Source organism: Rhizobium sp. PAMB 3174 (genome assembly GCF_052908375.1).
Genome location: NZ_CM128608.1, coordinates 2,919,284 through 2,974,782 on the forward strand (window position 1 = coordinate 2,919,284; position 55,499 = coordinate 2,974,782).

The following is a 55,499-nucleotide window of genomic DNA, read 5'->3' on the forward strand; positions in this document are numbered from 1 at the left end:
GTCTGCTGCGGATACATGACCATCTGCTGCGGCGCCTGCCCATAGGCCAGGCCGCTGCCGACCGGGCTCATTGCCGGCGCGCGATTGACCTCCTGGAACGCCTTGGTTCCGCAGCTTGCGAGGGACAGGCAGGCCAGCAGGGTCACAATAGGCTTTATCATGTCGGATTCTTCTTCTTGCCTGTGTTCGTGTCGGCCGCGCTGGAGATGATCGCGGCCACCATCGCCGCTTTCTGCGCATCCATTTCACTGAGGATGAGACTGGATTGGCGCGCAGGCAGCTGCATGATGATGGCAGCGGCGATCTGCACGTTGAGTTCGGCCAGCTGCGGCGCCGCCGCATCGGGCTTCATGTTCTTGTAGATATCGATGAGCCCGACCTCGGCCCTTTTCAGGAAGTCGTTGCGCTTATTGAGCCAGGCCTCGTATTCGGTCTTCTTCTGTTCAAGGATCGCGATGCGGTCGTTGACGTCCGACTGCAGTTTCTCGAGCTCCTGCTTCTGGATGAGATAGCGCCGGTCACGCGCCGCGTCGGCGATATTGGAGCAGAACTGACGGATCTCGCTGTCGGATTCGGGAAGGGGCGGCATTGCAGGCTCTTCTGCCGCGACGGCGTAGGGGATGGCGGCGAGCGCGGTGAAGAGCAGCGGCAAGCCGATCTGCCGCAGTTTTTTCCGAACCAGCTTGCTTGCAAGTATCCCCATCATTGCAGCACCAACTCAGCCTGCAGCGCACCGGCAGACTTGATCCCCTGGAGAATGGCGATGATGCCGTCCGGCTTGACGCCGATGCTGTTCAGGCCGGCAACCAGCGTGCGCAGGTTCGGACCGTCGAGTATGGCAACCGGACCGCCCGTCTTCGAAGCCAGGATATCGGTCTGCTGCTGCGTTTCCGTCGTGCCGTCAGAGAAGGGCAAGGGCTGAATGACCTGCGGCGACTCGGTTACCTGAACCGTGAGCGTACCGTAGCTGACGGCGACCTTCGACACCCGGACATCGGCGCCGATGACGATCGTGCCGGTGCGCTCGTTGACGACCACCTTGGCCGGCGTGTCGGTCTCGACGATCAGGTTCTCGATATCCGCCATCAGCCGGGCGAGCTCAACGGTCTTCGGCTTCTCAACGACGATTTCCTGCGAATCCTGCGCCTGGGCGATCGGGCCGCCGAAACGCTTTCCGGCATAGGCGTTGATCACATCCGAGACGCGGACGGCTGTCGAGAAGTCCGGGTTCCTGAGCTGGAAGACAAGATTGACCGCATCCATGAAGCGGGAGGGCAGCTGCCGTTCGATGATCGCACCGTTCGGGATCCGTCCAGCCGTCGTCACCCCCTCGGTCACCGATGCGGCATTGCCCTGGGCGGAGAAGCCGGAGACAACGACCGCACCCTGGGCGACCGAATAGATCTGCCCGTCGGCGCCGGTCAACGAGGTCATCACGAGCGTGCCGCCGCGCAGCGACGTGGCGTCGCCGAGCGAACTGACAGACACGTCGATGCGGCTTCCCGGACTTGCGAATGGCGGCAGCGTCGCCGTCACCATGACGGCCGCGACGTTGCGCGCCGACGACTGGCCGCCCTGCGTGGAGATGCCGAGGTTCTGCAGCATGGCGCGCAGCGACTGGTCGGTGAAGGGCGAAGAGCGCAATCCGTCACCGGTGCCCTGCAGGCCGACGACCAGACCGTAGCCGATCAGCTGGTTGTCGCGTCCGGACTGCAGCGAGGCAATGTCCTTGATGCGCGAAGCGACGGCGGCAGCCGGCGCCGCGTTACCGAGGCAGACCAGAAGCGCCAGACCGAACATGGATGCGATGCGGCCAAGTCTCATTTCGCGGCCACCTCGACGGCTCCGTCCTGCATAACGGTTCCCGACACGATGATGCCGGAATCGAGATTGCGGACGCGGATAAAATCGCCGATCGCCGCATCTTCCAGCGGCGACCCCTTGGCGGTGATGACGAGATTGCCGATCCTGACGCGCAGCTGCACCTGCGAACCGCGCTGGACCGCATAGGGTTCACGCAGGTCGGAAACGTAGATGACGTGTCCCGGCAGAACGGTCTTCTTGGCGATCATGCCGACCACCTGGCCCTCCTCGTGGGCATAGTCGCCCTTGAGGTTGGGATTGGTCACCTCGACAATATCGAGCTTGGTCGCAACGATGGTCTCGCCGGGATAAATGATGGAAATCGGGATGACGGCGCGGCCCATCGCTTCCTGGGCCATGACGGCCGGGGCGAATACGAGAAAGCCTGCGCCGGCAACAAGCGCCCGCGCTCTCTTCATTCCAGTCTTCCGGCGAAACATCATGTTTGCCCTCACCTGTTCAGGTTATTTCAAGTTCTTACTGACGATCGATGCCATTTCGTCTGCCGTCTGAATGACCTTGGAGTTCATTTCATAGGCGCGCTGTGCGGTGATCAGATCGGTGATTTCGCGAACCGGGTCGACGTTCGAGGTTTCCAGATAGCCCTGCTTCACATAGGCGAAGCCCGGATCGTCCGGAGCCGCGACGATCGGGTCGCCGGAGGCCGCAGTCGCTGCGAAAAGGTTGTCGCCGAGCGGTGCGAGGCCCGCTTCGTTGACGAAGTTCGCCAAGGTCAGCTGGCCGAGTTCCGTATAGGTCGTGTCACCACCGAGCTGCGCTGCGACGACGCCGGTCCGGCTGATCGTCACGTTGACGGCGTCATCGGGAATGGTGATCCCCGGCACGACGGCATAGCCGTCGATGGTCACCAGCTCTCCGTCGGCATTGGTGTTGAAGGAGCCGGCCCTGGTATAGACCGTGGAGCCGTCGGGATTGGCCACCTGGAACCAGCCGCGACCGATCAGCGCCAGGTCGAGCGAGTTCTCGGTCTGCGCCAGTTCGCCCTGGATATGGATGTTGCGAACCGCGGCGGCCTGAACACCGAGACCGATGTTGGTGCCGACCGGGACGATCGCCGAGTTGCCGCTGTTGGCAACGCCCTGGCTTCTCTCCGTCTGGTAGAGAAGGTCGGAGAATTCGGCGCGGGCGCGCTTGTAGCCCGTCGTGTTGATGTTCGCGATGTTGTTCGCGATGACTTCGAGGTTCGTCTGCTGGGCGTCCATACCGGTCGCAGCAATGGCAAGCGCTCTCATATTTCAACTTCCTCGTGACGGTCAGATCTGCATCTTTGTGATTTCGAGATAGGCCGAGACGATCTTGTCGCGCACTGCCATGGCGGTTTGCAGGGATTGTTCGGCCTGCAGCATCGCATCCACCACTTCGCGGGTGTTCGCCTTGCCGTTGATACCGTCGAACGACATCTTCTCTGCATGCTTGAGGTTCTCGGTCATGTCGGTGGCCGCATCCTGCAGCGCATCCAGGAACCCCTGACCGGTCTGATTGCCAGGCGTGACGCCCTGGCTGGCCGACGCGCTGGAATCCACATCCAGGTCGCGGCCAAACGACATGAAGTTGATCTTCTGGATACCGTCTATCATTGCGATGCCTTCAGGAGGTCGATGGTCGCCGAGATCAGGTCACGCGACTGCTTGATGGTTTGCAGGTTTGCCTCGTAGGTACGATTGGCTTCCCGCATGTCGGCCATTTCGATCAGCACGTTGACGTTCGGCATCTTGACGATCCCGCGCGAGTCCGCGGCCGGACTGCCCGGATCGTATTCCTGGCCGAAATTCGAACGGTCGACGCCGACCTTGCTCACCTTGACGAGGTCGATCCCGGACGACTTGTCCAGCTCGTTTCCGAACGTGACGGTCTTGCGGCGATAGGGATCGGCACCCGGCGTGTCGCCGGTCGAGCGGGAGTTGGCAATGTTTTCCGAGACGACGCGCAATCTGGCGGACTGCACATCCAGTCCGCTTCCGGCGATCTTTTGGGCCGCGACCAAAGGATCCATGTGTTACTACCTCTTAACTGCCATCAGCATCATGCGGTGGAAGGATTTGACCAGGGCGGCGTTCAGCTCGAACTCACGGCGAATTTCGCCGCTCTTCGTCAGTTCGCCGGCGAGGCTGACGGTGTTGCCGGATTCCTTGATGCCGTCCTCGTCCGACAAGGCAGCGTCCACGACAGAGAAATTCTCGCTGACGGTGTTGCTGGAAACATGTCTGGAATTGGTGCGCGCCATGCCATTGCCTGCCTGCGTCAGGACGGCGCTGAAAGGCGTCACATCCTTGGCGACGTATTTCGGCGTGTTGGCATTGGCGATGTTGTTGGCGACGAGTTCCTGGCGGACAGACAGCCATTCAGCCTGTTTTGACGCCAGTTCAAACAGTTGGATTGGTTGCATAGGCCTAACTCCGATCTTCGGAGAAAAACTACGCAGTTAATCTTGCGTGGGACTTACGGAGACCGAAGGAGGCCGGATCTGGACTTGCTCGTCGCCAATCACATCACCGTTGGAGGTGATGAGAACCCATTTGCCCTCGCGCTGTTCCAGGCTCGCCAGGCGGCTGTTGTCGGGCAGAACGGAGCCGACCCGGACCATGTAGACGCCGGAACGATCCTCGATCAGAGCCTGGCCATTGGAGACGTGAAGGAGCTGGAAGCCGCTCTTGACCGGGAAGGGCTGGTCGAAGCTCGTGGAACTGTCACGAGGGGCCACCTTCGGCACCGACGCCGTCTGCAGTGGATCGGCGTCCGGCTGCTTGTTCGGTGGCGGCGCGATATTGTCATTGTCGGTCATGGCGAGCGGCGAGACGCTCAAAACCTGGCGCGGCGGCGTTTCCGGCAGGTCGCGTGTCCTTGGACCTTCCGCGACCTCGACCTTGAATTTCTCTTCGTTGAAGAAGACGTACCAGGGGAACGACGCGGCAGCGAGCGCCAAAAGGAAACCGGTTACCGCCAGCGCCCTGTCGACCTTGGATATTGTGCGAGCCGACACACGCTTCTCGCCGAACGCCTCGCCGATATCGTCGACGCGGATTTCCTCGTCCACGCTCTCCGTCATCCGTTCCCCCTCTGCCGCAGTCCGCCTTGTCCCTGCTGATTGGCGTTACCCGACTTCAGCGCAGCCGCCAGCGCCGAGAAGGCATCGGGGCAAGGCGGTTCGCCCGGCGTTTGCTTCAAGACATCGTAGATGATCGGCACTTGCTTGAGCGCCATGTCGAGTTCAGGGTCGGTGCCGGGACGGTAGCCGCCGATCAGGCGCAGGTCCGTGGTTTCCTGGTAGCGGTGGATCAGCGACTTGAGGCGCGAGACCAGCGTTTCCTGGTCCGGCGTCCAGGCCTTGCGGGCCAGTCGCGAAATCGAGGCGAGCGGATCGACCGGCGGATAGCGGCCCTCCTCCGCCAGCGTGCGGTCGAGGACGATGTGCCCATCGAGAATGCCGCGCGTGGAATCGGCGATCGGGTCGTTGTGATTGTCACCATCGACGAGGATGGAGATGATCGCGGTGATCGTACCGGTTCCTTCCGCGCCGGGACCGGCGCGTTCGAGAAGTCGCGGCAGTTCGGTGAAGACCGACGCCGGATAGCCACGGGCGACCGGCGGCTCGCCGGACGCGGTCGCCACCTCGCGAATGGCGTGCGCAAAGCGCGTGACGCTGTCGACGATCATCAGGACGTTGTCGCCCTTGTCGCGGAAATGTTCGGCGATGGTGATGGCGCTCAGGGGTGCCATCTTGCGCAGCATCGGGCTTTCGTCGCTGGTAGCGACGACGGCGACCGCTTTCGCCATGTTGTCGCCGAGCGTATCCTCGATGAATTCACGCACTTCACGGCCGCGCTCGCCGACAAGGGCAATCACCACCTTGTCGAAGGCATCGGCCCTGGCCAGCATCGACAGCAGCGTCGACTTGCCGACGCCGGAACCGGCGAAAATGCCGAGACGCTGACCGAGGCAGAGCGGCGAGAAGATGTCGACCGCCTTCACGCCGGTCTTGAAGCCGCTCTCGACGCGTCGGCGGGTCATGGATGGCGGCGCATTGTTGGAAATCGAGCGCTGCGCCGTCCCGACCTCGAGCGGACCCTTGCCGTCGATCGGGTCGCCGAGCGCGTTGATGGCGCGGCCGCACCAGCTCTCGGCCGGGGCCAGGCGGAAGGCGCCCTTGCGGATGACGATGTCGTGGATGGCGATCGGTTCGCCGGGCTCGATCGGGCAGACATAGACGAGCTCAGGCTCGACGCGCACGACCTCGCCAAGATGGGTGCCGGTCGCCGAACGGTGGGCGACGAAATCGCCAAGCCTAACCTGACGCGACAGGCCGGATACGGTGTAGTGACCGGCCGCGATCGTCTTGACGCGACCGCCATGGGCAATTGCGAACTCCGGGTCGGCAAAGCGATTGGCGAGCTCGGCCAGGCGGCCGAGCTTCGGTGAAATCGCGTCCTTGTGAAGGAGTTCGCTCCCCATCGGGCATTATCCGTTCATCGTGTTCCGGCAAGGGTCTTGATGGCTTCGTCCAAAGACGAATCGCTTTCCGTCGTCAGGGCCGCGATGTTCTCGAAGGCGCGGTTGACCTCGATCAGCTGGGTCATTTCGCGGATACCGTTGACATTGGAGTTCTCCAGGTAGCCCTGCAGGATATTGCCGGCCTCTCCCTCGAGCGTCGGCCTCGGGCGATCGGTCGGTATGATGCCGCTGTTCTCGTAGCGGCTGAAGCCCTTGGTGATGTCGATGGTGAAGGTGCCGATCTTGTTGACCAGCTTGCCGTCCTGGAACACGGAACCGTCGGCGCCGACTTGCGGCGGTCCACCTTCACGGTTCAGCTGGATCGCGCCGCCGCCCGGATCGAGCACGGCATAGCCACGCGACGAGACCAGGCTTCCATCCTCGCGGATCGTGAAACGGCCATCGCGGGTCAGCACCTGGCCGGCCGGCGTGTCGATTGCAAACCAGCCGTCACCGCGGATCGCGAAGTCGAAGGTATCGCCTGTCTGCGCAAGTTCGCCCGGACGGGTCGCCAGATAGTCGGTGCCCTGGGACACGAAGGCGATCTTGCCGCCATTGGCTTCCGCCGTCTGGCTCATGATGTCATCGAACTTGATTTCCGTTGCGCGGAAGCCCGTCGTGTTCACATTGGCAAGGTTGTCCGCGATCGTCGTCAGACGACGGTCCAGGGCAACCTGCGACGACAACGCAACGTAAAGTCCGGTCTGCATTCGGTACTAACTCCCTCCGAGCTTCAGCGAATTGATGGATATGAGCAGGTCGGCGGAGATGCCGGAGCGGGACGAGGATCCGAAAACGGCAAGCGGGTCATAGTTGTCCGAGGGATTGTCCAGCTCCCACATTGCCGCGAAGCGTTCCAGGAACTTTCCGGTCTTTTCGGGGTCCTGGAAGTCCTTCACGTCAAGGACGCGCTCGAGATAGGCCGCCTGCTGGTCGATATCGGACGCGGCCATCTCGTCGGGAAGGCCGAGTGCCGTGCGCACCACCTGCGACAGCGCTTCGTCGGCGAGGATATCCATGCCGCTGTTGATGCTGGACGCGTTGCGCTCGAAATAGAGCGCCAGCCGAACGCCGGTGTTCTCGTCTCCGGCCTCCTGCTCCAGCGTCTGGCGCATGTACTTGTCGACGACGCCCTGCTGGGCGCGGTCGAAAGCGGTGGCGGCCGTGTTGTGCTGGGCGAAGTCCAGCGAGTCGACGAGTTCGGAATAACGGTTGTCGCTCAATTGCTTGGCAAACGCCGTGTCGGAGGTGTTGCCTTCCGTCAGGACCTTGCGGATGAAGGCCTTGGCGTAGCCCATGTCCTCCAGGCCGTGAGCCTTGAGCGCATAGTTGTACAGGCGGTCGTCGGCCATGAAATCGTCGATCGATTTCACGTTGCCGATGTTCTCGAGATAATACTGGGTGTCGCGCGCAACATCGGGCTCGGCGGCAACGCGTTTCAGCGACGCCGTCATGTCCTGCGTGATCAGCTTGTAGCTCGTGTAGGTCGTTGTCATCGCTTCGTCCGCCTTCCCAAATCCGGTTCGGTCCCAAAGGAGGGCAGGCTGTCAGGTTTCCGCGAAGGTGCCGCGATAGGCTTGTGCGAAACTGTCTCCCGCCCGTGCGCAAGGTACAGCCTCACGCAAGGCAGGAATCCTAGGGTTCAAAGATGTATAAATCGGTATCCGAGAGCTTAAAATGAATATCATTATCGGACTGGTCGTGACCTTCGGCTGCGTCTTTGGCGGCTACATGGCGGCCGGTGGCCATATCGATGTGCTGATTCAGCCGTTCGAGCTGGTGCAGATCGGCGGTGCCGCGCTCGGCGGCTTCATCGTCTCCAATCCGATGAAAGTCATCAAGGACAGCGGCAAGGCAATCGGCGAAGCCTTCAAATACGCGGTGCCCAAGGAACGGCATTATCTCGATACGCTCGGCGTTCTCTATTCGCTGATGCGCGATCTCAGGACGAAGTCACGCAACGAGATCGAGGCCCATATCGACAATCCGATGGAATCCTCGATCTTCCAGTCGGCTCCAACAGTCCTCAAGAACCAGGAACTGACCTCCTTCATCTGCGACTACGTCCGCCTGATCATCATCGGCAACGCCCGCTCGCACGAGATCGAGGCACTGATGGACGAAGAAATCGAAACCATCTCGCATGACAAGATGAAGTCATACGAGGCGCTGTGCGGTATCGGCGACGCCATGCCCGCCATCGGTATCGTCGCTGCCGTTCTGGGCATTATTCACACCATGGGCGCCATCAATGAGTCACCGGAAGTGCTCGGTCACCTGATCGGCGCCGCGCTTGTCGGCACCTTTCTCGGCATTCTGATATCCTACTCGGTCATCCAGCCGATTGCAGCCGCCATCAAGGGCGTGCGCTCCAAGCAGAACCGGCTCTATGTGATCGTCAAGCAGACGCTGCTCGCCTACATGAACGGCTCCGTGCCGCAGGTGGCGCTGGAATACGGACGCAAGACCATTTCCTCCTATGAGCGCCCGTCGATCGACGCCGTCGAGCAGGAGATGATGAACCCCGGCGGCGGTGGCGAGAAGGCGGCCTGATAGATGTCGGAGAACGTCGAACACAAGGAAGAGGCATTCGATCCGGCCCTGCTTGCCCGCATGGTCGGCGACCTTGGCGACACCGAAACCATCGCAAAGACCGCGGCGCAGATCGGCACGCTGTTTGCGGAATTCCTGCCCGACGTCTTCCAGAGCGAGACGGGCCGCGACATCGTCGTCGAATATGTCGGTTGCCAGACCGGCCGGCAGAACGCACTGATCGCAAATCTCGGCGACACGGTCACGCTGACCGATGTCACCCTGCGCGGCTGGTGCCCGCATTTCGTTCTCGTGGTCGGCAACCGGCTTTCGATCGTCCTGATGGAAATGATGCTCGGCGCCGTCACTGAAAGCATCAGCGAACCGGCCGAACGGGCGCTCTCGAAGATGGAGCTCGACCTTTCCGTCACCCTGTTCGAGAAGATGGCAGGCGTGCTGAAATCGGGCGCCTGCGCGGAAAACCGCTACGAGCCGACGCTGGAAAAGCCGCACAACGCCGCAAGCCGTCCGAAGCCGCTCGACGAGGACGAGGACCCGCATGCGGCCCTCATCCGGATGAGCATGGAGCTCGGTCCCGTGAAGGCGGAAATCGGCGTCATTCTCCCGCAGCGCGTGATGCTGAAGACCACGTTCGCCCTGCCCAAGGCCGGCGGACAGGTTTCCCCGGCTCACCAGGACTGGGTCGAGCGGATCAACGAGCAGGTCAAGCGCTCGCAGGTGACGCTGGAAGCCCGCATCAAACTGCAGGCTCTGTCGCTGCAGACGATCTCGAAGCTTGCGCCGGGCGACGTCATCCCGTTTCTCGACAAGAAGGACGTGCATGTCGAGGTCAATGCCAACGGCAAGGATCTCTATGTGTGCGAATTCGGGAGAGCCGGCGAGAAATACATGCTGCGGGTGAAGGACAACATTAACTCCGATGACGAACTGATCCGGCATCTGATGAACTCGTAGCACGTTCCGAATATCATGTTCAGGGACAGGCGACGCAGGCTCAGGGCAAGCTTGGAATGGAATAAGTAGCTTCATGGCACCGAAGAAAACACCGCTTGATGAAATGAACGAAGCCGGCGCAGGCAACGAAGCCGAGCTTGACGAGGCCATCGGCAATCTGCGCGGCGTGCTGCAGAGCGACGAAGCTGGCGGCCTGCCGGATATCGGCGAATTCTCCTCCGATATCGGCGGCGATCTCGGCTCCGACTTCGGCGCGGAATTTCCGGCGGCCGGCATGGGCGATGATCTTTCGGGTCTTGGTTCGGACTTCGGCAACGAGTTTGGCGGGGACATGGGCGGCAACGATTTCGGGATGATGGACGGCGGCGTCGACCAGGCGCCCGGCAGCGCACTTTCGTCGAATCTCGACCTCATCATGGACATCCCGATCGACCTGCAGATCGTGCTCGGCTCGAGCCGCATGCAGGTCTCCGGCCTGATGAACCTCGCCGAAGGCGCGACAATCGCACTCGACAAGAAGATCGGCGATCCCGTCGACATCACCGTCAACGGGCGGGTGATCGCCCGCGGCGAGATCACCGTCCTTGAAAGCGACAGCACGCGCTTCGGCGTCAAGATCATCGACGTGATCAGCACGAAGAAGACATAGCAGCGAACCGGGAAGGCATGACGCCGGACTGAAGGATAAAGACCATGATGGACTTTGACGATTTCAGCAGCAGCGCGGTCTCGACGCAGCCGCTGTCGCAGACCGAAAAGGCCGCCGCCGTGCTGCTTGCCATGGGCAAGGGCGTCGCCGGCAAGCTGCTGAAATACTTCACCCAGGGCGAATTGCAGCAGATCATCACTGCCGCGCAGTCACTGCGCAGCATTCCGCCGGACGAACTGATCAACATCGTCAACGAATTCGAGGACCTGTTCACCGAAGGCGCGGGCCTGATGGACAACGCCAAGGCGATCGAGGACATCCTGGAGGAAGGCCTGACGCCGGAGGAAGTCGACGGACTTCTCGGCCGCCGTGCCACCTTCCAGAGCCTGGAGACATCGATCTGGGACAACCTGCAGGACGCGGATCCGGCCGTCGTGTCGCGCTTCCTCTCCGCCGAGCATCCCCAGACCATCGCCTATATCCTGTCGATGATGCCGTCCTCCTTCGGCGCGAAGGTGCTGATGCGCATTCCGGAGGAACAGCGCGCCGACATCATGAACCGCACGGTCAATCTCAAATCCGTCAGCCCGAAGGCGGCGCAGATCATCGAGAACCGTGTCATGGAACTGATGCAGGAGATGGAAAGCGACCGGAACTCGACCGGTTCGGTCAAGGCCGCCGAACTCATCAACGAAATGGAAAAGCCACAGGTCGAAAGCCTGCTGCAGAACCTCGAGACGATCTCGGCGGACACCGTCCGCAAGGTTCGTCCGAAGATCTTCCTCTTCGAAGACATCCTCACCATGCCGGCCCGCGGCCGCGCCATGCTTCTCAACGAAATCGCCGGCGACGTGCTCACGCTCGCACTGCGCGGCGCCTCTCCGGAAATCGCGGAATGCGCACTGTCCGCCATCAGCCCGCGCCAGCGCCGCATGATCGAATCCGATCTTTCCACAGGCACGGCCGGCGTAAACCCGCGCGAAATCGCCATGGCGCGCCGTACGGTCGCCCGCGAAGCATTGCGGCTTGCGGACGCGAACCAGATACAGTTGAAAGAAGAGGGTGAAGGCGGCGCTGCCGCCGCCTGATTCGGCTGACAGGCAGGCCTACGGCATAGCCGGGGTGTCTGGTGCTTGTCACCGGCTCTCTGAGAGGACCGAGCCCTGTCTGAAGATCAGGACAAAGACAGTAAAACAGAAGACCCGACGGAGAAGAAAATCCGTGACGCCATGGAGAAGGGCAATACGCCGTTCTCGCGGGAGGCGACCCTGTTTGCCGCGGCGCTCGCCGTCTATGTCTACCTGATCTTCTTCCTGCCCACCGGCATGCTCCGGCTCGGAGAATCGCTCAAGGACTTCTTCGGCCAGGCCGACCAGTGGCGCGTCGAGACCGGGCCGGACGTCACCTCGATCTTCGCCTTCATCGGCCGCGCCACGGCCGGTGTCATCGTGCCGGCCTTCCTTCTGCTCATGATCTTCGGGCTCGGATCCTCGATCCTGCAGAACCTGCCCTCGCCGGTGCTGGAGCGCATCCGCCCGCAATGGTCGCGAATTTCGCCAGCCGCGGGACTGTCGCGCATCTTCAGCGTGCCGGGCTTCGTCGAGTTCGGAAAGTCGATCTTCAAGATCGTGGTCGTGGCGGTGATCATGTTCTTCGTCCTGAAGGGCGAATATTTCTCGTCCATCGATGCCATGTTCTCCGACCCGCAGGTCATCTTCGTGAAGATGGCCAACATCATGCGGCGGATCATGGTCGTCATCCTGCTGGCGACCGCGGTGCTGGCCGCCATCGACATCTTCTGGACGCGCCATCACTGGTACGAAAAGCTGAAGATGACGAAGCAGGAGGTCAAGGAAGAACACAAGCAGTCCCAGGGCGATCCGATCGTCAAGGCGCGCCAGCGGTCGATCGCCCGCGACCGCGCCCGCCGCCGAATGATGGACAACGTTTCCCGCGCCACGCTGGTCATCACCAACCCGACGCACTATGCCGTCGCCCTGCGCTATGTGCGGGCCGAAAACGACGCGCCGGTGGTCGTCGCCAAGGGCAAGGACCTGATCGCGCTGCGTATTCGCGAGATTGCGACCCAGAACGAAATTCCGATTTTTGAAGATCCGCCGCTCGCCCGTTCCATGTTTGCGCAAGTCTCGGTGGATAGTGTCATCCCATCAGTCTTCTACAAGGCTGTCGCGGAACTCATTCACCGGGTCAACGCCGCAAAGATGCGGAACAGACGCCGGTAGAGCCACGAGGTTCGGCGGCAGCTTCCCAGGCGGAGCAGCGGCATGAACGAGCAATGGCAGCAGGCAATATTTTGCGGTCTTCCGGCCTTCCCGGACCACCACGGCGACGGATCGCCCTGCTGCATGCCCGCGTTCTGAACGCGGGCCTCTCCGGCACATTAATCCTTAAAACCCTTATTTCTCCACTTTACGAAACGGTCGGCTCTCCATGAGAAAATGCCCATACTCCGCCGAAAGAGAAAAGATCATTGCCGAAGCGATCAGCCCGGTTGCGACGGAATTGAGAATGATCGAAGTGGCCAATCTCGTCGCCTATCTGCACCTCGAGTGCTACGGCAACCTGTCGGACCTCGTATCATCGGCGGCCGAGCTGTATTTCCATCCGGGCACCGTCAATCTCGGCATGGGCGGCGATTACAAGATGGACTGGAACAGCGTTCCGGAAGTCACGCTCGACCTGGAGATCAAGGCCACGGGCGTTACCGCCTATACGCGTCTTTGCCTGACGGACAAGCTCGCCGGCGTGGAACTGACCCATATCGCCTTCCAGAACCCGGCGACGGATCCGCACACCAACACGATGTTCCTGCAGAAGGCGCTGAACGACTGCAAGTTCGTGAAATCAGCCGAACCGCCACCGCAGGCGATCGCCTGCTGACGGCAAAGTGCCCCTCCGGCGAAAATCCTGATGATCAGCTGATGTAGCCGAGGCGGATGGCCTTGGCGATTGCCTGGATCCGGTTGACCGAGTCGAGCTTCACGGTGGCCGAGCCAAGATAGGCATTGACCGTGTGCACCGACAGTCCCAGCCTGTCGGCAATCTCCTCGCTGATGCGGCCGTCTCCCGCAAGCTGCAGGCAGGCCACCTCGCGTTCCGACAGAACCTCCGACGGCGCGGCGCGGCGTTCGTCCTGGCCCAGCAGTTCCATCATGATCAGGCAGCACTTCTCGTGCAGGTCGATCAGCACGTCGCTGCTGATGTCGATGTAGTTGGCAGCGAAAATGACGAAGCCGTTGCCGATGGCGCCGAGCCGGACGGGAAAGGCGACGCCGGAAAACGGCAGGAGACGCGCCTTCAGCCGGACGACGAACGGTCCCGCGTCCGGCGCTTCCGCCGAACTGCTTTCGTCCGCGCCGTTCCAGAGAAGCGGCAGGAGGGAGCTCTCTATATGCGCCAGCAGGATGTCACCGTAAGCGGCGACGAACTGGGCGGAATAATTCTGGTCGACAGATCCCCAGTTCTCCATCTCGCAGAAGAGGCTGCGCTTGCCCGGCTGGCTGCCGCCGATGATGCGAAACACGGCACTGTGGCGGGCTTTCACCATGCGCTGCATGGTGACGAGATCGGGGAAAAGGTCCGAGCGGCTGGCCGCCGAACGCGTCGTACGGTTCGGTCGCAAGTCGCCATAGAGCATACGCTTCTTTTCGGGCAAATATTCCATTACGCCCTCCCCGCTTCACACCAGATTGTTGCGGACCGCATAGGCGATCGCTTCCGACCGCGTCTTCGTCGCGGTCTTGCGCATCACGCTGGTGATGTAGTTGTTGATGGTGTTGCGCGAGATGCCGAGGATGACGGCGATCTCGTCACTCGTCTTGCCTTCGGATATCCAGAAGAGACACTCGATCTCGCGCTCGGTCAGTTCGAAGTCGCGTTCCTGCCGGGTGCTGAAATTGTCGGCGACGCTAAAGAAGTAGCCCGTCAGGAGGCCGATGTTGCGCAGACGCTCCGGCGACAGGATCATGCCGTCGCGGTAGAGCAGCATCAGCGAAAGCCGCGTGCGCCCGACATTCAATGTCATGCTGCAGAACTCGCGGCTGAGCCCGGTTCCGATCACCGCATCTTCCGGCAGCAATGCGAAGGCGGGCTGGAAAAGCGAAAGGCACTTGTCGAGTTCGGTCGAGCGGGCATAGACGCCGGCCAGCTCCGTCGCCAGACGGCGGACGAGATCGAAGGGCCAGTCCGAGGAGACGATGAAGTCGAGGCCCTGCTCCTGGACGAGATCGTAGCGGGCCAGGAGAAAGCAGGAAGCGCCGACATGCTGGGTGAGATAGCGCAGACCGGTGGCGATGTCGGAGGAAACGGCAAGTTGGGCCAGCTTGTTGACGAGTTCTTCCTTCGTGTCGACCCGGCCGACACCCGCCTCCGCACCAAGGGGATCAGTCTCGTTCACAGTTCTGTCCCACTGTCCCATGTTCCCGCCTCAGCTGAATATTGAACTCCACCCGCAAGCCACGCTCAGCCTCATTACCACCTGTCGCCGCCCTCTTCCCTCCAGCGACAAAAGTCCGAATCCATAATCGAATCACCGTATTGTAGGACGATCTCGATCAAAGGCCAGATTTGCGTTTGAGGCTTTCTCCGCATTCACCGGACGGCCAAGCAGCCATCCGAACCCAAAATTCCATCATTGACAAATGATAGGCCACTTGCGGCGCCATCACAAACGAATTCCCGGCCAATCCACCGCCGAAGGCTCGCCGGCGACGTGCCGGCAATCCGTTGTCCGTAAAGTGCCGCGTCACGCCGCCTCATCGATCGCCCACTTGCGCAGGATCTTCGCGGCCCGCTCTTCGCTGATTTCGACCATGCGCGACAGGCGCCGTTCCGGACCTTCCTTGACCTTGCGGTTGAAGCCGCCGCCTTCGGTGTCCATGGTGAGCAGGTCTTCGGTGCTGTCGAAGCCGAAGTCGGAGCCGAAGCCTTCCATGAGCGCGCCGGGGCCAGCCGCCGTGTCGCCGAGGGCCGGCGAAAAGTCGGGCAGTTCGAGACCGAGGTCCTCTTCCAGGCCAGCCTGGTTGATGCCGGCCTGGCCGCCGACACCGATCGACTTCAACAGCGGGCGGAAGCCCATCCAGACAACCAGGAACGCCACCAGGACGAAAGCCGCGGAGTTGATGATGCCGGCGAGGTTGCGGCTCAGCATGTCCATCACGCCAGGCGCCGCCGATTCGTCGTTCAGCAGTTCGTTCTCCATGAAGTCCATGGCGGTGATCGTCACGACGTCGCCGCGCTCGACGTCGAGGCCGGCGGCGGACGTCACGATCTTCTGCATCTCGGCAAGATAGGCATCGATCTTCGCCTGATCGGCCGGCTGGCCGACCATCGCGGCAATCCGGTTCTTGTTGACGACAACCGCGACCGACATCTTCTCGACCCGATAGCCGTTGCGGACCGTCGCGATCGTCTTGCTGTTGATCTCGTAGTTAGTCTGTTCTTCCTTCTTGTCCTGCTGATCGGACGATTCCGGACCGGAGCCACCATTGGCATTGGCAGCCTGCGGGACGTTCTGCTCGACGGTGGCGGCAGTGTCAGCCTGCTTCTGCAAGGACTTCTGCGTGTCCTTGGTGACGCGGATCGACCGTTCGACCTTCGATTCGGGATCGTAGGTGGTCTCCTGGATCTGCTGGGTGTCGGTGTTGACGGCAACGGTCACGCTGGACCGGAAATTGTCGAGCCCGAGGAACGGCGCCAGCGCCTTGTCGATGTTGGATTCAACTTCGCTCTGGACATTCTCGGCAACACCGAGATTGCGGCCGAGACCGTTGTCCCCGCCTTCCGTACCGGAAGCCAGCAACTGGCCGGCCGAATCCAGAACGGTCACGTCATCGACCTCAAGGCCTGGCACGGAAGCCGCGACGAGATGGCGAATGGAAGGGGCCACCTTGCGGCCAGTCGACGAGCTGGCGCGGATCATGACGGAAGCCGTCGGTTTCTGCTCGCCACGGCGGAAATTGCCGATGTCGGCCATGACGATGTGGACGCGGGCGGCCGTGATGCCGTTGATGGCCTGGACCGTGCGGGCGATTTCGCCTTCGAGTGCACGCACACGCGTCACTTCCTGCATAAAGGATGTCAGGCCCAGCGATCCGACATTGTCGAAGAGTTCGTAGCCGGCATTAGAGCTGTTTGGCAGGCCGCGTTCGGCCAAGAGCAGCCGGGCCCTGCCCGTCATGCCAGCCCGCACCGAAATGCTGGAGCCATCGGCGCCGATCTCGAAATCGACGCCGGATTCGGCAAGTACGAGACTGATCTGATTGAGGTCCTGCGCATCCAGGCCGATATACAGGTTTTCGTAGGCTGGCTTGTTCACGAAGAAGGCGGCGGCAAGCACGAGCGCCAGCGAGACGATGCCGATGCCAGCGAGCGCGAAGAGCCGCGCTTTGCCAAGAGAGGCTAGGTTACGAAGTACCTGGGGTAACTGGTTCAACAGATTCATTCTGTTCTCACGCTAGAAAACTGCAAGCGGCCGCTATTGGATCGCCTGGAACACTATGCAGTGAAACTTGCGCGAGCGTTTCGGGTGACTGGCCGGCGAACAACGCACAGAGCCGGAAACAGGAAACGGCGCCCGAAGGCGCCGTTTTCAAAGGGATTTTATTGTTCGCTCTAGGCCTGTACGGCCCAATTGCCTGCGCCCGACGGCAGGCTAGAAGAGATCGCAGTCGCCGACCGCCTTGGTCAGCGGCTGGGAATGGCCGTGACGGATCGCGCCGCCAAGCGCCCTCTGCATGTCGGCAAGCTTCACGAGGTTCAGCGCGGTCGCCAGGTCGACGAGCAGACCCTCGGGGATCGAGGCCGTCACCGTATCGATGAATTCGGCCAGTCCACGCGTCTTCTGCACGGCAAGATCGATGCCCTGCAGGACCTTCATGCAGTCCGGATGCTGCATGAAATCGACGCCGGCAAGTTCGTGCAGCTGCGGCTCGATGCGCTCGATGAGATAGGCAACGTCATGCAGTTCAGAAACCACACGCATGAGAACGTCCGGCAGTGCATCCTCATAGGCTTTTTCGTCGGTGTTGCTGACCTGCATTGGACCCTCGTTCTCAGAAAAATTCGATTGAGTTGTCGACCGGCTTCGGCGCGACAACCGGGCGACGCTGTTCCAGCGCGACCGTCTTTTGGGTTTCGGCACCGGTCAACGGATGCTGGCGCGCACGGCCGCTGATCGGCCAGTATTCGAGTTTCCGGCCGTGGTCCCCGCCTGTCGACGACCCGACGATCGGAATGCCTTCATCCTTGAGGAACTGGGTGGCGAAAGCCGCGTTCTGCTCGCCGACATTGGAGAAGGAGGCAATGGTCTTGGCGCCGCCAAAGATCTTCGCTTCCAGGCGGTCGCGCCGTGCGCCCGCCTTCAGCAAGCCGTTGATCAGCAACTCCATCAAATGAACGCCATAGCGGGTGGCGTCGCCACCGGCGGCTAGGGAAGCAGCATTTCCCGGAAGGAGGAAATGGTTCATGCCCCCGACGCCGGCGACCGGATCACGCATGCACGCAGCCACGCACGAGCCCAGAATGGTCGTCAGGACGACATCCGGATCATTCGAGATTTTGTACTCGCCTTGAATTATGTGGACTCGTTTGACTGGTGCGTCGAGTGTCATTTAAGCGCTCCGAATACCGCTTCGATCGAGGCTTTCATCTTTTCGATGGTGAACGGCTTCGCCAGGACGTTGTTGGCACCGAGCTGGGCAGCCTTCTGCACCAGTGCACGGTCGCCCTGCGCCGTCAGAATGATGAACGCGGCCTTCTTCGTCGCCGGATTGCTGCGCACGGCCTGGAGCAGCCCGAGCCCATCCATCTTCGGCATGTTGAAGTCCGAAATCACGAGGTGATGCGGCTGCTGCTGCATGATCTTCATGCCCTGCTCGCCATCGCCTGCGGCCGTGATCTGCTTGAAACCGAGCTGGGTCAAAGCATCACTCAACAACAGGCGGCTCGTGACCTGATCGTCGACGATCAGCACTTTTATCTTTTCCGCTAGCGACATTATTCTATCCCTTCCTTCCGGGCGGCTGTCATTTTCAATATCTCTTCCCCTATGGAGCCAAGGGGGAGCTGCTGCTCTACGGCTCCAATCTCGTAGGCAACTCTCGGCATTCCATAAACCACGCAAGTCTTCTCGTTCTGGCCGATGGTGCTGGCACCCGCGCGGCGCATCGCCAGAAGTCCGTTTGCTCCGTCGCGACCCATGCCGGTCAGGATGACACCGACGGCCTTGCGGCCGGCGATCTCGGCGACCGAGTTGAACAGGACGTCGACGGATGGCCTGTGACCGTTCACGGGGCCGCTGTCAATCAGCCGGCAGCACGGTGCCGACGGATTGACGATCTGCAGGTGACGCTCGCCGCCCGGTGCCAGGTAGATCTTGCCGATCTCCAGCCGGGCTCCGTCTGTTGCTTCGGTGACGACCGGCGCGCAGAGACGGTTCAGGCGTTCGGCGAAGCTTGTGGTGAACGTCCCCGGCATATGCTGGGTGATCACCGTCGGCGGGCAATTGGCCGGAAAGTTCTGCAGCACCGTGATCAGGGCTTCGACACCGCCAGTCGAGGATCCGATCGCGACGATCTTGCGGCCTACATGATATTCGGAGACGGCGCGCGGAGGCTGCGGCTGCGGCGTGGCCGTACGGATGTAACGATGCTGCGAGCGGGCGGCGGCCTTGACCTTCTCTGCAAGATCGAGGAACGGCACGCGCTCGCCGGGCGCCGGCTTGCCGACGCAGTCGAAAGCGCCGATTTCAAGGGCGGCCAGCGTGGCGCCGGCACCGCGATGGGTCATCGAGGAGACCATGATGACCGGCATTGGCCGGAGCTTCATGATCTTTTCCAGGAACTCCAGGCCGTTCATGTTCGGCATCTCGATGTCGAGCGTGACGACATCCGGGTTCAATTGCTTGATGGCCTGGCGGGCTTCCATCGCATCGCCGGCCTGGCCGATGACGGACACTTCCGGATCGGCATTCAGGACGGCGGTGATCAGACCGCGCATGGTCGGTGAATCATCGACGACGAGGACACGTGCGGGCATGCTCATTAGCTTTTCCTCCCGCCCTTGCCGATATAGCGATATGTGGTGATGCCGATGTTGTCGAATTCGTCCTTGGCGGGACCCGACACGCGCTCGGAATGACCGATGTAGAGATGGCCGCCGAGCGGCATGAGGCCGGCGAACCGGTTCCAGATCTTCACCTGCGTCGGCTCGTCGAAATAGATGACGACGTTGCGGCAGAAGATGACGTCGAACTGGCCCTTGAACGGCCATTGCGCCATGAGATTCAGCTCGTTGAAGGTGATCAGCTTCTTGACGCGGTCGTCGATCTGCAGTTTGCGGCGGCCGTTGACATCGACGTCCTTGAACCACTGGCGGCGCATTTCCGGCGAGATCGTATCGGCGGACGAATGGTCATAGGCGCCAGCCCTGGCGATCGCCAGAATCTTCGGATCGATATCCGTCGCAAGGATGCGGAAGTCGTAATCGGCGATGTTCGGCGCCATCGCCAGCACGGTCAGGGCAATCGAATAGGGCTCCTGTCCGTCCGAACAGGCCGCCGACCAGATCCGCACCCGGCCGCCCGACTTGGCGCGCTGGATGAGGTCCGGCAGGACATCGGCCTTCAGATGATCGAAATGATGGTTCTCGCGGAAGAACTTCGTGAAGTTCGTCGTCAGGTGCGACAGCATCTCGCGGCGCTCGGGCGCTCCCTGTTCGGAAGACACGAGTTCGCAATATTCGCGGAAACCGCTGAGCCCCAGATTGCGGATGTGCTTGGACAGCCGCGAATAGACGAGCGACGCCTTCGTCTCATTGAGGAAGATGCCGGCATCCGCATAGATCATTGCCGCGATTTCGGTCAGGTCGCGCCGGGTCAGCGGATATTCACCGCTGGCCAGGACATCGTCCGCCGACTGCCTTGTATCAGAAGCACGCATTAAACTCATACGATCACACTTCCCATGCCGTCGTTTCCGATTCGGCTGCTTGGAGGCCTGTTTCTGGTCGCGACACCCAACGCCCGCGCTGCGGACGAGGTGCGGTGCGCATCAAACCGATGCCCCGCGGCACCGCCTGTCGTTGTTGCCGATGTCGAGACCATTGTCATATCACCCTGCCGCTGCCATCGCGTTCGCGCTGAGTGACTGTCCCCGGGATGCGGCGCAAACCGCGTCCACATCAAGAATGAGAGCCACCCGGCCGTCTCCAAGGATCGTCGCAGCGGCGATCCCGGGTACATGCGTGTAATTTGCCTCAAGACTCTTAATAACCACCTGACGCTGGCCCTGGATCGCATCGACCATGAGCGCACGCTGTCCGCCACTCTCGGATTCGACGAGAAGCGCCACACCCTCGACCGGGTCCGCGCTGGTGGCGCGGTAGTTCAGGATGCGGCCGACATCGACCAGCGGGCAGAAGCCGTCGCGGATCGAGAGCAGGCGATGGTTGGAGCCGTAGGAGTGAATGGACTTCGCCTCCGGCTGCAACGTCTCGACGATGGCCGTCAGCGGCACGACGAGCGTCTGTCCGGCAACCGTGACGACCATGCCGTCGAGGACGGCGAGCGTCAGCGGCAGGCTCATGGTGAAGACGGAGCCCTTGCCGGGCGTCGACGAGATCGAGATACGGCCGCCAAGAGCCTGGATGGAGCGCTTGACCACATCCATGCCGACGCCGCGTCCGGAAATGTCCGAGATCTTGTCGGCGGTCGAGAAGCCCGGCAGGAAGATCAGGTTGTCGATCTCCTCATCGGAGAGCGGCGTTTCGGAGGTGATCAGATCGTTGTCGATCGCCTTCTGGCGGACGCGCTCGCGGTTGATGCCGGCGCCGTCGTCGGCAAGCTCGATCAGGATGCGGCCCGAACGATGCTTTGCGGACAGGCGGACCGTGCCTTCCGGGTTCTTGCCGGCGGCTTCGCGCTTCTCAGGTGTTTCCACGCCGTGGTCTACGGCGTTACGGATCATGTGCGTCAGCGGCTCGGCCAGCTTGTCGATGACCGTCTTGTCCACTTCGGTATTTTCACCCTCGGTGATCAGGCGGATCTGTTTGCCGGTCATGTCGGCCACTTCGCGCACGATGCGCGACATGCGCTGGAAGACCGGCTTGACCGGCTGCGCGCGGATGGCCATCACGCTGTCCTGGATCTCGCGGGTGAGCTGCTGCAGCTCCTCGAGACCCATGTTCATCGAATTGGTGCCGGAGGCGTCGTTCTCGATGACGCTCTGAGAGAGCATCGCCTGGTTGATAACGAGCTCGCCGACGAGGTTGATCAGGCGATCGACGCGGTCGAGATCGACGCGGATCGTCTGGGCGACACCGGCGCCGGCGGAGTTCTGTGCCTGGGCGGCAGCCGCAAGCGCGGCGGCCTTTTCAGCCTCGGATGTCGAGGATGCGGTCTGGCGGAAGACGTCGCGCGCCGTTTGTGCGGCAGCAATGGCGTCGGCGATCGGGGCTGCGATGGGCGCTGCGGGAGCCGGACGAACCGGCTCGACAACAGTCTCCATGACCGGCGCTTCATCTTCTTCGTCGGCGCCATCAAGGGCGGACAGATCGAAGGGAACCGGAACCATCGGGAGTTCGGAGGCATCGTCCTCGGCGTCGACGGCATGGGCCGTTATCTCGAGATCACAATCCCACTCGGCGAATTCGAAGACTGTGCGGATGCCTTCTTCGCCCTTCTCCGTTTCGATGGAAATATCCCAATGGAAGTAGGCACCTTCCGGATCCATCTGGTCGAGAACCGGAAGAGATTCCATGTCGCAGCGGATGCTCATTGCGCCGATGCGGGACAGATCGCGCAGCAGGAGGGCCGCTTCATTGCCCTTGTTGTAAAGTTCGGCGCGCGGCTTGAACTTCACATCGAAGGACGGAACCGGTGCGGACGCTTCCTCATCGCCGCCGAAATCGTCGAAGGAGAACGGGATCGGCGCGAAGCCCTCCTCGCCAACTGACGGCTGTGGAGCAGCGGCCGGAGCTGGCTTGGGTGCAGGTGCAGGCGTCGGCGCGGCGGCGGAGGGTGCTGGCATTTCCCCCTTGGCGAGCGCCTCAAGCTCCTTGACGAGACCCGCGCTTCGGCTCGGGTCGACGCTTCCGCCGTCACGGGCAGCCGTGGTCAGGTCGGCAAGCACGTCGGCCGACTTGAGCATCACCTTCATGACGTCCAGGTTGGGCTCAAGCTTGTTGGATCGAACGCAATCAAGAGTGGTCTCGAAAACATGCGCGAAAGCCACCAGATCATCGAGGCCGAACGCGCCCGCGCCGCCCTTGATCGAATGGACGGCCCGGAACACGGCATTCACCGTTTCGGGATCACGATCGCCATCATTCATCTTCAGGAGACCGGATTCCAGTTCTGCGAGCTGCTCTTCGCACTCCTGGAAAAAGATCTCTTTGATTTCGTTCATATCCATAGGAATTATCCCGTTAGGCGGTTACACGCTCAATCGCATCGATCAGTTTGGTCGGATCGAAAGGCTTTACGATCCAGCCGGTCGCACCGGCCTGACGGGCGCGGTTCTTCTTCTCGGCGTCGCTTTCGGTCGTCAGGACAAGGATCGGAATGGCGCGATACTTGTCGTTCTTGCGGACGCCCTCGATGAAGCCGAAGCCATCCAGACGCGGCATGTTGATGTCCGTGACAATGACATCGGGGCATGCGTTTTCAAGGACTTCCAGTCCTTCGATGCCGTCTTCGGCCTGGATCGTTTCGAACCCGGCGTTGTTCAACGTCACGAGGAGCATGTTACGAATGGTCCGTGAATCATCCACGGTAAGCACTCTTTTCTTCATTGCTGAATCTCCTTAGCCAGCAGGTGATCAATGTTGACGCCGATGAGCTGCAGCGTCTTTGAAAATACGTCCGAGACCTTGTTGAACACGAAGGCCTTCTTGTCTTCTTCCCAGGCCCTGGAGCCGGCGATCAGCACCTGGACGCACTGGGCGCCGACCCGTTCGACGCCAGATGCGTCGAGGGCAAGGTCCTTGCCGCGCAGTTCCATGAGCTTGCCGTGCAGGGCGGAAGCTTCGTTGAGGTCGAGAACGGCAGACAGCTTCAGCTCCGCAGTCTCACTCTTTTTCTTCGTCATCAGAACCTTCCTTGTTCCAGACCGCATTTCATGTTTCCGATGCCCGCCCGCGAAAGCGTGCATCAACCTCCGGCAGCGCCGGCAATGGCGATCGCCGGGACGGCGGCGACCTCCCAATCAAGTTCCCTGTCCAGCATGTCCTGCGCTTCCTCGGCGAAACGCACGGGCGCGATTTCGACGCGCGCCACCGGCCGGGCTGCAGCAAACTGCCGCTGGTAACGGAATTCCCTGACCGTCGCGCCGAGTTCGACGATAACGGTGTGCAGATCCTCGGCGTCCTGCCCGGAACGGACGGCACCTTCGGTGTTCTGCGCGATGGCGGAGCGCGCCGAGCTCAGTTCTTCGGACAGGCGCTTCAACTCGCTGGCATGGCTGCCGGTGTCGCGGGCAATGCCGGCGATGGAATCGCTGATGCCGTTGACCTGGGTGACGATCTCGCCGATGGCGTTCTGCGTGCGGGCAACCATTTCGACGCCTTCGTCGACCTGGGCCTTGGTGTTGGTGACCAGCGCCTTGATCTCGCGCGCAGCTTCCGCCGAGCGCTGCGCCAGGCCGCGGACTTCCTGCGCGACGACCGCAAAGCCGCGACCGGTTTCGCCGGCGCGGGCTGCCTCGATGCCGGCATTCAGCGCCAGAAGGTTGGTCTGGAAGGCAATCTCGTCGATGACGCCGATGATCTTGCCGATCTCGTCCGCCGACGTCTCGATACCGGACATGGCAGAAATCGCCTGGCCGACGATCTGACCGCTTGTTTCGGCCGATTGCCGCGTCTTCGCCACGGCCTCTTCCGCGCCGCGGGTCATCTCGGCGTTGCGGCGGACGTCGACCGTCAGGTCGCCAAGCGCCTGTACCGAACCCTCCAGCGACCGGCACTGGTCGAGCGCCCTGGCCGCGAAGTCGCGGGCTTCCGCGGAGATCGTTCCGGTCTGCTCTTCAGTCTGCGAGATAACACCGGAGAAGCGGATGAAATTGTCCTGCAGGGCTTCCATGGCCGTGTTCAGCTGTTCGGCCAGATGCGCGTAGTTGCCGGCATCCGCGACATCGGCGCGGGCGGTCAGGTCATTCTGGGACAGTGCCGCCAGCACGGAGCCGAAGATCTCTTCGACCTGCGCCTGCTCGGCCTTGCGCTGTGCGGCCATCTGCTGCTTGTGTTCCACGCGCAGGGCATTGAACCGCAGCGAAACGGCGATCTCGACATCGACCAGAACCAGACGAATGATCGCGGCGGCCAGGTCGGACATTTCCTGCGCCCGCTTCTTGCCGGAAGACAGCAGCGAGCGGCCGGCCGCTTCGCCGATGATCGTCGACAGCAGGTGTTCGAGGACGACCGCATGGCCGGCAACGTGCCAGCGGGGATCGAGCCCCATCTTGGATTCCGCATCCGAAAGAACCTTCACGCGCTCGGCGTAGAGGCTGTCAAAGCGGGCGTCGGTCAGAACATCCCAATGGGATGCCTGCAGGTCGTGCAGACGTTCGATCTGGCGCTCGCTCGTGAAATTCGCAGAGGCTTCAGGGATCGACTGGAAACGATGGAAAAGGTCGCGCAGGCCGGCATTGACGCTCGCCTGCATCTGGGGACGATGGCGGCGCAGGAGATCACATTCGTCCGCGCTCAAGCCGGCAAAACGCAGGCGCTCGCGCAGGCTTCCAGCCCTCGCTCCGCTCACCTGTTCTGTCGTCGGCTTGTTGTTCAAGTCCAGTCCCCGCAATACCCCATGGCCGGAAGGCCGAAAAACCAATTTTCATGATCCGGCGGCCATGGGGACATTCCTCACAGGAACGCTCTCCGGCCACGCAAAATACTCGCAAAATATTGGCTTGATTACATACCGGCCCAAGTCCGGTTTCGACGGTTGCGGCGTCATGCCTTATGGGAATTTCGGCAGCAGATATCCCATTCCGACGTACAAGCTAATCATTATGGTTAATTCCTTGCTTGAAGGTTAATTTTTGGTGCCGTGAACCGAACTAGTCAGATTTAACCACTTCATCATCTTCGCCGAAGAAGGCCGGCGAAAGCCAGAAGCAAGGTTATCCCGTTATCAAGGCATGAGGGTATAGCGGGTAGACAGTATCGGGGGGTGTAACCGTGGTTGTTCTTGGTATCGCAGCATTCATTCTTTCAGCGGCCACGCTCGGCGCGATGACGCTTCTGATCAACATCGAGCGGCGGCGCGAGCTGCCCGGCTTTCACATTTTCTGACAAGGCGAAGCATCGACTTCCGTCGTTCCGGCCAGTTGACATCGGTCGCCCTGCTTGGGAATGTCCGCGCGGCATTTCACATGGCAGGTATTTTTCGATGAGCCTTTCTTCCGTCAAAGCATTTTTCGCCGACAACGCACCGGACATTTCCGTAATCGAACTGGAGCAGAGCACGGCAACCGTCGAGCTCGCCGCTCAGGGTCACGGCGTCGAGCCCGGCCAGATCGCCAAGACCTTGGCGCTGAAGCTGGACGGCGGCACGGTCCTTTTGGTCGCCAAGGGCGACGCCCGTCTCGACAACCAGAAATTCAAGGCGCAGTTTAGCGCCAAGCCGCGGATGCTGGATCTGTCGGAGGTTGAGGCCGAAACCGGCCATCCGGTCGGCGGCGTCTGCCCCTTCGGCCTGCCCCGCGCCATGAAGGTCTACTGCGATGTGTCGCTCAAGGCCTATGACATCGTCGTGCCGGCCGCCGGCGCCATCAATGCCGCCGTCAAAATCGAGCCGAACCGGATGGCAGACCTGACCGGCGCCGAGTGGATCGACGTCTGCAAGTAATGTGGCGACACGCCTTCCCTGCCCTACCCGCTGCGATTGGTGATCCACCGGCATTGGTAGGGCGCGAAGACAATATCGCCGCCCTGGGCGCGGATCGTCTCGCCTGAGAGGAGATCCTGCCAGTTGGCGCCACCGATCAGGTTCAGCGACATGGCGGGAATGACGACCTCCTCGTCGGTCATGTTGTTGACGGCAAAGATGCTCTGCGACCGGTCCATGCTCTGGCGCCAGAATCCGAACAGCTTTTCGCCGAGATGCAGCGTGAACTGCGTCGCATTCGGGTGAAAGGCCGGCTGGCGGATGCGGATGGCCAGCATGCGCTTCATCTCGGCAAACACCCGCGCATGCCGGCTTGTGTCATCGGCCAGCGCCTCGCGCAGATCCGGATAATGCCAGCGATGGCGGTTGATCGCCCTATTGTGCTGAGATTTTTCGACGCCTTCATAATCGTTGGGCGTCGCGAGCAGCGAATGGATGTAGAAAGCGGGAATGCCTTCCAGCGCCATGGCGATCGCCTGGCTGCAGAGGAAGCGCTCGCTGTTCCACTGGTCCTCCCCCTTCACCGTGCCCTTCAGCGCATCGTAGAGCGAGACGTTGAGCTCATAGGCCTTGACGCCGCCGTCCGGCAACTTGCGCATGCTGACGAGGCCGCCGAAGCCCTTGACCGTCTCGATCATCGCGGCGATCTCCTCGTCGGGGACGAGGCCTTCGGCCGGGCGCAGGCCGATGCCGTCATGCGAGGCGGTGAAATTGAAGTATGCGCAGCCGAGCTGGGCCGGCGGCATCGCCATCTGCCAGGCGTTCAGCGAGCGTGAGGTGCCGTTGAGCAATCCGTGCAGGATCAGCGGCGGCAGCGAGAAATTGTAGATCGCATGCGCCTCGTTGCGATTGCCGAAATAACTGAGGTTCTCCACGTTCGGCACGTTGGTCTCGGTGATCAGGACCAGCTGCTCCTCGGCGAAATCGGCGAGAAGCCGCATGAGCCGGACGATCTCGTGCGTCTGGCGCAGATGGATGCAGCTGGTGCCGACTTCCTTCCAGACGAAGGCCACGGCGTCGAGACGGATCGTGCGCACGCCCTTGTCGATGTGCATGCGCATGATGCGCAGGAATTCGAGCAGGACCTCGGGATTGGAGAAATCGAAATCCACCTGGTCGTGGCTGAAGGTGCACCAGACATGGCGGATGCCGTTCGCCGTCTCGACCTCACGCAGCAGCGGATGGGCGCGCGGGCGCACCACCTCGGAAAGATCGTCCTCAGGCGAGGCCTCGAAGAAGAAGCGGTCATAGGGCGCGTGTCCCTGGCGATATTCGTTGAACCAGTGCGACTGGCTGGAGCAGTGGTTCAGGACCAGGTCGGACATCAGCCGGAACTCGCCGGCAATGCGTTCGACATCCTCCCAGTCGCCGAGAATACTGTTGACCGCCCGGTAGTCGGTGATCGCGAAACCGTCGTCCGAGGTGTAGGGAAAGAACGGCAGGATATGCACCGAATTGACGGTGCCCTTGAGGTATCGGCGCAGGAAGTCGTAGAGCAGGTCGAGCGGCTTGTGTTCGCCGTCCACAAGGCTGTTGCCGTAGGTGATGACGTAGGCGTCGCGCTCGTTCCAGATCGTGTTGTTTTGAAGCATGCGCCCGCGTTTTCGCGGCGTGTGGTCCATTCCCCAGAAGGCTGACACGATATTGTCCGCCAGCTGCCCCGCATCGAGATCGGGATAAATGGAGCCGACCAGAACCCGTATGCCGTCACGGAGGCGCCGGGGAGCCACCCTTCCGGAAGCGGGCATGGCGGCATCAGGCGGAGGCGTTACTTGCTGCATCGCAAAAAGTTAACATGATGAACGCGTTTGGCAACTGCAAACCGGCAGTCGTACCGAAAATGACAGTACACTTGACCTTGCCACGATGGGAAGGTCTATGATCCGTAAGATCAAAGGCAACCGCCACAGGTGGCCGGGGAGAAAACGATGAACATAGGCGAAACCGCAGGCGCATCGGGCGTTTCGGCGAAAATGATCCGCTACTACGAGACCGTCGGTCTCATCCGTCCGGCCCACCGGACGGAGAACAACTACCGGGTCTATGGCGAAGACGATGTGCATACGCTGCGTTTCATCAAGCGGGCCCGCAATCTCGGTTTCTCGCTCGAGGAAACCGCAACGCTCCTGGGGCTCTGGCGCGACAAGACGCGCGAAAGCCGCGAGGTCAAGCGGGTCGCCGAGGCCCACATAGACGCTCTGGAAAGCCGGATCGCCGAACTGCAGGACATGGTCGGAACGCTCAAGCACCTCGCGCATTGCTGCTCCGGCGACAACCGGCCCGACTGCCCGATCCTCAACGACCTCGCGGAGATCAAGCCGACATCGACGCCGAAGGCTGCAAGCGCCCGCCGAAATGCCTCTTGACGCCAGTCGCGTATGACAGGGTCGCGTGGAAGACAATATTGTCAAACGGATGCAATCCGATCCTCTTGGTGACTGTACTTCCGGTTGAGAGGCATAATCGGCAAAAATGGATGCATAACTTTTTTGCGTTGGCGTACGACGCCCTTTTCGTAATCATTGGATTATCAGTTCCACATCCAAGAACAACGAGGGGAAACCATGAAATCCGGATTGAACTATCTCTCTGTAACCATCGCCGCGCTGCTGCTTTCGAGCGCAGCCCATGCCGAGACCCTGCGTCTTGCGCATGAATCATCGTCCAACAGCCTGATCCAGGAAGCGAGCCTTCTTTTCGCCAAGACCGTATCGGAGAAATCAGGTGGCGATCTCGAGGTCCAGGTATTCCCCGACGGCCAGCTCGGCGATGAAGCCGCAATTGCCGACGGCGTCGGCAACGGCTCCATCGATATCGGCCTCGGCGGCGTCGTCGACCCGATCGATCCGAAGCTCAACGTCATTACGCTGCCGTTCCTCTTCAAGGATCTCGATGCCGTACACGCCTTCCTCGACGGCCCGGTCGGCAAGGAAGTCTTCAGCACCGGCGCGGATAACGGCTTCCACATGCTCGGCGCACTCGACTCCGGCTTCCGTCAGTTCGCGCTGACCAAGGGTGCAGTCAATACGCCGGCCGACATGAAGGGCGTCAAGGTCCGCGTGCCCGGCAATCCGGTGCTGCTCGCCACCATGAACGCGCTCGGCGCCTTGCCGCAGTCCATTCCGTTCGGCGAAGTCTACACCGCCCTGCAGTCGGGCGTCGTTGACGGCACCGAGCCGGAAATGCGCGATTTCGCCGACCAAAAATGGTATGAAACGACGAAGTACATGTCGCTGTCGAACTATGTCTGGACGCCCAACTACTGGTTCATGAACAATGACCGCTACGAAGGCCTGTCCGACAAGGACAAGGCTGCCGTCGACGAAGCCGTCGTCGAGACGACGGCCTGGTATCGCGAGAAGCTGGCGAACACCTATGCCGAGGTCCAGAAGACCCTCGAAGAAAACGGCGTGACCTTCAACACCGTCGACCAGGCACCGTTCCGCGACATGGTCGGTCCCGTCTACGCCCAGTTCGGCAAGGAATGGGGCGACGACCTGGTTGCCAAGGTTCGCAGCGCCGCTGCCGGCAACTAAGCCTTCAAAGCCTCCCAGGGCGCATGCGTTCGCGGGGCAACTGCCCTGCGGACGCTCTTTGATCCGAGCGGTTCATGAACGAAACATCCCTACCCCATCCCCAAGACCCCACGCTTCTGCGCTGGTTCGGCTGGCTGACGACCGGCATCGCCGTTTCCGCCTTCGTCGGAATGACGATCACGACGCTCCTGGGCGTCGCCGCCCGCTACATGGGTTTGCGCGGTGTCGAATGGACCTTCGAAGTCACCGGTATCCTGTTCCTCTGGACCAGCTTCTTCGGCGTCATCGTCGCCGAATTGCGGCGTGAGAACGTCGCCTTCACCTTTGTCGTCGACAAGCTCGACAGCCGGTGGGGCCGCATCATCGCCTTCATCTGCTCGCTGCTGACGCTCTGGCTCGCCATCGAGCTGACGCGCAGCGGCATCGGTTTTGCGGCTCGATCCGGGATGGCACCGACGCCTCTCCTGCGGCTGCCGCGCCTCGTGCAAATCCTGCCATTCATCATATTTGCAGGCGGCATCGCGCTGATCACCTTCCTCCGCATCCTCCAGTGCCTGAGAGGCAAGGCGGCGCAATGACCATTCTCATCCTGTTTGCAACCTTCCTCTTCTGCCTTCTGGGCGGCCTGCCGATCCTCTGGGCAATGGGCGTCTCCACGCTCGCCGCACTCACCTTCGGCGATGTTTCCATGCCGTCGGCATGGCTGGCGCAGCAGATCGTGCGCGGCGCGGACTCCATCTATCTGGCCGCGATCCCGCTGTTCCTGTTTTCCGGCGAACTGATGAACCGCGGCGGCCTCACGCGGCGCCTCATCAACCTCGCCGACTTCGTCTTCGGACGCTTCACCGGCGGGCTCGGCTTCGTCAACGTCGTGACGGCCTTCATCTACGGCGGCATCAGCGGTTCGGCGACCGCCGACACCAGCGCCGTCGCCAAGCTGATGATCCCGGCGATGGAAAGCCAAGGCTATCCGAGGAGCTACGCCGCGGCCATCACGGCGGCATCCGGAACGCTCGGCATCATCGTCCCGCCGAGTGTGATCTTCATCCTCTATGGCGTGCTCACAAACACCTCTATCGGCGGACTGTTCCTCGCCGGCGTGCTGCCGGGAACGTTGATCGCTGTGGCCTTCATGGTCACCTCCTGGATCGTCGCCAAGCGCGCCGGCTATGGCGGTCACAAGTCGCAGCTGTCGATGCGGGCCTTTCTCGCCGACCTCATCAAGGCCCTGCCGGCGCTCGCCATGCCGATCTTCATTCTCGGCACCATCCTGTCGGGTCTGGCAACGGCCACGGAAGCTGCTGCGCTCTCGGTCGTCTATGCGGTGTTCGTCGGCGGCTTCATCTACCGCGAGCTGACCTGGAAGGAGATCGGATCGGCTCTGGTCGAGACCGTCTCCGGCACCGGATCGGTGATGCTGATCGTGGCTGTCGCGACGCCCTTCGCCTGGATCCTGACCGTCGAGCAGATCCCGCAAATGGCAACCGATTTCATCCAGCATACCGGCGCCGGACCGATCGGCACGATCGCGCTCGTCCTCGGCGTGCTGCTGTTCGTTGGCACATGGCTGGATCTCGGGCCGGCGATCGTGATCCTCGCCCCCATCCTCGCTCCGCTCCTGGCCAAGGCCGGACTGCCGCCGCTGCAGATCGGCGTGCTGTTCACCGTCGCGCTCGGTGTCGGACTCTATACCCCGCCGGTCGGCACCAACCTCTTCGTCGTCTGCAATGTCGGCCGCGTGAGCATCGGTGCCGTTACCCGGCAGCTCGTGCCCTTCTGGATCGCGAGCCTCGTGGTCCTCGTTCTTCTAGTCGCATTCCCCGGTCTCAGCGAATGGCTGCCGGGCATTTTTGGGAATTCCTGATGCAGCATCTTGTTGGTGGCATTTCAAGCGCCGGGCGGGCTCTTCCGGCGCTGAACGACCGGGCATTCCGGGTCGATCATGCTTACGGCCCCTACATTGTCGGCGATGACGGCCGGCGTTATGTGGATACCGCGCTGGGCTTCGGCGCGATCCTGCTCGGCCATGCCGATCCCGTGGTCAATGCCGCAGTCTGCGCCGCCATCGAGCGCGGATCGATGCCGGCATTCGCCCATCGCGCAGAGGAACAGGCGGCCGAGCTGTTGACGGCGGCCTGCGGTCCGCTCGCCTCCGCCATGTTCACCAATTCCGGCAGCGAGGCGGTGCATATGGCCTGCCGCATCGCGCGTGCCGTCACCGGCCGCGGGACGATCGCCAAGATCGCCGCGGGCTTCGACGGCTGGTTTGATCCCGTCGCGCTCGGCAATGCCGGCTCTCAGGAAGCCCTGCTCGGCAACGGCCCGAGGCCGGTTCGAAACGGCGTCACGCTGCTGCGCTACAACGACATCGCGGACATCGAGAGGCTGTTCCAGGAAAACGACGACATCGCCGCCGTCATCTATGAGCCCCTGCTCGCCAATGCCGGCTGCGTGGTGGCCGAACCTGGCTATCTGGAAACGCTGCAGACGACCGCGCGCCGGTACGGCGCATTGCTGATTGCCGACGAGGTGCTGATGGGCTTCCGGTCGCGCTTCGGGCTCGCCAGCCATGGAATGAAACTGAACCCCGACATGGCAACCGTGGGCAAGGCGATCGGTAACGGCTTTGCCGTCGCGGCCGTCCTCGGCCAGCCGGAGGTCATGGCGGCCGCTGCCGACGGCAGGGCGGTACGCGCGGGCACCTATAGCGGCAATCCGGTGGCGACCGCTGCCGTCGTGGCAACGATGGAGCAACTGGCGAAAGCCGACTATGAGACGCTTGCGGCCAGAGGTGAACGGCTGCGGGCCTGCTTCTCGAGCGCCTTTGCCGAGCAGTCCCAGAAGGTCTCGACCTCAGGCCTTGGCATGGTCTTCACGCCCTGGTTCGCCAATGAGGCGCCGCACTCCTACGAGACAGCGGCGGCCACCATCCGCCCGGACAAGTCGCTTGCACTGCATTATGCGCTCAGAGAACAGGGCGTCATGACGATGCCGCAGGGCTACGGCCGGCTCTATCTGAGCTTCGCCCACAACGACGACGTCATCGAGCAGATGGAAGGCGCGATCCGGCAGGCGGCGACAGCTCTTCGAGAGGACTGAACTCCGAGCGCAGGAAAGAAGCCAGCTTGCGCCCGGCAAGGCTGACGCCGGGTGCCATGATCAGGGCCAGCTCGAGTTCGGGTAGCGGCGGCAGGCCATCGGTCTCCGACAGGACGCGATGTTCGAAAGTCAATGCCGACTGGGGAAGCGCCGTCACACCGAAGCCCATCATCACGGCCGACTGAATCGACTGCATGTGCGACGACACCCAGACGATGCGCCAGGGCCTGTTGACCTCCTGCAGCACCCGCAGGATGTGAGGGCGCGCCCGGCAGTTCTCCGGAAACAGGGCCAGGGGAAGCTCCTCGGCCTTTTCCGGCTGTGCATTGACGGAAGCACACCAGATCTGCTTTTCGCGCTTCAGCAGCTCGCCTTGGGTATCGCCGTCGCGGCGCGTGACGATCGCCAGATCGATGTCGCCTCTCGCGACCAGCGGTTCCAGGTCATGGGAGAACTCGCAAACGACTTCCACGGAGATATCGCGGAACCGCGTCGAGAACTTCTCCATGACGCAGGCGCCGAAGAGGCCGATATAGTCGTCCGGCATGCCGAGCCGCACATGCTTGCGGTCACCAAGGCTGCCTAGCTCCTCCAACACCTGCTGTTCCAGCGCCAGCAGCTCTCTCGCCCGGCTGCAGAGCCTGTCGCCCTCGGGCGTCAGCGAGACGGTTCTGGCGGTGCGATTGAGCAGGCGGACGCCCAGCCTCTCCTCCAGCCTGGCGATGGACGTCGAGACCGCCGCCTGGCTCTTGCCGACGCGCTCGCCGGCCATGGTGAAGCTTCCTGTGTCGACGATCGCCAGGAATGTTGCAAGTGTATCGAGATCGAAGTGCTGCACGGCGTACTCATGAGACGCGGATTTCAAAGGCGGAACAATATGCGATTTGCCGGATGCCGACGCAATCCCCGTATCGGACGCTTTTCACTGGCCTGATGCGAATGTATCCAGGCCGAAAAGAAGGATGGCGAAGTCGCAGGATGACATAAAGTGGTGCCCAGGACCGGAATCGAACCAGTGACACGCGGATTTTCAATCCGCTGCTCTACCAACTGAGCTACCTGGGCAACCTTGTCGCTTCCTGCCCTTCGGCGTATCGGGCAGTTGGTGTGCCCCGGAAGCGAGCGGGGTTATAGCATCTTGCTCGGCCATGTCCAGCACCAAACAAGACTTTTTTGACAAGAATTTCAAATAACTGAATCCAAACGAAAAAACACCGGAAATCCGGTCACTCCTCGTCGCCCTCGCCCGCCTTTGACTCGTCGTCGGCGACCGGGATGGCATAGGAGCCGCTCAGCCAGCGATTGAGATCGATGTTGCGGCAGCGGTCCGAGCAGAAGGGATAGTTTTCGCGGGAAGACGACCGCCCGCATTCGGGGCACGGTCGCGTCTTCCTCAAGGGTTCCACCTTGGCGCCCACCTTTATTTCGTCCTGCGGCATGAGCTCAGTCTATCCGTTCAACCATGTGTGCTGCACGTCGTAGCCCTCGCCGGACAAGAGCTGCACCGTTTCGAGAAGCGGCAGGCCGACGACGCTGGAATAGGAGCCCACGAGCTTCTGGACGAAGCTGCCAGCAATTCCCTGGATCGCATAGCCGCCCGCCTTGCCTCGCCACTGGCCGGAAGCCAGGTAGGCGTCGATCTCGCGCGCCGAGAGGCGCTTGAAGCGCACTTTCGTCTCGACGACCTTGATCCGGCTGGCATTGCCGGGGGTGACCAAGCAGATGCCGGTAAACACCCAATGCGCCCGGCCCGACAGCAAATGCAGGCAGCTCGTCGCTTCGCCCGCCGTCTCCGCCTTCGGGAGAATGCGGCGACCAACGGCGACCACCGTGTCGGCCGACAGGATGTAGCTTCCCTGCAGCTCCGGATCGCCCTTCACCGCCTTGTGGGCAGCGGACGCCTTCTCGGCGGCCAGCCGCTTGGCAAGCGAGCGGGGATGCTCGCCCTTCTCCGGCGTCTCGTCGATGTTCATCGGCAGCAGGCGATCGGGCGTGACCCCAACCTGCGCAAGCAGGTCGACGCGACGCGGCGAGCCGGATGCCAGAATGAGCTTTTCCCTGAGCGCCATGGAGCCCCTTTTTTCGGAAGGAGGGAGACCGGAAACCGGTTACTTGAAGCGGTAGGTGATCCGGCCCTTGGTCAGATCGTAAGGCGTCATTTCGACCAGCACCTTGTCGCCAGCCAGAACGCGGATACGGTTCTTGCGCATGCGGCCCGCCGTGTGGGCGATGATTTCGTGGTCATTCTCCAGCTTCACGCGGAAGGTCGCGTTCGGCAGAAGTTCGGTGACGACACCGGGAAATTCGAGGACTTCTTCTTTAGCCATCTAGTGGTATTCTTCCTGTCTTGAAAAGAACCGGAAGCGGCAGCCTCCGGAAATTGCGGCGGAAACTACACCCTCGCCGTTCATTTGTGAACCATTTTGATGGAATAAACAGGGAACTTTATATCGGGCGCCAAGTGAAGGTCTTTGCCGGCTAGCGCGCGCTCGGAACCACGACCTCGAATGTCGTGCCGGACGGACCCGTCTCGACGAGAGAGACCGTCCCCTGAGAGGTATTCAGCATGTTGCGCACGATATCGAGGCCGATGCCCGTGCCCCCCTCCTGAGCGCGGGTCGAGAAGAACGGATCGAAGATCCGGTTGCGGATGCCTTCGGCAATTCCGTTGCCATTGTCCGTGACACGCACGGCAAGCGTTCCCGCCTCCCCGACCGCCGAAAGCGTCAGGCGCGTCGCGCCATGCTGGCGGGCATTGTCGGCCAGATTGCCGAAGACGATGGCGGCGGCCTCGATCGACAGCGCCATACGGCGCGACAAGTCCCCATCGCCGATCACGGCTAACTGCGGAAAGCGTTTCTGCAGAAGGTCGACGACGTCGCCTGCCGTGACATGTCCTTCCGCCAGAGGCGCCTCGGCATAGGCAAGCTCCCTGAGCCTGACAAGGAGCGCATCGAGCCGATCCACGTCGTCGATAATGTTCTTCAGAAAGCGGCGGCGATCCTCCGGCGCCATCGGCTCGTCATCGTCATCGCCCAGAAGTTCCGCAGCACCGCGAATGGCCGTCAGCGGCGACTTCAGCTCATGCGAAACGTGGGCTGCGAAGCCGCGCACATATTCCGTCCTGTCGACGAGCTTGGTGGCCAGATCGAAAAAGCCCTGCGACAGCACCGCGATCTCCCGTGTGCCGTAACTCGACAGCGGAACGATCGCCGCCTTGCCGCCGCTGGCGATCTCCCTGGTGCGTTCGACGAGAGCGCCGATCGGCGTGGTGATCGTGCGGGTCAGAACATAGGCGATCATCAGGGTGAGTGCCGCTGCAACGGCAAGCGCGGCCACTTCGGCGGTCTCCATCACCTCGCCTCCCGCATCCGAGACACGGAACCACAGCACGATCGCGACGGGCATGCTCATGACCGCGAGCAGGACGGCGAAAACGATCAGGGCCAGCGGCGGACGCCATTTTATCCGGACGCGGGGGGCGGCCATCAAGCGGTTCCCTCGTCCTGTGTGGAGAGCTTGAACCCGACGCCGTGCACCGTCGCGATGACGCCGGACGCACCCGCCGCGGCAAGCTTTGCCCTCAGGTTTCGGATGTGGCTGTCGATGGTACGCTCGGCCACATAGGTGCCGACCCCATAGGCGGCCTGCATCAGCTGTTCCCGGCTGAACACCATAGCCGGGCGCCCGATCAGGGTTTCCAGAATGGAAAATTCCAGCACCGTCAACTGCAGCGGCTTGCCTGAAAAGCTTGCCGCCCGGCCGGCCCGGTCAAGGGTGAGATCACCCGAACTCAAGACGGCATCGGTTGTGGACCCGGCGGTGGCGACAGTCCGCTTCAGGATTGTGCGGGTCCGCGCCACCAGTTCGCGCGGGCTGAACGGCTTGGTGACATAGTCGTCACCGCCGATCTCCAGCCCGAGGATACGATCGATCTCCTCGTCACGCGCCGACAGGAAGAGGATCGGCAGTTGGGATGTCCTACGGATCTGCCGGCAGACCTCCAGGCCGTCCATGTCGGGCAAGCCAATGTCCAGGATCGCCAGATCGAGGCCGCCCTTGCGGAACGCCATCATCGCTTCAGTGCCATTGCGGGCGACGACCGGCGCCATGCCCGCCCGCTCCAGGGCGAAACAGATGACGTCGCGGATATGGGGTTCGTCATCGACGACAAGGATTCGCGGCAAGCGATCACTCCTGCACATTATTCAATGAGGTGTTGTTATCGTTCCCGTCCGAATTTGCAACGGACTGCGGCGCGGAAAGGTAGTCTGCAAGCCGGCTTTGCCGATAGGTCCAGCTACGCCAGCCGCGGGGGCGGTTCTCGAACTGCCACTGCAGGTCACGCCGAGTGTTTTCAACGACGCGACGACTATCGACCTGATGGTTTTGGGGCGCCGCGATATAGTTATCCATTGCGGGAATGGCTTCCGGCCCGAGACGGGCCAGGTAGCGAAAGTCGAGAGGCCTCCCCTCGCCGCTGATTTCAAGGCTATGGTCCACGTTGAACCGGGCAATCAGCGCCGGAAAATTGATGAAGGCGGACACGTAAAGCACCAGGAGCAGCGAGAGGAGATTCATGGCGACAAGCCAGGCATTGGAGCGGCGCAACCAGATCCTGAGGAGGATAAGGCCAAGGCCGATGGCGACCAGTCCCATCCATATGCCGGCGGCAACCCGCAGCCATGTGAGCGAATAGACTTCCACATAAAGGTCCAGCCGGAAGATCGCCGAGAGGCAGAGCAGGACGTTCTGCGCGATCCAGAGATAGACCAGCTTTCGAACCAGCGGGCTTCGCTCGCCCGGGCCGCCGCGCCGCATGGCGGCGAGGACGAAGGCTGCGGCCAGCAGCGCCGTTGCCACCAGCGGATACGCGCCGCGATGCGCATATTCTGCATGGCTGACGCCGGCAGGCAGGCCAGCGCCTCCCCAGAGATAGATCATGTCCAGCAGCGTCTCGACTGCAAAGACCGCATTGAAGAGAGCCAATGCCCGGATCAGGGAGGCCTCGCCGAAGAGGCTGCTGTCCCATTCCACCGGCTCCGCGGTCGCGGCCTGTCGCGCGTTCCGGCGTTTCAGGCGCGGATGCAGAAGCAGCCAGATGCAGGCCGCAGCGGCAAGCCAGAAGAGAATGCGCCAGACATCGAACAGGTCGAGAAGACGCCAAAGATCGATATTGCCGAGCGCGAGCGCGACCAGCGGATTGGCGATTGCAAACAGGCCGACGAAGAGTGCAGTCAGCGCAAGGGGCATGATCCAGAGCCTCAACGCCCCGGAGGTCGTGCGCAGTCGTTGCGATCCGTCTTGCGACGGCGGACGGCGCTTGCGGGCGAGCCGGCCGAGGCCGAGCGGGGCTTGAGCCAGGAACCTCAGGAAGACCGACGCGACGGCCTCGGGCCGGCTCGGCAACAGCCGGAACATGAAGAGCGACATGAGGACCAGCACCGAAAGGGACAGGACGATCGCCGCCAAAGTCGGTTCTAGAACAAGCGGAATGCCGGCGATGCTTGTCGCAGCCATGCCGAGGCCCGCCCTCAGCACGCGATGCCTTCCCTTTCCGGACAGCGCGATGCCGGCGGCGATAACGATAACGAAGAGAAAGAGATTGAAGCCGAGGCGGTGGCCAAACATCAGAAAATCAGCGGCGCCGACCAGCGCCGGCAGCAGGAGCAGCTTCTTACTGCGATACGGGAAGAATGCGGAGCGGGACGATGTGGGGACAAGGTTCATGGGCGTCATTTTCATTCTGGGCGCTCTCGGCAATGGGGGAATGGGGAAGGCAAGCAGGGCCGTGGAAACGGTTCCGCTCGAAACGGTCTTCGAGCCACCAGCCGTCCCTGATCAGACGGCGGGGGAGAGCGATGGAGTGCGGTTTGGGGAAATCGATGATGTTGCTCATGGCGAGACTGTGCAGGCTGCGTTTGCAGAACCTGTGCAGAAGCCGAGGAGCTTTTCAGGAAGATCGTATTGCGGGGTGCTTAGTGGGTCAGCTCGGCTCTCAGCCGAGGTCTGCCGCGCGGCCCGTGGAAAGATGGGCCTTGATCTGCCGGGTCAGGTGGTCGCGGACGTCACGGTAGGCCGACAGGATCTGCTCGCGGGTTCCGGTGGCGACTGTCGGGTCGGGCGTCGGCCAGTACATGACGTCGACCGCGTTGGCGCGCGTCAGTTCGAGCGCGGCGTGGTGGGCTTCAGGCGCGAGCGTGATGACCAGATCGAAATAGTCGTCCTCAAGCTCTTCCAGCGTCTGTGGCTGACGGCGGCCGAGCGTGAGGCCGATTTCCTCGAGAACGGCATCGACGAAGGGATCGCGCTTGCCGGTGCGCACCCCGGCCGAGGCGATGTAGGTGCCGCGCGGCAGCAGCGAACGAGCGATCGCTTCGGCCATCGGCGAGCGGATCGAATTCATGCCGCACATGAAGAGGATCGCGCCCGGCGCCCGGCTGTTCTGCTTGCCGTCGGACGGGTCCGTCATGCCCGTCATCCCCGCCAATAAAGCACGCAGACGAGGGTGAAGAGCCGGCGGGCCGTATCGAAATCGATCTCGATCTTGCCCTTCAGACGATCCATCAGCGTCTGCGATCCATCGTTATGGATGCCGCGGCGACCCATGTCGATCGCCTCGATCTGGCTCGGCGTCGAGGAGCGGATCGCCTCGTAGTAGCTTTCGCAGATCATGAAATAGTCCTTCACGATCCGCCGAAAGGGCGTCAGCGACAGGATGTGGGTCGCCACATGGGCGCCGCCGTCCGTCTTGATATCGAAGACCAGCTTGGCATCGACCAGAGACAGGTTGAGCTTGTAGGGGCCGCCCTCGTGGCCGACGGGATGGAAGCTGTTTTCCTCGATCAGATCGAAGATGGCGACGGCGCGTTCATGCTCGACATCGGGGGTGGAGCGGCCGATGCTTTCGTCCAGCGTGACATCGCAGAGCCTTTTCTCCCCCGCCATCGCCTAACTCTCCAGATTGAGGCGAATGCCGACCGAGCGGGCGTGCGCGCCGAGCCCCTCGCATTCGGCAAGCGTGATGGCGGCGGGCCCGAGCGCGCGAAGCTGCTCCGGTCCCAAACGCAGGATAGACGTGCGCTTCATGTAGTCGAGCACCGAAAGGCCGGACGAGAAGCGAGCCGAGCGCGCGGTCGGCAGGACGTGGTTGGAGCCGCCGACATAATCGCCGATCACCTCCGGCGTATGGCGGCCGACAAAGATGGCGCCAGCATTGCGGATACCCGACAGCAGCCGGTCTGGATCATCAACGGCAAGTTCCAGATGTTCGGCGGCAATGCGGTTGGCAAGCGGCAGCGACTGGTCGAGCGTCTCGACAACGATGATGGCGCCGAAATCGCGCCAGCTGGCGGCCGCCGTCTCGCCGCGCGGCAAGGTTTTCAACTGCCGCTCGACGGCAGCCTCGACCGCCTTGCCGAATTCGGCGTCATCGGTCATCAGGATCGACTGCGCGCCGGCATCGTGCTCGGCCTGGGCCAGCAGGTCGGCGGCGATCCAGTCGGGATCATTGTTGCGATCGGCGATCACCAGGACTTCCGACGGGCCGGCGATCATGTCGATGCCAACGGTACCGAACACCTGGCGCTTGGCAGCCGCCACATAGGCGTTGCCGGGGCCGGTGATCTTGGCGACCGGCGCGATGGTTTTCGTACCATAGGCCAGTGCGGCAACGGCCTGTGCGCCACCGATGCGGTAGATTTCCGAAACGCCGGCGATGCGGGCGGCGGCGAGAACCGCGGGATTGAGCTTGCCGCCATTGGCCGGCACGACCATGACGATGCGCTCGACGCCGGCGACCTTGGCCGGGATGGCGTTCATCAGCACCGAACTCGGATAGCTCGCCGTACCGCCGGGAACATAAAGGCCGACCGCCTCGATCGCCGTCCAGCGCGAGCCGAGGCCGACGCCCAGCGCATCCTCGTAGATATCGTCCTTCGGCAGTTGCCGGCTGTGGTGCTTTTCGATGCGTTCGGCCGCAAGCTTCAGGGCCTCGATGACGGCCGGCTCGACTTCACCGTAAGCCTTGTCGATTTCGGCGGCGGTGACGGCCAGACCGACGGTCCTCACGTCGATGCCATCGAAACGGGCGGTATAATCGGCAAGGGCTTCGTCGCCGCGCTCCTGCACGTCCGCGATGATACGAGCCACGACGGCATTGACGTCCTGCGAGACCTCGCGCTTGGTCGTCAGGAAGGCCGCAAACCGCGCCTCGAAATCCGCCGCCGAGCGCTCAAGCCAGATTGCCACGTCGTCTTCCTTTCATGTCCGGCCGCAAGGCGGCCAATCCCCCAATAGCCCCCGTCAAGGGGAACCGTGCCTCAGCCGGCTTCCGGATGGAAGGGCTTGCGCGCGGTTTCCCAGGCGCCGCCGATATCGGCGAGCTGGGCCTCCAATACCTCGACCTGAAGCATGATCGATCCGCCGCCGGCAAGCGTCAGCTCGACCCAGCCTTCCGGCCCGTCGCCGTCCCGCTCATAGCGGATGGCGAGCAGCGACAGAACGCCGTCTCTGTCCTTGCGGTCGAAGCCGATCGACCGGACGGCTTTGACGCGCTTGAAGACGACGGCGGCGCGGCGGCGCTCATGCGTCTTCCGTCTCTTGGTTTCTTCTTCCCAGACGAAACGGTTGGCAGCCAGCGTGAACTGCCCGGCCTTCGCCTCGAAGGACATGTCGCCGATCTTGAACACCGCGTCCTGCATGCAGGCGGAGATGACCTTCAGGTCGTCCTCATCCAGTGCCAGAAGCTTCAATTCGCTCATTGCAAGGTTTCCATCGTGTCACTTACCGTTAGCGAAGCACATAGGATGCTGCGGCGCAAACCGCAACAGCACGAGGCGGCCGGGTGCGGAAATGTGGCGGCGGATCAGTCGCTGACCCGCTCGACGGTGGCACCGCAATTGGTGAGCTTTTCTTCCAGCCGCTCGAAACCGCGATCGAGGTGATAGACGCGGCTGACGGTGGTCTCTCCTTCGGCGGCAAGGCCGGCGATGACCAGCGACACCGAAGCGCGAAGATCGGTCGCCATGACCGGCGCGCCGCGCAGCTTCTGGACGCCCTCAATCTTGGCGGTCTGGCCGGAGAGCGAGATCCGCGCGCCGAGGCGGGCCAGCTCCTGCACATGCATGAAGCGGTTTTCGAAAATGGTCTCGGTGATGTGCGAGACGCCGGACGACCGCGTCATCAGCCCCATGAACTGCGCCTGCAGGTCGGTCGGGAAGCCCGGATAGGGATCGGTGACCACGTCGACCGGCTTGATGCCGCCGCCATTGCGCACCACGCGGATGCCCGATGCCGTCTCGGTGACCTCGGCGCCGGCGCGGCGGATCGCTTCAAGCGCGGTATCGAGGAGATGCGCATTGGTGCCTTCGAGCGTGACGTCGCCGCCGGTCATGGCGACCGCCATGGCGTAAGTGCCCGTCTCGATTCGGTCAGGCAGGACGCGGTGGCGTGCGCCGGACAGCGAAGTGACGCCTTCGATCGTGATCGTCGAGGTGCCCTGCCCGGTGATCTTGGCGCCCATGGCATTCAGGCAGTTGGCAAGATCGACGACTTCCGGCTCGCGGGCCGCATTGCCGATCACCGTCGTGCCGCGTGCGAGCGACGCGGCCATCATCATCACATGGGTGGCGCCGACGGACACCTTCGGGAAGGTGTAGCGGGTGCCAACCAGGCCGCCCTTCGGCGCCTTGGCATTGATGTAGCCGCTATCGATTTCCATTTCGGCACCGAGCGCCGTCAGGCCCTCGATGAAGAGGTCGACCGGCCGCGTGCCGATGGCGCAGCCGCCCGGAAGAGAGACGCGGGCCTGGCCTTCGCGGGCGAGCAGCGGGCCGATCACCCAGAAGCTGGCGCGCATCTTGGACACGAGATCATAGGGCGCGGTCGTATCGACGACGGTGCGGCAGGTGAAATGGATGGTGCGGGAATAAGTCTCGCCCTGGCTTTCGCGGCGGCCATTGACGGCGATGTCGACGCCGTGATTGCCGAGGATGCGCATCAGCTGCTCGACATCAGCCAGATGCGGGACATTCTCGAGTGTCAGCGTATCGCTGGTCAGGAGCGAGGCGATCATGAGCGGCAGTGCAGCGTTCTTGGCGCCCGAGATCGGGATTATTCCGTTAAGCGGATTGCCGCCGATGATCCTGATGCGATCCATGTAAACCTACGGGCCGATTTTCGTGCCCGCCTTTCCTATTCATAAAAGATTGGGATGGGTCTTTAGATGATTAAGTCCGCGCATTCAATTGAAAGCGGCACGGTTGTCCGTCACGATTCGTCCGATTTTACGGCGGGAAGCCCGTCCGTCTCATCGGCATCGCCCGCCCGGCGTGAACGCGCCTGCGTCTTGCGGCGCATCAGGTTTTCCCGCAGCTTTGCCGCCGCGCGCGCCTTGCGCTGCTCCGCCGCCCGCTCGGCCGCGGTTTTCACAGGTTTCTCACCATCGTTCGCATTCTTCGAAGACACGCGCATTCGTCCTCATTCTTCCAATCACGGTCGTCTCCCGACCCGCTTGACGGCCTGTCCTGGCGCCGTTCTAGCGAAATATGCCACCATGCAAAAGCCGCACTGCAGCAATTGTCAAAAGTGGCGACCTGAAGCAAATTTGTCCACCGTTGCGCAATTTGCAGCTTGCGCTCGCCCCAAACCTGTGGCAATAGCCGCCCCGACCGCAAGGAACGAAGCAACCTGCTTCACAATCAGCTGCTATAGCTCAGGGGTAGAGCACTCCCTTGGTAAGGGAGAGGCCGAGAGTTCAAATCTCTCTAGCAGCACCATTTTTGCTGACAAGCTTCCAGACAAAGCCAGAGCTAGTGCCCGCATGGCGGTTCGCTCACCTTGAATGGTGTCCTCCGTCTGCGGCGTGCTACAGCCCCCCACAAACGAAAAAGGGCCGCGCGGATAGCTCCGCGGCGGCCCGGAACAAGCATTGGCGGCCCCGTGCCTTTGCTTATTCGATGGCCAGTTCTCGCATAGATTCTTTAATGGCTGATTAACGAAATGCATCTTGCACGGTCAGAAAGTCGAGGATTTGACCGGGCGGAGGGCGAATGCCCCGTCGGGACATGCCGCGCTAATCGGCGCGGGGCGCCTGCAAACCTGAATTTGTCGCATTTGGGCAAAACTTGATCGAAAACCGGCCAATTGTTGGAATGCGACAGCTTGCGTACCGTGCGGTTCGCCCCTAAGACATGGCGACGATATCCGCGGCTCGGCTGCGGTGACGTCAGGAGCGGTCAGCCGCTTTTCGAGAGGGTTTGGAGGACAACAATCAATGTACATAGGCTCACCCAAGGAGACCTTTGCCGGGGAGTCGCGCGTTGCGATGACACCGGACAGTGCCAGGCAGCTGCAGAAGCTCGGCTATGAGTGCGTGATCGAGACCGGCGCGGGCAAAGCCGCCGGCTTTTCCGACGAGACCTACGCCAATGCCGGCGTGACCGTCGTCGAGAACGCCGAAGCGCTTTTCGCGAAGGCGGACGTCATCGCCAAGGTGCGGCCGCCGGAGACGAATGAAGTCGCCCGCCTTTCCGCCGGCAAGACATTGATTTCCTTCTTCTACCCGGCACAGAACAAGGATCTCCTGGACGCCGCTTCCGCAACCGGCGCGAACGTTATCGCCATGGACATGGTGCCGCGCATCTCGCGCGCCCAGAAGATGGACGCGCTTTCGTCGATGGCCAACATCGCCGGCTACCGCGCCGTGATCGAGGCCGGCAACAATTTCGGCCGCTTCTTCACCGGCCAGGTGACTGCCGCCGGCAAGATCCCGCCGGCCAAGGTTCTGGTTATCGGCGCCGGCGTCGCCGGTCTTGCCGCCGTCGGCACCAGCGTTTCGCTCGGCGCCATCACCTATGCCTTCGACGTTCGCCCGGAAGTGGCCGAGCAGATCGAATCCATGGGCGCCCAGTTCGTCTTCCTGGATTTCGAAGGCCCGGCCCAGGACGGTGCGGCGACGGGCGGCTATGCAGCCCCCTCCTCGCCGGAATTCCGCGAAGCACAGCTGAAGAAGTTCCGCGAGATCGCGCCCGAGATCGACATCGTCATCACCACGGCGCTGATCCCCGGCCGCGACGCGCCGAAGCTCTGGCTCGCCGACATGGTCGCCGCCATGAAGCCCGGTTCGGTCGTCGTCGACCTTGCCGCCGAACGCGGTGGCAATTGCGACCTGACCGTCGCCGACCAGAAGGTGGTTTCCGAGAACGGCGTCACCGTCATCGGCTACACGGACTTCCCGAGCCGCATGGCCGCGCAGTCGTCGACGCTCTATTCCACCAATATCCGCCACATGATGACGGACCTGACACCGGCCAAGGACGGCAAGCTCGTCCACAACATGGAAGACGACGTCATCCGTGGAGCGACGGTCGCCTACCAGGGTGAGATCACCTTCCCGCCGCCGCCGCCGAAGATCCAGGCGATCGCCGCGCAGAAGCCGAAGGAGAAGGCCAAGGAGCTGACGCCCGAGGAAAAGCGCGCGGCCGAAACAGCCGCCTTCAAGAAGGCAACGCGCCAGCAGGTGAGCCTCCTGGTCGTCGGTGGTGCGCTGATCCTTCTCGCCGGTTATTTCGCGCCGGCAAGCTTCATGTCGCACTTCATCGTCTTCGTGCTCTCCTGCTTCGTCGGCTTCCAGGTGATCTGGAACGTGTCGCATTCGCTGCACACGCCGCTGATGGCGGTCACGAACGCCATCTCCTCCATCATCATTCTCGGCGCGCTGATGCAGATCGGCTCGGGAAGCGTGCTGGTGGCGGTGCTCGGCGCGCTCTCCGTCTTCATGGCGGGGATCAATATTTTCGGTGGCTTCATGGTCACCCGGCGCATGCTCGCCATGTTCCAGAAGTCGTGATGGGGAGGGCTTGAGCCATGGAATACGGATTTACCACGGCGGCCTATGTGGTCGCAGCCGTCCTCTTCATCCAGTCGCTGGGCGGACTTTCGGGACAGGAAAGCGCCAAGCGCGCCGTCTGGTACGGCATTGTCGGCATGGGCCTCGCAGTTCTCGCGACGCTTTATGGTCCGGGGGCGGGCAATTGGCTGCTGTCGCTGATCATGATCGTCATCGGCGGCGCGATCGGCTGGGTTGTGGCGCAGCGCGTTCAGATGACGGAAATGCCGCAGCTCGTCGCCGCCATGCATTCGCTCGTCGGCCTCGCCGCGGTGCTGATCGGCTTCAACACGCATATCGAGCTCATCCGCCTTGCCGGCATGGATGAGACGGCCCGCCATGCGCTCACCGGCTTTGCCGCCGTCATCGCGCACAAGAGCCCAGTCGAAATCAACATCCTGCGCGTCGAGACCTTCCTAGGCATCTTCATCGGCGCCGTGACCTTCACCGGCTCGGTCATCGCCTTCGGCAAGCTTGCCGGCAAGGTGGATGGCAAGGCGAAGAAGCTGCCGGGCGGCCATGCCCTGAATGCGGCCGCGGCGATCCTCTCCCTCGTCATGCTGTTCGTCTATCTCTCGTCCGGCTCGACGCTGGCGATCGTCGTCGTGACGCTCGCCGCCCTGTTCATCGGCTACCACCTGATCATGGGTATCGGCGGCGCGGACATGCCGGTCGTCGTCTCGATGCTGAACTCGTATTCGGGCTGGGCGGCGGCGGCCATCGGCTTCTCGCTGTCGAACGACCTGTTGATCGTCGTCGGCGCGCTGGTCGGCTCGTCGGGCGCCATCCTGTCCTACATCATGTGCAAGGCCATGAACCGCTCCTTTATCTCGGTCATCCTCGGCGGCTTCGGCGGCTCGAAAGGTCCGGCGATGGAAGTCGAGGGCGAGCAGATCGCCATCGATGCCGAAGGGGTCGCAGCGGCGCTCAACGATGCCGACAGCATCATCATCGTTCCGGGTTACGGCATGGCCGTCGCCCAGGCCCAGGGCGCGGTCTCCGACCTTACCCGCAAGCTGCGCGCGAGCGGCAAGGAGGTTCGCTTCGCGATCCACCCGGTCGCCGGACGCCTGCCCGGCCACATGAACGTGCTGCTGGCGGAAGCCAAGGTCCCCTACGACATCGTTATGGAAATGGACGAGATCAACGAGGACTTCCCGCAGACCGACGTCGTCATCGTCATCGGCTCGAACGACATCGTCAATCCGGCCGCACAGGAAGACCCGAATTCGCCGATCGCCGGCATGCCGGTTCTGGAAGTGTGGAAGGCCAAGCAGGTGTTCGTGTCGAAGCGCGGCCAGGGTACCGGCTATTCCGGCATCGAAAACCCGCTGTTCTACAAGGACAACACCCGCATGTTCTACGGTGATGCCCGGGATTCGATCAGCAAGCTGGTCAATCTGATCGACTGATGAGCCCGCCAATTGCAGGTCGCTTTCGGCGCCCCGGTCCTCGTGACCGGGGCGTTTTCGGTTTGCGCCTTGATTTTTACATATTGTTTTTCATATGTATATTCAGTTCCGCTCCCAGACCAAAGGAAAGACCCCATGAGCATCCGGTCGATCGATAACAGTTTTGCCGTCACAGGCCAGATCAAGCAGGCCGATATTCCCGCCATCGCCGAAGCAGGCTACGTCGCCATCGTCTGCATGCGTCCCGACCGCGAAGGTTTCTTCCAGCCGGCCTTCGACGAGATCCGGGCCGCCGCAGAAGCCCGCAACCTGAAGGCCCATTATCTGCCGGTCGTGCCGGGCTCGATGCCGGTCGACGCGGCGAAGCAGTTGAAACAGATTCTCCGCGAGGCCGAAGGACCGGTGCTGGCCTATTGCGCCTCCGGCAATCGCTGCACCATGGTCTATCAGCTGGCCCAGCAGGCAGGCGGCTGAGCCGCCTGACAGCCCCGCAGCACAGGTTCGGTCAAGTTTGGTTTTCTAGACAGGACGTGATGAACTGGGGCGCCGTGTCCGGACGGCGATGATGAGCCATGCCGAAGCTTTCGATCTGCATACCCGTCGAACCGGGCTATTCTCCGCCGCTTCACCTTGTCCAGAGCCTGCTTGCAAAGCCCGATGCCGACCTCGAAATCATCGTTGCCCCCTACATGGATAGCTGCGATGCGGCCGTCGAGCTGCACGACATTGCCGCCCGCGACCCGCGCCTCGTCATCCTGCCGAGCGCACCGGAGAACATTTCCGCGGCCAATCTGTGGATCGGCACGGTGGCGGCGGTCACCGGCGAATGGCTGACACTGGTCAGGCCCGGCGACATGATCGAGCCGGATCTCGCCGATGTGCTTGCCTATCTCGATCGGGCGCTTCCTGGAACCGACGCGCTTGGCTGGAACAGTTTCCAGATCGACGCCAGCCACCCGCGCGATGTGGCGGCATCGATCGCCATCCCCCGTCAGCACCATATTACGGCGATGGACAAAACGCCGATGCTGCAGGCGTTCTTCCTGTGGGCCGGCGCGCATGATACGCCCACCATGCCCTTCGGCCTGTTCCATGGCGCGATCAAACGGACACTGCTCGAGACCATTCTCGCCAATTCGGGACCATTGAGCTGGCTCACTCCGCTTCCGCAATATGAATGGTCTGCCCGTGTGCTGATGTTCTCCGAGCAGATGGCGCTCAGCTACCGGCCGCTTTCGGCTGTCGACTTCAGACCCTATCAGCCGCTGGCCATACCCTCGCCGCTCGAAGGCTTTCCCTTCAATGCCGGCATCGGCGTGACGGCGGCGATCGCCGACATCCAGGCGCGGCTGCTCACCGATCTCGGCAGCCCCTGGAATGGCTTCGGCGAGGACTTCATCCGCGCCTGCCTGATCGACTGCATGAAGACCCATGACCGGGCCGCGTTCGACGTGAAGGTGGCGGCGTATCGCGAGGCTCTCGCCCGTTGTGGCGACGGGCGTTTCGCCCAGGCCTTCGCGCCCGAATACAACCCCATGCCGAGGCCAGACAGGCGACGGGGCGTGCAGGGACAGGTTCTGCTCGCCGACCGCTTCCTCGGCAATGCCGTCACCGCGCAGGAATTCTATGCAGCGGCCAACGGCGTTCTCTCGGCGATCAAGGTGGTCACCGGCAAGGCACTTACGCCGCGCGAGGAACAGGCGTTTCTCGACGTCGGCTGAAAGTCCTCATCAAATCTGCAGATTGGGAACACCGACGATTGCCGGCGGATCGGCGGGATGCGGCGGCGCCGTACCGAACTCCAGCAGGTCGCGTCGGCCGTATTCGTCGGCAATGCGTTCCGCCATCTGCCGGATCGTCACCGGACGACCGGAACAGATGTTGACAGGTCCGGGCTGGCCGCTCTCGACCACGCGGGCGATCATGCGACCCGCCTCCGCAACATCGAGGAAGTCCCGGATCTGCGTTCCGGCCGAAAGCTTCGCGACCTCGCCGGCCTCCAGCTGCGCCCGCAGGTAGGGCACCAGTCGACCCGGACTCTCGTGCTCGCCATAGAGATGAAACAGGCGGCACCACGAGAAGGCTGTCCCGTTAGCGGCGAAATAGTGCTGGAGCATCTGATATAGGCCGAGCTTCGCGGCAGAATAGACATTCGACGGCTCCAGCGGCGCCGTCACCTCCAGATGCTCCGAGGGCAACCGGTATTCCATGCAGGTGCCGACGCCCACGAAATGCCTCACGCCCGCGTCCACTGCGCCCTGCGCGAGCGTCAGGCTGCCGGATACGCAATCGAAGTTGACCGGCGAGGAATAGAACTGCCCGGGCACCACATGCCAGGCGGCATGAACGACGACTTCGACGCCATCACAGGCTTTTTGCCACCACTCCAGGCTTTCGGCAAAGAGATCCGCGGTCTCGACCACGCGGGCTGAAGCCGCGATCCCGGCGATGCGGGCACTGCTGTCGGGCCGCAGGACGAGGACCAGCTCGTGGCCCTGAGCCTGGAGCGCGGCTGCGACCTGCCGTCCGACAAAACCCGATCCGCCCGTCAACAGAATGCGCGCCATGAATGCTCCCGATGGATTAGTTCGTGGGAAAACTAACCGCAGCGCTCGCCAAAGGAAACCCGCTTCGCATAGAGTGTCGGCAAGGGAATCAGGACGCCGAGGGAAACATGGATCCGATCGAAGAATTCCGCCAGTCGGTTGCCAAGAGCATCGAAGAGATCGGGAACGACCGGGACTTTCTTGGTCTCTCCAACATCTGGATGCGCGAATCCGTCCGTCATCGCTATCCCTACAACTTCTCCTGGCTCGGCCGTCCGGTGATCCAGATCCCGCAGGATCTCTACGCCACCCAGGAACTCGTCTGGGCCTGCCGTCCGGATCTCATCATCGAGACCGGCATCGCCCATGGCGGTTCGCTGATCATGAGCGCTTCCATGCTCGCCATGCTCGACTACTGCGACGCCGTCGAACAGGGCACGACGCTCGATCCGAAGGCATCGAAGCGCAAGGTCATCGGCGTCGACATCGACATCCGCGCCCACAACCGCAAGGCAATCGAGGCGCATCCGCTGAGCCACAAGATCCAGATGTTCCAGGGCTCGTCCATCGCTCAGGAGATCGTTGACCAGGTGAAGGCGGCGGCCGAAGGCTACGAGCGGGTGATGGTCTTCCTCGATTCCAACCACACCCACGACCACGTGCTGGAAGAGCTGGAGCACTACGCACCGCTGACGACCAAGGGCTCCTATTGCGTCGTGTGGGATACGGTGGTCGAGGACTATCCCGACGAACTGTCGCCGAACAGGCCCTGGGGCAAGGGCGACAATCCGAAGACCGCCGTCTGGGAATACATGAAGCGCGTTGCTAACGAAGGCCGGACAGCCGCCGACGGCAGCCCGCTCAACTTCGAGATCGACAAGACGATCGAGCACAAGATCGTCTTCTCCGCCGGGCCGGACGGCTTCCTGAAGCGGGTCTGACCGACCCGCTTCCCGGCCGATACAGCGTCAGGCGCGGCGGGCGCGCTGCTCCTGCGTGAGTGCATCCCAGAAGAACTTCAGCCCGCCCTCCGGGACTTCCATCTGGTCAGCCGGGCGCACCAGAGCGCGGATGACGTCGAATATACCGGCGGCGGAATCCGTGCCGGCAATGTCCTGGTCGATGTAGAAGCCATTCTCGGTGAAGCCCGACGTCACGACGAATTCCGGGCTGACCTGCGGCTTGAATTTCGGCGCGAAGTGCGCGGCATATTTGCCGCCCTTCCAGGCCTTGAACGCAGCCGCGTAGGCGCTCACCGCCAGATCGAACATCTCGCGATCCTGGTACTTTTCTACATCCTTCGCAGCCGCCTTGGCGAAGTTGATCTCCCAGCCGTTATGCGGGCGCTTGTAGGTTTCCTTGAACCAGTGCTGTGTCTCGAGAATGGTCGCCGAGGTTCCGAGCATGCTCTTGAACGGAAAGCCGCCCAACCCGTCGGTGGTCAGATAGTCCCGTCCGGCCTCCGCGATGAAGACCTCCGTCTTTTTCCTGAAGTCCGAGAAGTCGACGCAGCCGTTGGAGTTGCTCTTCGGGCAGCTGCCCATGACCGAAAACGGACGCCGGCTGAAGGCGAAGTTGTCGGCAATCGCGATCACCTTGAAGGCATTGTCGTAATCGACCACCGGATGCTCGAAATAGCGGCCGCCAAAGGTGGCCTTGATCCGGTCCATGAGCCTGCGCGAAATCGCCGAATGATAGACGGAAAAGCCGGCGGATGGCGTATGCGTCGCGCCGTTCCAGCCGAACATGCGCCGCTGCAGCTCGTCGCGCGGATATTTGACGACATAGGCCTCTGCCGGCACGAAGACACCGATCTTCCCACGGCTTTCCGACGGCCACATATAGGCGGTGGAGCTCCAGCAGAGAGCGTCGATGGTCGGATCGTTCTCTGCAAGCTTTGCGGCCAGCTCGGCGAAGTCCGGGTCGGCATAGTCGTCGTCGCCGATGAAGGTGATCCAGTCGCCGGTGGCCGCCTCCATGGTCCGTTCCCAGTTGTCGACCATCGCCAGCGTCCGGTCTTCCGACGGCAGATAGACGATGCGCGGGTCGCCGGCATAGGCCTGCATGAACGTGTTCATGATCTCCGGCTCGTCCGAATTGTCGGCGAGGACGAACTGCACGTCGGTGCGCTCGCTCTTCGCCAGCGCGGCAATCAGGTTCTGGAAATAGAACTGGCGGTTCCGCGAGGGAACACAGATCGAATATCTCGGCGTCGTCATCGTCTGTTTTCCTCTGTCTTTCTTACGTCTTGTTGTGCGAGCAGGCCTTGGCCGGTGCTTTCACGCGATCGTCCGCTTCCACTTTGGTGGCGTCCAATTCCGGGCGCTTCACCCATGCACCGTCAGTTCCGGCACCGCCGTCACAAACCTCCCACCCCAGTCTTTGATATACGAAAGCTGGTTCTCGATTTCGGTCTTGAGATTCCATGGCAGGATGACCACCCTTTCAGGTTTGCGTGCCTTGAGCACATCTTCGGAGACGATCGGAATCCGGCTGCCGGGCATGAACATGTCCTGCTTGGCGGGATTGCGATCGACGACGAACGGCAGCAAGTCCGGCTTGATGCCTGCGAAATTCATCAGCGTGTTGCCCTTGGCGGCAGCGCCGTAGGCGGCAACCGTCAGGCCCTGGCGCTGGCAGTCGATCAGGAAGGACAGGAAATCATTGCGCACGCGCTGGGCCTGCTCCTGGAAGCCGGCATAGTAGCCCATGCCGCGCATGCCGGCCTTTTCTTCCGCCGCCAGCATGGCCGCGACATTCGGAGAGACCGGTCGGGCAACACCGTCAGACCGGCAGGCGAAGACCCGCAGGCTGCCGCCATGCCAGGGCGTGGTCTCGACGTCGAAGACAGTCAGGCCGTTCTTTTCGAAGATACCGACGACCGCCGTCAGCGAGAGGTAGGAATAGTGTTCGTGATAAGCCGTATCGAACTGGCTCTCGGCGACCATGTTGAGGAGATGCGGGAATTCGAAGGTGGAGACGCCGGTCGGCTTCAGGATGCGGGCGAAGCCGGAGACGAAGTCATTGATGTCCGGGACATGCGCCAGCACATTATTGGCGGCCGTCAGGTCGGCCTGCCAGCCGTCGGCCGCAAGCTTTTCGGCCAGAGGCACGCCGAAGAATTCCTCGACGATCTCGATGCCTTTCTTGCGGGCGGCGGCAGCCGTGCTCGATGTCGGCTCGACGCCCAGGCAGGCGATGCCCTTTTCCTTGACATATTGCAGGAGGTAGCCGTCATTGGCGGCAACCTCGACGACCCTCGACTGCGGCCCCAGATCGAAGCGCGACGCCATGGCCTCGACATAGGATTTGGCGTGCGCCAGCCAGGACGTGGAGAAAGAGGAGAAATAGGCGTAGTTTTCCGAGAAGAAGACCTCGCGACCGGCGAAATCCTCGGTCTGGACGAGGAGGCATGCCTCGCAGACGCGGATGACCAGCGGATACCAGGACTCAGGTTCTCCGAGCCCCGCCTTGGTCACATAAGAATTAGACGGCGGGGCCGTGCCGAGATCCAGGAATGGCGACAGGCTTTCAGACCCGCAATGGCGGCACTTCATACGATCACTCCCTGAAACTCGGGCCCAAGCGGCGGATGGCCCGCATCGCGCGGCGACAGATTGCGGATCGGCAGCGGCCAGTCGATGCCAAGTGCCGCGTCCCGGCAGTCGAGACCGCCTTCGGCTTCCGCGCTGTAGGCGGCGGAATGCAGGTAGACCATGCGCACGTCATCGCTCAGCGTCTGGAACCCGTGGGCAAAGCCGCGCGGGATCATGAGCGAACGGGCGTTTTCCTCCGACAGTTCGACGGCATGGTGTTTCAGAAACGTCGGCGAGCCGCGGCGAATGTCGACGACGACATCGAGGACCGCGCCGCGCGTGCAGGTGACGATCTTGATCTCCGCATGCGGCGGATTCTGATAATGCATGCCGCGCACCGTACCGGCCTCGGTTGTGCCGGTCTCGTTGACCTGGGCCACCGGGCCATCCCAGCCGCACTCGGCCAGTTCATCGGCGCAGAAGAGCCGGGTCAGATAGCCGCGCTCGTCGCCGAGCCGCTTGCGCTCCAGCACAAGCAGTCCCTCCAGCGGCGTCTTGGTGACTGCGAACCGGCCTGCCATCGCCTACCAGTTCTTCCAGGGCGCTTTGCCGCTTGCCCACATGGCTTCCAGCTGGTTCTTGTCGCGCAGCGTGTCCATCGGCTGCCAGAAACCGTGATGGAAGAAGGCCTTCAGCTCGCCGTCGCTGGCGAGGCTCATCAGCGGTTCGGATTCCCAGGGCTGATGATCGCCCTCGATGCGGTCGATGACCTTGGGCGAGAGGACGAAGAAGCCGCCATTGATGAAGCCGCCCTCGCCTTCCGGCTTTTCGACAAAGCCGTCGACGCTGTCGCCGTCGAGCTTCAGCGCGCCGTAGCGGGCGGGCGGGCGGACGGCGGTCACCGTCGCCAGCCGGCCGTGGCTCTTGTGGAAACGGATCGTCTCGGCGATGTCGACGTCGCTGACGCCGTCGCCATAGGTGAAGCAGAAGGCCTCCTCGCCTTCCAGATAGGAGGCGACGCGCTTCAGGCGGCCGCCGGTCATGGTTTCCTCGCCGGTATTGACCAGCGTCACCCGCCAGTTCTCCGCATATTTGCGGTGGAACTGCAGCTGGTTGCGCTCCAGGTCGAAGGTGATGTCCGACATGTGCAGGCCGTAATTGGCGAAATATTCCTTGATCACATAGCCGCGAAAGCCGCAGCAGATGATGAAGTCGCTGATGCCATAGCCATGGTAGAGCTTCATGATGTGCCAGAGGATCGGCCGGCCGCCGATCTCGACCATGGGCTTCGGGCGCAGATGCGTTTCTTCGGAGATGCGTGTGCCGAGCCCGCCGGCGAGAATGACCGCCTTCATGCCCTGCTCCCGGACCGGACGCCGCATGCCGGCATCAGCCCGTCAATTCGTCTTGCAATTTCCAACGCAGACATGCCCCATCGCCCGGTCGATACAGTTTTCCGGTATCGACCTTAAGCAATGAAGCTGTTGTCAAACTGGATGCCGGTCCGGCACCCCCGTCAGAGCTTTGAGATGTAGTCCGCCAGCCGTGCGCCGGCTTCGCGGATATGATCCGGATTGCGCAGGAAGCAGGCGCGCAGGAAGCTTTCGCCGCCGGCGCCGAACGCCGTGCCCGGTGCCAGGCCGACGCCCGTCTTGTCGACGATGTCGATGGCGGCGGCGCGCACGTCCTTGATGCCGTCGAACTTCAGGAAGGCATAGAAGGCGCCCTCAGGCTTCAGTGTCTGCACCCGGTTTGTGGCAATCAGCGTATCGCAGAGAAGATCGCGGCAGACCGTCGCCCGCTCGATATTGGAGCGGATGAAGTCGTCGCCCTTATTCAGGGCTGCGACAGCGCCACGCTGCATGAAGGGCGCGACGCCCGAGGTGGAATACTGGATCAGGTTTTCCAGGACCTGGCCGATTTCCGGCGGTGCGACGATCCAGCCGACACGCCAGCCGGTCATGCACCAGTTCTTGGAGAAGGAATTGACGAAGACGATCCGGTCTTCCGGATCCATCACATCGAGGAAGGACGGCGCTCGGCCGCCGG

Annotated in this window: 61 protein-coding genes and 2 tRNA genes (2 of these 63 running past the window's edge); 18 read left to right on the forward strand and 45 right to left on the reverse strand. The window is 62.3% G+C overall.

The features are described from left to right. The 12 genes in view from flgH to ACU5AY_RS14055 are tightly spaced (at most 36 nt apart) and all read right to left on the reverse strand, a layout consistent with a single transcriptional unit that may run on beyond the window. Nucleotides 1-161, reverse strand: partial view of a flagellar basal body L-ring protein FlgH gene (gene flgH, locus ACU5AY_RS14000; RefSeq protein ID WP_446825318.1) — the start only. It extends 559 nt beyond the left edge of the window; only the first 161 of its 720 coding nucleotides appear in the window; the start codon lies at nt 159-161; its stop codon lies off the left edge, out of view. Then, a complete protein-coding gene (locus ACU5AY_RS14005) occupies nt 158-706 on the reverse strand; it encodes a MotE family protein (protein ID WP_446826678.1) in 549 nt (182 codons plus the stop codon). The genes flgH and ACU5AY_RS14005 overlap by 4 nt, the downstream gene beginning before the upstream one ends. Beyond that, a complete protein-coding gene (locus tag ACU5AY_RS14010; protein WP_446829024.1) occupies nt 703-1,800 on the reverse strand; it encodes a flagellar basal body P-ring protein FlgI in 1,098 nt (365 codons plus the stop codon). Before ACU5AY_RS14010 ends, ACU5AY_RS14005 begins: the two co-directional genes overlap by 4 nt. Nucleotides 1,801-1,820: 20 nt before the next feature. Then, on the reverse strand, nt 1,821-2,306 hold the full coding sequence (gene flgA, locus ACU5AY_RS14015; RefSeq protein WP_446825321.1) for a flagellar basal body P-ring formation chaperone FlgA: 486 nt from the start codon (nt 2,304-2,306) through the stop codon (nt 1,821-1,823). A 21-nt stretch (nt 2,307-2,327) separates the two neighbouring features. Then, the gene (gene flgG / locus ACU5AY_RS14020) at nt 2,328-3,116 is read right to left on the reverse strand and encodes a flagellar basal-body rod protein FlgG (RefSeq protein ID WP_446825322.1); all 789 of its coding nucleotides are present in this window, start codon (nt 3,114-3,116) and stop codon (nt 2,328-2,330) included. A gap of 21 nt (nt 3,117-3,137) precedes the next feature. Then, nucleotides 3,138-3,461 carry a flagellar hook-basal body complex protein FliE gene (locus tag ACU5AY_RS14025; RefSeq protein WP_446825323.1) on the reverse strand — a complete coding sequence of 108 codons (324 nt, stop codon included), beginning with the start codon at nt 3,459-3,461 and terminating at the stop codon, nt 3,138-3,140. Further along, a complete protein-coding gene (gene flgC, locus ACU5AY_RS14030) occupies nt 3,458-3,877 on the reverse strand; it encodes a flagellar basal body rod protein FlgC (RefSeq protein ID WP_446825324.1) in 420 nt (139 codons plus the stop codon). The genes ACU5AY_RS14025 and flgC overlap by 4 nt, the downstream gene beginning before the upstream one ends. 6 nt (nt 3,878-3,883) lie before the next feature. After that, the gene (flgB, locus tag ACU5AY_RS14035) at nt 3,884-4,270 is read right to left on the reverse strand and encodes a flagellar basal body rod protein FlgB (RefSeq protein WP_446825325.1); all 387 of its coding nucleotides are present in this window, start codon (nt 4,268-4,270) and stop codon (nt 3,884-3,886) included. A gap of 36 nt (nt 4,271-4,306) precedes the next feature. Further along, entirely contained in the window at nt 4,307-4,930 is a 624-nt protein-coding gene (locus tag ACU5AY_RS14040) for a flagellar protein (RefSeq protein WP_446826679.1), read from the reverse strand. Then, complete coding sequence (gene fliI / locus ACU5AY_RS14045; RefSeq protein WP_446826680.1) at nt 4,927-6,333, reverse strand: flagellar protein export ATPase FliI; 1,407 nt, start codon at nt 6,331-6,333, stop codon at nt 4,927-4,929. The genes ACU5AY_RS14040 and fliI overlap by 4 nt, the downstream gene beginning before the upstream one ends. A gap of 14 nt (nt 6,334-6,347) precedes the next feature. Next, nucleotides 6,348-7,082, reverse strand: a complete 735-nt coding sequence (gene flgF / locus ACU5AY_RS14050; RefSeq protein ID WP_446825328.1) for a flagellar basal-body rod protein FlgF — start codon at nt 7,080-7,082, stop codon at nt 6,348-6,350. Nucleotides 7,083-7,088: 6 nt separating this feature from the next. Then, a complete protein-coding gene (locus ACU5AY_RS14055; RefSeq protein WP_446826681.1) occupies nt 7,089-7,868 on the reverse strand; it encodes a DUF1217 domain-containing protein in 780 nt (259 codons plus the stop codon). A gap of 181 nt (nt 7,869-8,049) precedes the next feature. On the opposite strand from ACU5AY_RS14055, the gene motA reads away from it, so the two are divergent. The 6 genes from motA to ACU5AY_RS14085 all read left to right on the forward strand — a co-directional run bounded on the left by motA (nt 8,050) and on the right by ACU5AY_RS14085 (nt 13,429). Continuing rightward, a complete protein-coding gene (motA, locus tag ACU5AY_RS14060; RefSeq protein ID WP_446825330.1) occupies nt 8,050-8,925 on the forward strand; it encodes a flagellar motor stator protein MotA in 876 nt (291 codons plus the stop codon). Nucleotides 8,926-8,928: 3 nt separating this feature from the next. Continuing rightward, the gene (locus ACU5AY_RS14065; RefSeq protein WP_446826682.1) at nt 8,929-9,879 is read left to right on the forward strand and encodes a FliM/FliN family flagellar motor switch protein; all 951 of its coding nucleotides are present in this window, start codon (nt 8,929-8,931) and stop codon (nt 9,877-9,879) included. 73 nt (nt 9,880-9,952) lie between these two features. Next, nucleotides 9,953-10,528, forward strand: coding sequence for a flagellar motor switch protein FliN (gene fliN / locus ACU5AY_RS14070; RefSeq protein ID WP_446825332.1), 576 nt, complete (start codon nt 9,953-9,955; stop codon nt 10,526-10,528). Between the two features lie 44 nt (nt 10,529-10,572). Further along, nucleotides 10,573-11,616 carry a flagellar motor switch protein FliG gene (gene fliG, locus ACU5AY_RS14075; RefSeq protein WP_446825333.1) on the forward strand — a complete coding sequence of 348 codons (1,044 nt, stop codon included), beginning with the start codon at nt 10,573-10,575 and terminating at the stop codon, nt 11,614-11,616. Between the two features lie 75 nt (nt 11,617-11,691). After that, the gene (gene flhB / locus ACU5AY_RS14080; RefSeq protein WP_446825945.1) at nt 11,692-12,771 is read left to right on the forward strand and encodes a flagellar biosynthesis protein FlhB; all 1,080 of its coding nucleotides are present in this window, start codon (nt 11,692-11,694) and stop codon (nt 12,769-12,771) included. A gap of 208 nt (nt 12,772-12,979) precedes the next feature. After that, entirely contained in the window at nt 12,980-13,429 is a 450-nt protein-coding gene (locus ACU5AY_RS14085) for a hypothetical protein (protein WP_446825334.1), read from the forward strand. Nucleotides 13,430-13,463: 34 nt separating this feature from the next. On the opposite strand, the gene visR is transcribed toward ACU5AY_RS14085, so the two are convergent. The 12 genes from visR to ACU5AY_RS14145 all read right to left on the reverse strand — a co-directional run bounded on the left by visR (nt 13,464) and on the right by ACU5AY_RS14145 (nt 25,328). Further along, nucleotides 13,464-14,213 carry a transcriptional regulator VisR gene (visR, locus tag ACU5AY_RS14090; protein WP_446825335.1) on the reverse strand — a complete coding sequence of 250 codons (750 nt, stop codon included), beginning with the start codon at nt 14,211-14,213 and terminating at the stop codon, nt 13,464-13,466. Between the two features lie 15 nt (nt 14,214-14,228). Further along, nucleotides 14,229-14,945 (reverse strand): transcriptional regulator VisN, encoded by a 717-nt coding sequence (gene visN / locus ACU5AY_RS14095; protein WP_446825336.1) that lies wholly within the window; start codon nt 14,943-14,945, stop codon nt 14,229-14,231. Between the two features lie 348 nt (nt 14,946-15,293). Beyond that, entirely contained in the window at nt 15,294-16,991 is a 1,698-nt protein-coding gene (fliF, locus tag ACU5AY_RS14100) for a flagellar basal-body MS-ring/collar protein FliF (RefSeq protein ID WP_446825337.1), read from the reverse strand. A 210-nt stretch (nt 16,992-17,201) separates the two neighbouring features. Then, entirely contained in the window at nt 17,202-17,588 is a 387-nt protein-coding gene (cheT, locus tag ACU5AY_RS14105) for a chemotaxis protein CheT (protein ID WP_261931197.1), read from the reverse strand. Nucleotides 17,589-17,601: 13 nt separating this feature from the next. After that, entirely contained in the window at nt 17,602-18,159 is a 558-nt protein-coding gene (cheD, locus tag ACU5AY_RS14110; protein ID WP_446825338.1) for a chemoreceptor glutamine deamidase CheD, read from the reverse strand. Further along, on the reverse strand, nt 18,156-18,545 hold the full coding sequence (locus ACU5AY_RS14115) for a response regulator (RefSeq protein ID WP_261931199.1): 390 nt from the start codon (nt 18,543-18,545) through the stop codon (nt 18,156-18,158). Before ACU5AY_RS14115 ends, cheD begins: the two co-directional genes overlap by 4 nt. Next, nucleotides 18,545-19,591 (reverse strand): protein-glutamate O-methylesterase CheB, encoded by a 1,047-nt coding sequence (cheB, locus tag ACU5AY_RS14120; protein WP_446826683.1) that lies wholly within the window; start codon nt 19,589-19,591, stop codon nt 18,545-18,547. Before cheB ends, ACU5AY_RS14115 begins: the two co-directional genes overlap by 1 nt. Then, nucleotides 19,591-20,496, reverse strand: a complete 906-nt coding sequence (gene cheR, locus ACU5AY_RS14125) for a protein-glutamate O-methyltransferase CheR (protein ID WP_446826684.1) — start codon at nt 20,494-20,496, stop codon at nt 19,591-19,593. The genes cheB and cheR overlap by 1 nt, the downstream gene beginning before the upstream one ends. Nucleotides 20,497-20,658: 162 nt before the next feature. Beyond that, nucleotides 20,659-22,959: a chemotaxis protein CheA gene (locus ACU5AY_RS14130; RefSeq protein WP_446826685.1), complete on the reverse strand. Its 2,301-nt coding sequence runs from the start codon at nt 22,957-22,959 to the stop codon at nt 20,659-20,661. A gap of 13 nt (nt 22,960-22,972) precedes the next feature. Continuing rightward, nucleotides 22,973-23,338 (reverse strand): chemotaxis response regulator CheY1, encoded by a 366-nt coding sequence (gene cheY1, locus ACU5AY_RS14135; protein ID WP_446825342.1) that lies wholly within the window; start codon nt 23,336-23,338, stop codon nt 22,973-22,975. Continuing rightward, nucleotides 23,335-23,637 (reverse strand): STAS domain-containing protein, encoded by a 303-nt coding sequence (locus ACU5AY_RS14140; protein WP_446825946.1) that lies wholly within the window; start codon nt 23,635-23,637, stop codon nt 23,335-23,337. The genes cheY1 and ACU5AY_RS14140 overlap by 4 nt, the downstream gene beginning before the upstream one ends. Before the next feature lie 59 nt (nt 23,638-23,696). Continuing rightward, nucleotides 23,697-25,328: a globin-coupled sensor protein gene (locus ACU5AY_RS14145; RefSeq protein WP_446826686.1), complete on the reverse strand. Its 1,632-nt coding sequence runs from the start codon at nt 25,326-25,328 to the stop codon at nt 23,697-23,699. A gap of 606 nt (nt 25,329-25,934) precedes the next feature. Here ACU5AY_RS14145 and ACU5AY_RS14150 point away from each other — a divergent pair. After that, nucleotides 25,935-26,393, forward strand: a complete 459-nt coding sequence (locus ACU5AY_RS14150; RefSeq protein ID WP_446826687.1) for a YbaK/EbsC family protein — start codon at nt 25,935-25,937, stop codon at nt 26,391-26,393. A gap of 23 nt (nt 26,394-26,416) precedes the next feature. Here ACU5AY_RS14150 and ACU5AY_RS14155 read toward each other — a convergent pair whose 3' ends face one another. After that, the gene (locus tag ACU5AY_RS14155; RefSeq protein ID WP_446826688.1) at nt 26,417-28,024 is read right to left on the reverse strand and encodes a sugar phosphorylase; all 1,608 of its coding nucleotides are present in this window, start codon (nt 28,022-28,024) and stop codon (nt 26,417-26,419) included. A 336-nt stretch (nt 28,025-28,360) separates the two neighbouring features. Here ACU5AY_RS14155 and cueR point away from each other — a divergent pair, with 336 nt between their 5' ends. The 5 genes from cueR (at nt 28,361) to ACU5AY_RS14180 (ending at nt 33,067) form a co-directional block, all read left to right on the forward strand. Continuing rightward, nucleotides 28,361-28,798, forward strand: a complete 438-nt coding sequence (gene cueR / locus ACU5AY_RS14160) for a Cu(I)-responsive transcriptional regulator (protein WP_446826689.1) — start codon at nt 28,361-28,363, stop codon at nt 28,796-28,798. A gap of 198 nt (nt 28,799-28,996) precedes the next feature. Further along, nucleotides 28,997-29,968 carry a TRAP transporter substrate-binding protein gene (locus ACU5AY_RS14165; RefSeq protein ID WP_446826690.1) on the forward strand — a complete coding sequence of 324 codons (972 nt, stop codon included), beginning with the start codon at nt 28,997-28,999 and terminating at the stop codon, nt 29,966-29,968. Nucleotides 29,969-30,042: 74 nt separating this feature from the next. Then, nucleotides 30,043-30,546, forward strand: a complete 504-nt coding sequence (locus tag ACU5AY_RS14170) for a TRAP transporter small permease (protein ID WP_446825348.1) — start codon at nt 30,043-30,045, stop codon at nt 30,544-30,546. Further along, entirely contained in the window at nt 30,543-31,832 is a 1,290-nt protein-coding gene (locus ACU5AY_RS14175) for a TRAP transporter large permease (protein WP_446826691.1), read from the forward strand. Before ACU5AY_RS14170 ends, ACU5AY_RS14175 begins: the two co-directional genes overlap by 4 nt. After that, nucleotides 31,832-33,067, forward strand: a complete 1,236-nt coding sequence (locus ACU5AY_RS14180) for an aspartate aminotransferase family protein (RefSeq protein WP_446826692.1) — start codon at nt 31,832-31,834, stop codon at nt 33,065-33,067. The genes ACU5AY_RS14175 and ACU5AY_RS14180 overlap by 1 nt, the downstream gene beginning before the upstream one ends. Here ACU5AY_RS14180 and ACU5AY_RS14185 read toward each other — a convergent pair. The 14 genes from ACU5AY_RS14185 to ACU5AY_RS14250 all read right to left on the reverse strand — a co-directional run bounded on the left by ACU5AY_RS14185 (nt 33,009) and on the right by ACU5AY_RS14250 (nt 43,534). Next, entirely contained in the window at nt 33,009-33,905 is an 897-nt protein-coding gene (locus ACU5AY_RS14185) for a LysR family transcriptional regulator (protein ID WP_446825351.1), read from the reverse strand. The genes ACU5AY_RS14180 and ACU5AY_RS14185 overlap by 59 nt on opposite strands. Nucleotides 33,906-34,056: 151 nt before the next feature. Beyond that, a tRNA-Phe gene (locus tag ACU5AY_RS14190) sits at nt 34,057-34,132 on the reverse strand. Nucleotides 34,133-34,293: 161 nt separating this feature from the next. After that, nucleotides 34,294-34,506, reverse strand: a complete 213-nt coding sequence (yacG, locus tag ACU5AY_RS14195) for a DNA gyrase inhibitor YacG (RefSeq protein WP_446826693.1) — start codon at nt 34,504-34,506, stop codon at nt 34,294-34,296. Between the two features lie 9 nt (nt 34,507-34,515). Further along, nucleotides 34,516-35,136: a Maf-like protein gene (locus tag ACU5AY_RS14200; RefSeq protein WP_446826694.1), complete on the reverse strand. Its 621-nt coding sequence runs from the start codon at nt 35,134-35,136 to the stop codon at nt 34,516-34,518. 39 nt (nt 35,137-35,175) lie between these two features. Continuing rightward, nucleotides 35,176-35,394: a translation initiation factor IF-1 gene (gene infA / locus ACU5AY_RS14205; RefSeq protein ID WP_014327290.1), complete on the reverse strand. Its 219-nt coding sequence runs from the start codon at nt 35,392-35,394 to the stop codon at nt 35,176-35,178. Between the two features lie 151 nt (nt 35,395-35,545). Beyond that, a complete protein-coding gene (locus ACU5AY_RS14210) occupies nt 35,546-36,556 on the reverse strand; it encodes a sensor histidine kinase (RefSeq protein ID WP_446826695.1) in 1,011 nt (336 codons plus the stop codon). After that, nucleotides 36,556-37,254, reverse strand: a complete 699-nt coding sequence (locus ACU5AY_RS14215) for a response regulator (protein WP_446826696.1) — start codon at nt 37,252-37,254, stop codon at nt 36,556-36,558. Before ACU5AY_RS14215 ends, ACU5AY_RS14210 begins: the two co-directional genes overlap by 1 nt. A gap of 4 nt (nt 37,255-37,258) precedes the next feature. Further along, complete coding sequence (locus tag ACU5AY_RS14220; protein ID WP_446826697.1) at nt 37,259-38,812, reverse strand: DUF4153 domain-containing protein; 1,554 nt, start codon at nt 38,810-38,812, stop codon at nt 37,259-37,261. Between the two features lie 253 nt (nt 38,813-39,065). Continuing rightward, a complete protein-coding gene (locus ACU5AY_RS14225) occupies nt 39,066-39,539 on the reverse strand; it encodes an arsenate-mycothiol transferase ArsC (protein ID WP_446826698.1) in 474 nt (157 codons plus the stop codon). 5 nt (nt 39,540-39,544) lie between these two features. Next, nucleotides 39,545-40,015, reverse strand: coding sequence for a UPF0262 family protein (locus tag ACU5AY_RS14230; protein WP_446825358.1), 471 nt, complete (start codon nt 40,013-40,015; stop codon nt 39,545-39,547). Nucleotides 40,016-40,018: 3 nt separating this feature from the next. Further along, entirely contained in the window at nt 40,019-41,317 is a 1,299-nt protein-coding gene (hisD, locus tag ACU5AY_RS14235) for a histidinol dehydrogenase (protein ID WP_446826699.1), read from the reverse strand. A gap of 71 nt (nt 41,318-41,388) precedes the next feature. Continuing rightward, a complete protein-coding gene (locus tag ACU5AY_RS14240; protein WP_446826700.1) occupies nt 41,389-41,829 on the reverse strand; it encodes a DUF2948 family protein in 441 nt (146 codons plus the stop codon). Nucleotides 41,830-41,933: 104 nt separating this feature from the next. Then, complete coding sequence (gene murA, locus ACU5AY_RS14245) at nt 41,934-43,226, reverse strand: UDP-N-acetylglucosamine 1-carboxyvinyltransferase (protein WP_446826701.1); 1,293 nt, start codon at nt 43,224-43,226, stop codon at nt 41,934-41,936. Between the two features lie 110 nt (nt 43,227-43,336). Beyond that, on the reverse strand, nt 43,337-43,534 hold the full coding sequence (locus ACU5AY_RS14250; protein WP_446826702.1) for a hypothetical protein: 198 nt from the start codon (nt 43,532-43,534) through the stop codon (nt 43,337-43,339). Nucleotides 43,535-43,770: 236 nt separating this feature from the next. On the opposite strand from ACU5AY_RS14250, the gene ACU5AY_RS14255 reads away from it, so the two are divergent. The 5 genes from ACU5AY_RS14255 (at nt 43,771) to ACU5AY_RS14275 (ending at nt 49,089) form a co-directional block, all read left to right on the forward strand. Further along, nucleotides 43,771-43,845, forward strand: a tRNA-Thr gene (locus ACU5AY_RS14255). Nucleotides 43,846-44,342: 497 nt separating this feature from the next. Continuing rightward, nucleotides 44,343-45,917, forward strand: coding sequence for a Re/Si-specific NAD(P)(+) transhydrogenase subunit alpha (locus tag ACU5AY_RS14260; protein ID WP_446826703.1), 1,575 nt, complete (start codon nt 44,343-44,345; stop codon nt 45,915-45,917). A 17-nt stretch (nt 45,918-45,934) separates the two neighbouring features. After that, nucleotides 45,935-47,368 (forward strand): NAD(P)(+) transhydrogenase (Re/Si-specific) subunit beta, encoded by a 1,434-nt coding sequence (locus ACU5AY_RS14265; protein WP_446826704.1) that lies wholly within the window; start codon nt 45,935-45,937, stop codon nt 47,366-47,368. A gap of 135 nt (nt 47,369-47,503) precedes the next feature. Next, nucleotides 47,504-47,842: a TIGR01244 family sulfur transferase gene (locus tag ACU5AY_RS14270; RefSeq protein ID WP_446826705.1), complete on the forward strand. Its 339-nt coding sequence runs from the start codon at nt 47,504-47,506 to the stop codon at nt 47,840-47,842. A gap of 98 nt (nt 47,843-47,940) precedes the next feature. Then, a complete protein-coding gene (locus tag ACU5AY_RS14275; RefSeq protein WP_446826706.1) occupies nt 47,941-49,089 on the forward strand; it encodes a hypothetical protein in 1,149 nt (382 codons plus the stop codon). A 9-nt stretch (nt 49,090-49,098) separates the two neighbouring features. Here ACU5AY_RS14275 and ACU5AY_RS14280 read toward each other — a convergent pair whose 3' ends face one another. After that, complete coding sequence (locus ACU5AY_RS14280; RefSeq protein WP_446826707.1) at nt 49,099-49,935, reverse strand: NAD-dependent epimerase/dehydratase family protein; 837 nt, start codon at nt 49,933-49,935, stop codon at nt 49,099-49,101. A 107-nt stretch (nt 49,936-50,042) separates the two neighbouring features. Between ACU5AY_RS14280 and ACU5AY_RS14285 the strand changes: the two genes are divergently transcribed. After that, a complete protein-coding gene (locus tag ACU5AY_RS14285) occupies nt 50,043-50,855 on the forward strand; it encodes a cephalosporin hydroxylase family protein (protein WP_446826708.1) in 813 nt (270 codons plus the stop codon). 27 nt (nt 50,856-50,882) lie between these two features. Here the strand turns inward: ACU5AY_RS14285 and ACU5AY_RS14290 are convergent, their stop codons facing one another. The 5 genes from ACU5AY_RS14290 to ACU5AY_RS14310 all read right to left on the reverse strand — a co-directional run. Continuing rightward, nucleotides 50,883-52,133: a glycosyltransferase family A protein gene (locus ACU5AY_RS14290; RefSeq protein WP_446826709.1), complete on the reverse strand. Its 1,251-nt coding sequence runs from the start codon at nt 52,131-52,133 to the stop codon at nt 50,883-50,885. 108 nt (nt 52,134-52,241) lie between these two features. Further along, nucleotides 52,242-53,471, reverse strand: coding sequence for a methyltransferase domain-containing protein (locus ACU5AY_RS14295; protein WP_446826710.1), 1,230 nt, complete (start codon nt 53,469-53,471; stop codon nt 52,242-52,244). Next, nucleotides 53,468-54,031 (reverse strand): dTDP-4-dehydrorhamnose 3,5-epimerase family protein, encoded by a 564-nt coding sequence (locus tag ACU5AY_RS14300; RefSeq protein WP_446826711.1) that lies wholly within the window; start codon nt 54,029-54,031, stop codon nt 53,468-53,470. Before ACU5AY_RS14300 ends, ACU5AY_RS14295 begins: the two co-directional genes overlap by 4 nt. Before the next feature lie 3 nt (nt 54,032-54,034). Then, a complete protein-coding gene (gene rfbF, locus ACU5AY_RS14305; RefSeq protein WP_446826712.1) occupies nt 54,035-54,805 on the reverse strand; it encodes a glucose-1-phosphate cytidylyltransferase in 771 nt (256 codons plus the stop codon). 161 nt (nt 54,806-54,966) lie between these two features. Beyond that, nucleotides 54,967-55,499 carry the end of a pyridoxal phosphate-dependent aminotransferase gene (locus ACU5AY_RS14310; protein WP_446826713.1) on the reverse strand. Its footprint extends 634 nt past the window's final position, so 533 of the gene's 1,167 nt are visible here — the last part of the coding sequence; its start codon lies beyond the right edge, outside the window; its stop codon occupies nt 54,967-54,969.

Coding starts and splice junctions, on each gene's coding strand:
- ACU5AY_RS14005 (WP_446826678.1), bottom strand. CDS start 706: ATGATGGGGATACTTGCAAGCAAGCTGGTTCGGAAAAAACTGCGGCAG.
- ACU5AY_RS14010 (WP_446829024.1), bottom strand. CDS start 1,800: ATGTTCGGTCTGGCGCTTCTGGTCTGCCTCGGTAACGCGGCGCCGGCT.
- flgA (WP_446825321.1), bottom strand. CDS start 2,306: ATGATGTTTCGCCGGAAGACTGGAATGAAGAGAGCGCGGGCGCTTGTT.
- flgG (WP_446825322.1), bottom strand. CDS start 3,116: ATGAGAGCGCTTGCCATTGCTGCGACCGGTATGGACGCCCAGCAGACG.
- ACU5AY_RS14025 (WP_446825323.1), bottom strand. CDS start 3,461: ATGATAGACGGTATCCAGAAGATCAACTTCATGTCGTTTGGCCGCGAC.
- flgC (WP_446825324.1), bottom strand. CDS start 3,877: ATGGATCCTTTGGTCGCGGCCCAAAAGATCGCCGGAAGCGGACTGGAT.
- flgB (WP_446825325.1), bottom strand. CDS start 4,270: ATGCAACCAATCCAACTGTTTGAACTGGCGTCAAAACAGGCTGAATGG.
- ACU5AY_RS14040 (WP_446826679.1), bottom strand. CDS start 4,930: ATGACGGAGAGCGTGGACGAGGAAATCCGCGTCGACGATATCGGCGAG.
- fliI (WP_446826680.1), bottom strand. CDS start 6,333: ATGGGGAGCGAACTCCTTCACAAGGACGCGATTTCACCGAAGCTCGGC.
- flgF (WP_446825328.1), bottom strand. CDS start 7,082: ATGCAGACCGGACTTTACGTTGCGTTGTCGTCGCAGGTTGCCCTGGAC.
- ACU5AY_RS14055 (WP_446826681.1), bottom strand. CDS start 7,868: ATGACAACGACCTACACGAGCTACAAGCTGATCACGCAGGACATGACG.
- motA (WP_446825330.1), top strand. CDS start 8,050: ATGAATATCATTATCGGACTGGTCGTGACCTTCGGCTGCGTCTTTGGC.
- ACU5AY_RS14065 (WP_446826682.1), top strand. CDS start 8,929: ATGTCGGAGAACGTCGAACACAAGGAAGAGGCATTCGATCCGGCCCTG.
- fliN (WP_446825332.1), top strand. CDS start 9,953: ATGGCACCGAAGAAAACACCGCTTGATGAAATGAACGAAGCCGGCGCA.
- fliG (WP_446825333.1), top strand. CDS start 10,573: ATGATGGACTTTGACGATTTCAGCAGCAGCGCGGTCTCGACGCAGCCG.
- ACU5AY_RS14085 (WP_446825334.1), top strand. CDS start 12,980: ATGAGAAAATGCCCATACTCCGCCGAAAGAGAAAAGATCATTGCCGAA.
- visR (WP_446825335.1), bottom strand. CDS start 14,213: ATGGAATATTTGCCCGAAAAGAAGCGTATGCTCTATGGCGACTTGCGA.
- fliF (WP_446825337.1), bottom strand. CDS start 16,991: ATGAATCTGTTGAACCAGTTACCCCAGGTACTTCGTAACCTAGCCTCT.
- cheT (WP_261931197.1), bottom strand. CDS start 17,588: ATGCAGGTCAGCAACACCGACGAAAAAGCCTATGAGGATGCACTGCCG.
- cheD (WP_446825338.1), bottom strand. CDS start 18,159: ATGACACTCGACGCACCAGTCAAACGAGTCCACATAATTCAAGGCGAG.
- ACU5AY_RS14115 (WP_261931199.1), bottom strand. CDS start 18,545: ATGTCGCTAGCGGAAAAGATAAAAGTGCTGATCGTCGACGATCAGGTC.
- cheB (WP_446826683.1), bottom strand. CDS start 19,591: ATGAGCATGCCCGCACGTGTCCTCGTCGTCGATGATTCACCGACCATG.
- cheR (WP_446826684.1), bottom strand. CDS start 20,496: ATGAGTTTAATGCGTGCTTCTGATACAAGGCAGTCGGCGGACGATGTC.
- ACU5AY_RS14130 (WP_446826685.1), bottom strand. CDS start 22,959: ATGGATATGAACGAAATCAAAGAGATCTTTTTCCAGGAGTGCGAAGAG.
- cheY1 (WP_446825342.1), bottom strand. CDS start 23,338: ATGAAGAAAAGAGTGCTTACCGTGGATGATTCACGGACCATTCGTAAC.
- ACU5AY_RS14150 (WP_446826687.1), top strand. CDS start 25,935: ATGAGCCTTTCTTCCGTCAAAGCATTTTTCGCCGACAACGCACCGGAC.
- ACU5AY_RS14155 (WP_446826688.1), bottom strand. CDS start 28,024: ATGCTTCAAAACAACACGATCTGGAACGAGCGCGACGCCTACGTCATC.
- cueR (WP_446826689.1), top strand. CDS start 28,361: ATGAACATAGGCGAAACCGCAGGCGCATCGGGCGTTTCGGCGAAAATG.
- ACU5AY_RS14165 (WP_446826690.1), top strand. CDS start 28,997: ATGAAATCCGGATTGAACTATCTCTCTGTAACCATCGCCGCGCTGCTG.
- ACU5AY_RS14170 (WP_446825348.1), top strand. CDS start 30,043: ATGAACGAAACATCCCTACCCCATCCCCAAGACCCCACGCTTCTGCGC.
- ACU5AY_RS14175 (WP_446826691.1), top strand. CDS start 30,543: ATGACCATTCTCATCCTGTTTGCAACCTTCCTCTTCTGCCTTCTGGGC.
- ACU5AY_RS14180 (WP_446826692.1), top strand. CDS start 31,832: ATGCAGCATCTTGTTGGTGGCATTTCAAGCGCCGGGCGGGCTCTTCCG.
- yacG (WP_446826693.1), bottom strand. CDS start 34,506: ATGCCGCAGGACGAAATAAAGGTGGGCGCCAAGGTGGAACCCTTGAGG.
- ACU5AY_RS14200 (WP_446826694.1), bottom strand. CDS start 35,136: ATGGCGCTCAGGGAAAAGCTCATTCTGGCATCCGGCTCGCCGCGTCGC.
- infA (WP_014327290.1), bottom strand. CDS start 35,394: ATGGCTAAAGAAGAAGTCCTCGAATTTCCCGGTGTCGTCACCGAACTT.
- ACU5AY_RS14210 (WP_446826695.1), bottom strand. CDS start 36,556: ATGGCCGCCCCCCGCGTCCGGATAAAATGGCGTCCGCCGCTGGCCCTG.
- ACU5AY_RS14220 (WP_446826697.1), bottom strand. CDS start 38,812: ATGAAAATGACGCCCATGAACCTTGTCCCCACATCGTCCCGCTCCGCA.
- ACU5AY_RS14225 (WP_446826698.1), bottom strand. CDS start 39,539: ATGACGGACCCGTCCGACGGCAAGCAGAACAGCCGGGCGCCGGGCGCG.
- ACU5AY_RS14230 (WP_446825358.1), bottom strand. CDS start 40,015: ATGGCGGGGGAGAAAAGGCTCTGCGATGTCACGCTGGACGAAAGCATC.
- ACU5AY_RS14240 (WP_446826700.1), bottom strand. CDS start 41,829: ATGAGCGAATTGAAGCTTCTGGCACTGGATGAGGACGACCTGAAGGTC.
- murA (WP_446826701.1), bottom strand. CDS start 43,226: ATGGATCGCATCAGGATCATCGGCGGCAATCCGCTTAACGGAATAATC.
- ACU5AY_RS14260 (WP_446826703.1), top strand. CDS start 44,343: ATGTACATAGGCTCACCCAAGGAGACCTTTGCCGGGGAGTCGCGCGTT.
- ACU5AY_RS14265 (WP_446826704.1), top strand. CDS start 45,935: ATGGAATACGGATTTACCACGGCGGCCTATGTGGTCGCAGCCGTCCTC.
- ACU5AY_RS14270 (WP_446826705.1), top strand. CDS start 47,504: ATGAGCATCCGGTCGATCGATAACAGTTTTGCCGTCACAGGCCAGATC.
- ACU5AY_RS14275 (WP_446826706.1), top strand. CDS start 47,941: ATGCCGAAGCTTTCGATCTGCATACCCGTCGAACCGGGCTATTCTCCG.
- ACU5AY_RS14280 (WP_446826707.1), bottom strand. CDS start 49,935: ATGGCGCGCATTCTGTTGACGGGCGGATCGGGTTTTGTCGGACGGCAG.
- ACU5AY_RS14285 (WP_446826708.1), top strand. CDS start 50,043: ATGGATCCGATCGAAGAATTCCGCCAGTCGGTTGCCAAGAGCATCGAA.
- ACU5AY_RS14290 (WP_446826709.1), bottom strand. CDS start 52,133: ATGACGACGCCGAGATATTCGATCTGTGTTCCCTCGCGGAACCGCCAG.
- ACU5AY_RS14295 (WP_446826710.1), bottom strand. CDS start 53,471: ATGAAGTGCCGCCATTGCGGGTCTGAAAGCCTGTCGCCATTCCTGGAT.
- ACU5AY_RS14300 (WP_446826711.1), bottom strand. CDS start 54,031: ATGGCAGGCCGGTTCGCAGTCACCAAGACGCCGCTGGAGGGACTGCTT.
- rfbF (WP_446826712.1), bottom strand. CDS start 54,805: ATGAAGGCGGTCATTCTCGCCGGCGGGCTCGGCACACGCATCTCCGAA.